The 56,167-nt window shown below is 62.8% G+C and carries 55 protein-coding genes (1 of these 55 cut by a window edge); 18 read left to right on the top strand and 37 right to left on the bottom strand.

The genetic code is table 11. The annotated features are described in order from the left end of the window. On the top strand, positions 1–377 hold the 3' portion of the coding sequence (locus tag ACN9MO_RS00275) for a methyl-accepting chemotaxis protein (RefSeq protein ID WP_113479692.1). 2,023 nt of this gene lie to the left of the window's left edge; only the last 377 of its 2,400 coding nucleotides appear in the window; its start codon lies off the left edge, out of view; its stop codon occupies positions 375–377. Positions 378–451: 74 nt separating this feature from the next. Here the strand turns inward: ACN9MO_RS00275 and ACN9MO_RS00270 are convergent, their stop codons facing one another. After that, positions 452–1,396 (bottom strand): nucleoside hydrolase, encoded by a 945-nt coding sequence (locus ACN9MO_RS00270; protein ID WP_058323646.1) that lies wholly within the window; start codon positions 1,394–1,396, stop codon positions 452–454. 265 nt (positions 1,397–1,661) lie between these two features. Between ACN9MO_RS00270 and ACN9MO_RS00265 the strand changes: the two genes are divergently transcribed. Next, entirely contained in the window at positions 1,662–2,093 is a 432-nt protein-coding gene (locus ACN9MO_RS00265) for an Hsp20 family protein (RefSeq protein ID WP_057248025.1), read from the top strand. A gap of 47 nt (positions 2,094–2,140) precedes the next feature. Beyond that, positions 2,141–2,398 (top strand): DUF1150 family protein, encoded by a 258-nt coding sequence (locus tag ACN9MO_RS00260; RefSeq protein ID WP_057248024.1) that lies wholly within the window; start codon positions 2,141–2,143, stop codon positions 2,396–2,398. Between the two features lie 222 nt (positions 2,399–2,620). Here ACN9MO_RS00260 and trmB read toward each other — a convergent pair whose 3' ends face one another. The 18 genes from trmB to mutS all read right to left on the bottom strand — a co-directional run bounded on the left by trmB (position 2,621) and on the right by mutS (position 24,237). Further along, positions 2,621–3,319, bottom strand: a complete 699-nt coding sequence (trmB, locus tag ACN9MO_RS00255; RefSeq protein WP_113132047.1) for a tRNA (guanosine(46)-N7)-methyltransferase TrmB — start codon at positions 3,317–3,319, stop codon at positions 2,621–2,623. Positions 3,320–3,488: 169 nt separating this feature from the next. Next, positions 3,489–4,757, bottom strand: coding sequence for a methionine adenosyltransferase (metK, locus tag ACN9MO_RS00250; RefSeq protein WP_057248022.1), 1,269 nt, complete (start codon positions 4,755–4,757; stop codon positions 3,489–3,491). Between the two features lie 200 nt (positions 4,758–4,957). Further along, positions 4,958–5,377, bottom strand: coding sequence for a helix-turn-helix domain-containing protein (locus tag ACN9MO_RS00245; RefSeq protein WP_057248021.1), 420 nt, complete (start codon positions 5,375–5,377; stop codon positions 4,958–4,960). Positions 5,378–5,522: 145 nt separating this feature from the next. Next, positions 5,523–7,118 (bottom strand): apolipoprotein N-acyltransferase, encoded by a 1,596-nt coding sequence (lnt, locus tag ACN9MO_RS00240; RefSeq protein WP_113132046.1) that lies wholly within the window; start codon positions 7,116–7,118, stop codon positions 5,523–5,525. Positions 7,119–7,383: 265 nt separating this feature from the next. Then, complete coding sequence (locus tag ACN9MO_RS00235; protein ID WP_113132045.1) at positions 7,384–8,553, bottom strand: hemolysin family protein; 1,170 nt, start codon at positions 8,551–8,553, stop codon at positions 7,384–7,386. Between the two features lie 12 nt (positions 8,554–8,565). After that, positions 8,566–9,072, bottom strand: a complete 507-nt coding sequence (gene ybeY / locus ACN9MO_RS00230; RefSeq protein WP_112994132.1) for an rRNA maturation RNase YbeY — start codon at positions 9,070–9,072, stop codon at positions 8,566–8,568. 18 nt (positions 9,073–9,090) lie between these two features. Continuing rightward, positions 9,091–10,146, bottom strand: a complete 1,056-nt coding sequence (locus ACN9MO_RS00225) for a PhoH family protein (protein ID WP_057248017.1) — start codon at positions 10,144–10,146, stop codon at positions 9,091–9,093. Between the two features lie 27 nt (positions 10,147–10,173). Continuing rightward, complete coding sequence (gene miaB / locus ACN9MO_RS00220) at positions 10,174–11,574, bottom strand: tRNA (N6-isopentenyl adenosine(37)-C2)-methylthiotransferase MiaB (RefSeq protein WP_113132044.1); 1,401 nt, start codon at positions 11,572–11,574, stop codon at positions 10,174–10,176. A 70-nt stretch (positions 11,575–11,644) separates the two neighbouring features. Next, positions 11,645–12,436 (bottom strand): lysophospholipid acyltransferase family protein, encoded by a 792-nt coding sequence (locus tag ACN9MO_RS00215; RefSeq protein WP_113132043.1) that lies wholly within the window; start codon positions 12,434–12,436, stop codon positions 11,645–11,647. A 100-nt stretch (positions 12,437–12,536) separates the two neighbouring features. Then, positions 12,537–13,034, bottom strand: coding sequence for a GNAT family N-acetyltransferase (locus tag ACN9MO_RS00210; RefSeq protein ID WP_058323654.1), 498 nt, complete (start codon positions 13,032–13,034; stop codon positions 12,537–12,539). 6 nt (positions 13,035–13,040) lie between these two features. Continuing rightward, positions 13,041–13,700, bottom strand: a complete 660-nt coding sequence (tsaB, locus tag ACN9MO_RS00205) for a tRNA (adenosine(37)-N6)-threonylcarbamoyltransferase complex dimerization subunit type 1 TsaB (RefSeq protein ID WP_058323655.1) — start codon at positions 13,698–13,700, stop codon at positions 13,041–13,043. A gap of 156 nt (positions 13,701–13,856) precedes the next feature. Then, entirely contained in the window at positions 13,857–14,423 is a 567-nt protein-coding gene (locus ACN9MO_RS00200) for a NifU family protein (RefSeq protein ID WP_057248012.1), read from the bottom strand. 166 nt (positions 14,424–14,589) lie between these two features. Beyond that, positions 14,590–15,081, bottom strand: a complete 492-nt coding sequence (locus ACN9MO_RS00195; protein WP_057248011.1) for a universal stress protein — start codon at positions 15,079–15,081, stop codon at positions 14,590–14,592. Between the two features lie 155 nt (positions 15,082–15,236). Then, positions 15,237–16,301: a tryptophan--tRNA ligase gene (trpS, locus tag ACN9MO_RS00190; protein ID WP_113132042.1), complete on the bottom strand. Its 1,065-nt coding sequence runs from the start codon at positions 16,299–16,301 to the stop codon at positions 15,237–15,239. A gap of 111 nt (positions 16,302–16,412) precedes the next feature. Continuing rightward, on the bottom strand, positions 16,413–16,805 hold the full coding sequence (locus ACN9MO_RS00185) for a VOC family protein (protein WP_113132041.1): 393 nt from the start codon (positions 16,803–16,805) through the stop codon (positions 16,413–16,415). After that, positions 16,805–18,409 carry a murein biosynthesis integral membrane protein MurJ gene (murJ, locus tag ACN9MO_RS00180; RefSeq protein WP_113132040.1) on the bottom strand — a complete coding sequence of 535 codons (1,605 nt, stop codon included), beginning with the start codon at positions 18,407–18,409 and terminating at the stop codon, positions 16,805–16,807. Before murJ ends, ACN9MO_RS00185 begins: the two co-directional genes overlap by 1 nt. After that, entirely contained in the window at positions 18,406–21,249 is a 2,844-nt protein-coding gene (locus tag ACN9MO_RS00175; RefSeq protein ID WP_058329097.1) for a [protein-PII] uridylyltransferase, read from the bottom strand. Before ACN9MO_RS00175 ends, murJ begins: the two co-directional genes overlap by 4 nt. A gap of 234 nt (positions 21,250–21,483) precedes the next feature. Beyond that, entirely contained in the window at positions 21,484–24,237 is a 2,754-nt protein-coding gene (mutS, locus tag ACN9MO_RS00170; protein ID WP_058323659.1) for a DNA mismatch repair protein MutS, read from the bottom strand. Between the two features lie 103 nt (positions 24,238–24,340). On the opposite strand from mutS, the gene ACN9MO_RS00165 reads away from it, so the two are divergent. Then, the gene (locus tag ACN9MO_RS00165) at positions 24,341–26,626 is read left to right on the top strand and encodes an NADP-dependent malic enzyme (protein ID WP_057248005.1); all 2,286 of its coding nucleotides are present in this window, start codon (positions 24,341–24,343) and stop codon (positions 26,624–26,626) included. Between the two features lie 340 nt (positions 26,627–26,966). On the opposite strand, the gene ACN9MO_RS00160 is transcribed toward ACN9MO_RS00165, so the two are convergent. The 5 genes from ACN9MO_RS00160 to ACN9MO_RS00140 form a co-directional block, all read right to left on the bottom strand. Beyond that, entirely contained in the window at positions 26,967–27,857 is an 891-nt protein-coding gene (locus tag ACN9MO_RS00160) for a GNAT family N-acetyltransferase (protein WP_113132039.1), read from the bottom strand. A 120-nt stretch (positions 27,858–27,977) separates the two neighbouring features. After that, positions 27,978–30,254, bottom strand: coding sequence for an ATP-binding protein (locus ACN9MO_RS00155; protein WP_113132038.1), 2,277 nt, complete (start codon positions 30,252–30,254; stop codon positions 27,978–27,980). 55 nt (positions 30,255–30,309) lie between these two features. Continuing rightward, the gene (gene lspA / locus ACN9MO_RS00150; protein WP_093234084.1) at positions 30,310–30,801 is read right to left on the bottom strand and encodes a signal peptidase II; all 492 of its coding nucleotides are present in this window, start codon (positions 30,799–30,801) and stop codon (positions 30,310–30,312) included. Continuing rightward, positions 30,798–31,658 (bottom strand): TrmH family RNA methyltransferase, encoded by an 861-nt coding sequence (locus ACN9MO_RS00145; RefSeq protein WP_057248001.1) that lies wholly within the window; start codon positions 31,656–31,658, stop codon positions 30,798–30,800. Before ACN9MO_RS00145 ends, lspA begins: the two co-directional genes overlap by 4 nt. After that, the gene (locus ACN9MO_RS00140) at positions 31,655–32,809 is read right to left on the bottom strand and encodes a class I SAM-dependent rRNA methyltransferase (protein ID WP_113132037.1); all 1,155 of its coding nucleotides are present in this window, start codon (positions 32,807–32,809) and stop codon (positions 31,655–31,657) included. The genes ACN9MO_RS00145 and ACN9MO_RS00140 overlap by 4 nt, the downstream gene beginning before the upstream one ends. 307 nt (positions 32,810–33,116) lie before the next feature. On the opposite strand from ACN9MO_RS00140, the gene ACN9MO_RS00135 reads away from it, so the two are divergent. Beyond that, the gene (locus ACN9MO_RS00135; RefSeq protein WP_113132036.1) at positions 33,117–33,575 is read left to right on the top strand and encodes an SRPBCC family protein; all 459 of its coding nucleotides are present in this window, start codon (positions 33,117–33,119) and stop codon (positions 33,573–33,575) included. 34 nt (positions 33,576–33,609) lie between these two features. Here ACN9MO_RS00135 and ACN9MO_RS00130 read toward each other — a convergent pair whose 3' ends face one another. From ACN9MO_RS00130 to sppA, 3 genes are all read right to left on the bottom strand, one after another. Next, on the bottom strand, positions 33,610–33,954 hold the full coding sequence (locus ACN9MO_RS00130; RefSeq protein ID WP_058323665.1) for a hypothetical protein: 345 nt from the start codon (positions 33,952–33,954) through the stop codon (positions 33,610–33,612). Between the two features lie 97 nt (positions 33,955–34,051). Continuing rightward, positions 34,052–34,354 (bottom strand): integration host factor subunit beta, encoded by a 303-nt coding sequence (locus ACN9MO_RS00125; protein ID WP_057247998.1) that lies wholly within the window; start codon positions 34,352–34,354, stop codon positions 34,052–34,054. 129 nt (positions 34,355–34,483) lie between these two features. Then, positions 34,484–35,443, bottom strand: a complete 960-nt coding sequence (gene sppA / locus ACN9MO_RS00120) for a signal peptide peptidase SppA (protein WP_058323666.1) — start codon at positions 35,441–35,443, stop codon at positions 34,484–34,486. 263 nt (positions 35,444–35,706) lie between these two features. Between sppA and lptC the strand changes: the two genes are divergently transcribed. The 6 genes from lptC to ptsN all read left to right on the top strand — a co-directional run bounded on the left by lptC (position 35,707) and on the right by ptsN (position 40,899). Next, entirely contained in the window at positions 35,707–36,375 is a 669-nt protein-coding gene (gene lptC / locus ACN9MO_RS00115; protein ID WP_057247996.1) for an LPS export ABC transporter periplasmic protein LptC, read from the top strand. 15 nt (positions 36,376–36,390) lie between these two features. Beyond that, entirely contained in the window at positions 36,391–36,951 is a 561-nt protein-coding gene (locus ACN9MO_RS00110) for an LptA/OstA family protein (RefSeq protein ID WP_057247995.1), read from the top strand. A 12-nt stretch (positions 36,952–36,963) separates the two neighbouring features. Next, the gene (gene lptB, locus ACN9MO_RS00105; RefSeq protein ID WP_057247994.1) at positions 36,964–37,782 is read left to right on the top strand and encodes an LPS export ABC transporter ATP-binding protein; all 819 of its coding nucleotides are present in this window, start codon (positions 36,964–36,966) and stop codon (positions 37,780–37,782) included. A gap of 143 nt (positions 37,783–37,925) precedes the next feature. Beyond that, a complete protein-coding gene (rpoN, locus tag ACN9MO_RS00100; protein ID WP_113132035.1) occupies positions 37,926–39,464 on the top strand; it encodes an RNA polymerase factor sigma-54 in 1,539 nt (512 codons plus the stop codon). A 225-nt stretch (positions 39,465–39,689) separates the two neighbouring features. Further along, complete coding sequence (gene hpf, locus ACN9MO_RS00095) at positions 39,690–40,262, top strand: ribosome hibernation-promoting factor, HPF/YfiA family (protein WP_057247992.1); 573 nt, start codon at positions 39,690–39,692, stop codon at positions 40,260–40,262. Between the two features lie 172 nt (positions 40,263–40,434). Further along, positions 40,435–40,899, top strand: a complete 465-nt coding sequence (gene ptsN, locus ACN9MO_RS00090; RefSeq protein WP_057247991.1) for a PTS IIA-like nitrogen regulatory protein PtsN — start codon at positions 40,435–40,437, stop codon at positions 40,897–40,899. Positions 40,900–40,941: 42 nt separating this feature from the next. Here the strand turns inward: ptsN and ACN9MO_RS00085 are convergent, their stop codons facing one another. Next, complete coding sequence (locus ACN9MO_RS00085) at positions 40,942–41,754, bottom strand: LuxR family transcriptional regulator (protein ID WP_113132034.1); 813 nt, start codon at positions 41,752–41,754, stop codon at positions 40,942–40,944. Positions 41,755–41,905: 151 nt separating this feature from the next. Between ACN9MO_RS00085 and ACN9MO_RS00080 the strand changes: the two genes are divergently transcribed. Together ACN9MO_RS00080 and ACN9MO_RS00075 are read left to right on the top strand one after the other, a co-directional pair. After that, positions 41,906–42,673, top strand: a complete 768-nt coding sequence (locus ACN9MO_RS00080; protein ID WP_065372446.1) for an SDR family NAD(P)-dependent oxidoreductase — start codon at positions 41,906–41,908, stop codon at positions 42,671–42,673. Between the two features lie 11 nt (positions 42,674–42,684). After that, a complete protein-coding gene (locus tag ACN9MO_RS00075) occupies positions 42,685–43,920 on the top strand; it encodes a D-arabinono-1,4-lactone oxidase (RefSeq protein WP_113132033.1) in 1,236 nt (411 codons plus the stop codon). Positions 43,921–43,999: 79 nt separating this feature from the next. On the opposite strand, the gene grpE is transcribed toward ACN9MO_RS00075, so the two are convergent. Then, positions 44,000–44,617, bottom strand: coding sequence for a nucleotide exchange factor GrpE (gene grpE / locus ACN9MO_RS00070; RefSeq protein WP_057247987.1), 618 nt, complete (start codon positions 44,615–44,617; stop codon positions 44,000–44,002). Positions 44,618–44,882: 265 nt separating this feature from the next. After that, positions 44,883–45,962: a heat-inducible transcriptional repressor HrcA gene (gene hrcA, locus ACN9MO_RS00065; protein ID WP_057247986.1), complete on the bottom strand. Its 1,080-nt coding sequence runs from the start codon at positions 45,960–45,962 to the stop codon at positions 44,883–44,885. A 160-nt stretch (positions 45,963–46,122) separates the two neighbouring features. Between hrcA and rph the strand changes: the two genes are divergently transcribed. From rph to hemW, 4 genes are all read left to right on the top strand, one after another. Then, positions 46,123–46,842: a ribonuclease PH gene (gene rph, locus ACN9MO_RS00060; protein ID WP_113132032.1), complete on the top strand. Its 720-nt coding sequence runs from the start codon at positions 46,123–46,125 to the stop codon at positions 46,840–46,842. A gap of 14 nt (positions 46,843–46,856) precedes the next feature. Then, complete coding sequence (locus ACN9MO_RS00055) at positions 46,857–47,276, top strand: VOC family protein (protein WP_113132031.1); 420 nt, start codon at positions 46,857–46,859, stop codon at positions 47,274–47,276. 17 nt (positions 47,277–47,293) lie between these two features. After that, positions 47,294–47,938 (top strand): RdgB/HAM1 family non-canonical purine NTP pyrophosphatase, encoded by a 645-nt coding sequence (gene rdgB, locus ACN9MO_RS00050; RefSeq protein ID WP_057247983.1) that lies wholly within the window; start codon positions 47,294–47,296, stop codon positions 47,936–47,938. An 82-nt stretch (positions 47,939–48,020) separates the two neighbouring features. Further along, a complete protein-coding gene (gene hemW, locus ACN9MO_RS00045) occupies positions 48,021–49,205 on the top strand; it encodes a radical SAM family heme chaperone HemW (RefSeq protein ID WP_113132030.1) in 1,185 nt (394 codons plus the stop codon). Positions 49,206–49,235: 30 nt separating this feature from the next. Here the strand turns inward: hemW and ACN9MO_RS00040 are convergent, their stop codons facing one another. The 6 genes from ACN9MO_RS00040 to ACN9MO_RS00015 all read right to left on the bottom strand — a co-directional run bounded on the left by ACN9MO_RS00040 (position 49,236) and on the right by ACN9MO_RS00015 (position 53,558). After that, entirely contained in the window at positions 49,236–49,850 is a 615-nt protein-coding gene (locus tag ACN9MO_RS00040) for a glutathione S-transferase family protein (protein WP_113132029.1), read from the bottom strand. Positions 49,851–49,963: 113 nt separating this feature from the next. Further along, the gene (locus tag ACN9MO_RS00035; RefSeq protein ID WP_113132028.1) at positions 49,964–50,329 is read right to left on the bottom strand and encodes a DUF1801 domain-containing protein; all 366 of its coding nucleotides are present in this window, start codon (positions 50,327–50,329) and stop codon (positions 49,964–49,966) included. Positions 50,330–50,364: 35 nt separating this feature from the next. After that, positions 50,365–50,778 (bottom strand): DoxX family protein, encoded by a 414-nt coding sequence (locus ACN9MO_RS00030; protein WP_245296245.1) that lies wholly within the window; start codon positions 50,776–50,778, stop codon positions 50,365–50,367. A 79-nt stretch (positions 50,779–50,857) separates the two neighbouring features. Continuing rightward, positions 50,858–52,132, bottom strand: coding sequence for an RNA polymerase sigma factor (locus ACN9MO_RS00025; RefSeq protein ID WP_113132027.1), 1,275 nt, complete (start codon positions 52,130–52,132; stop codon positions 50,858–50,860). Then, positions 52,129–52,503 (bottom strand): YciI family protein, encoded by a 375-nt coding sequence (locus tag ACN9MO_RS00020; protein ID WP_058323676.1) that lies wholly within the window; start codon positions 52,501–52,503, stop codon positions 52,129–52,131. Before ACN9MO_RS00020 ends, ACN9MO_RS00025 begins: the two co-directional genes overlap by 4 nt. A 122-nt stretch (positions 52,504–52,625) precedes the next feature. Next, complete coding sequence (locus tag ACN9MO_RS00015) at positions 52,626–53,558, bottom strand: DMT family transporter (protein WP_058323711.1); 933 nt, start codon at positions 53,556–53,558, stop codon at positions 52,626–52,628. A 161-nt stretch (positions 53,559–53,719) separates the two neighbouring features. On the opposite strand from ACN9MO_RS00015, the gene gcvA reads away from it, so the two are divergent. Then, positions 53,720–54,664: a transcriptional regulator GcvA gene (gcvA, locus tag ACN9MO_RS00010; RefSeq protein ID WP_113132026.1), complete on the top strand. Its 945-nt coding sequence runs from the start codon at positions 53,720–53,722 to the stop codon at positions 54,662–54,664. Between the two features lie 57 nt (positions 54,665–54,721). Here the strand turns inward: gcvA and dnaA are convergent, their stop codons facing one another. After that, complete coding sequence (gene dnaA, locus ACN9MO_RS00005; RefSeq protein WP_057248246.1) at positions 54,722–56,167, bottom strand: chromosomal replication initiator protein DnaA; 1,446 nt, start codon at positions 56,165–56,167, stop codon at positions 54,722–54,724.

Below are 56,167 nucleotides of genomic sequence, written 5' to 3'. Positions count from 1 at the left end.
CCGTCGGCCTCAAGGAGATCAACTCGGCCGTCAACCAGATGGACCAGGTGACCCAGCAGAACGCCGCCATGGTCGAGGAGACGACGGCCGCCGGCATGGCGCTCAACGAAGAGGCCCGCACGCTCAACGCCCTGGTTGCCCGCTTCCGCGTCGCCCAGTCCTCGACGTCGGCCCAGCCTACCTCGTCGGAGATGCTGCGTGGCACCGCCGAACGCATGCGTGCGGCCGAACGCCCGGCACCGGCACCTGCCCGCGAGGCGCGGCCGGCTCCGGCAGCAAGCCCGGCACGAAGCAGCTACTCGGCTTCAACGCAGCGGGTGCTCACCCAGACCTCGGGCGCCAACGCGCTTGCCCAGGACAATTGGGAAGAGTTCTGATCAACAGATCGAGAAAAGAAACGGCGCCTCTCGGGGCGCCGTTTTTGTTTGAAGCATGATGATCGAGCGTAGGCTCAGATGCGCGACAGGCGCTCGGTCAACAGATCGAAAAAGCCCTGGTCGTCGACGAAGCGCATGACCTTGGCATTGTGCGGGCGGCCGGTGACCTGCCACCAGTCGACAACCGTCATGCCCGCCGTCAGCGGCGACTGGGTTTCGATCTCGACGTTGCAATCCCGACCGGTGAAAAGCTCGGGGCGCAGCAGATAGGCGATGACCGTCGGGTCGTGCAGCGGGCCGCCATCGGTGCCGTATTTCTCGATGTCGAAGCGTTCGAAGAATTCGAGCATCTCGGCCATGGCGATCGCAGGGCGGCTGCCGATGTCGCGGATCTTCTGCACCCGCGCCTTGTGGGTGAGCACGCGATGGGTGACGTCGAGCGGCATCATCACGATCGGAATGCCCGAGCGGAAGACGATATCGGCGGCTTCCGGATCGACATAGATGTTGAACTCGGCCGCCGGCGTGATGTTGCCGCCTTCGAAGAAGCCGCCGCCCATCATCACCAGTTCCTTCACCCGCGGCGCAATCTCAGGCGCCTTCTGGAGCGCGAGCGCGATGTTGGTGAGCGGTCCCAGCGTGCAGAGCGTCACCGAGCCCTCTGCCTCGTTGCGCAGTGTTTCGACGATGAAGTCGACCGCGTGCTGCTCCTCGAGTTTCATCCTGGGCTCATCGAGCGTCGGGCCGTCGAGGCCGGTCTTGCCGTGCACGTGCTCGGCGGTGACCAGTGGACGGGCGATCGGCTTGTCGGCGCCGGAAAAAACTCGAACCTTCGGCCGGTCGCAGAGCTCGCAGAGAATGCGCGCATTGCGGGCCGTCAAGGTCAGCGGCACGTTGCCGGCGACCGTGGTGATGCCGAGCAGGTCGATCTCTTCCGGACTGCCGAAAGCGAGCATGATGGCGGCGGCATCGTCCTGCCCGGGATCGGTGTCTATGATTATCTTTCTGGGCGCGGGCACTCTCTCGTCCTCCCTGGATCACGTTTGGTTGGGTCGACCCGACCCAAAGCCAGGCGCGATCGATTTCAATGCACCGGAGCGGATACGGGTAGCGTCGCATGCGCCCTCCTCGCCCCACTCTTGGATTCTGCGAGAGCGGACTATGATTTGCGTGCACGCCCGAGGCAAGCGGCTTGCACTCATTGCGCACAGCTACCATATTGCGGCAAGGATGCTGCTGGGCAGGTCCGAACATCGGTCGCTTGATCTCGCAAGGACTTGAAGAATGAGCCGAATTACGCCCTTTACGAGCCCGCTTCTGCTGGGTTTCGACACAATGGAAAAGACCCTTGAGCGCATCGCCAAGGGCAATGACGGATACCCGCCCTACAACATCGAGCGGATCCGCGGCGATGCCGCCGTTGACGCACCCGAGCGGCTCAGAATCACGCTTGCCGTGGCCGGGTTTTCCGAAGAAGACCTCGAAGTGACCACTGAAGAGAATCAGCTCGTCATCCGTGGCCGCCAGGTCGACAACGGCGATCGCGAGTACCTGCACCGCGGTATCGCTGCGCGCCAGTTTCAACGCACCTTCGTTCTCGCCGATGGCATGAAAGTTCTCGGCGCCGAGCTGCGCAACGGCTTGCTCTCCGTCGACCTCGTCCGTCCCGAACCGGTGCGTATGGTAAAGAAAATTAACATTTCAGTCCCAGAGTAGGATAACCGGCGGGATTTTCCCCTGGCCGGCGACCACGGAGTATCACCATGGGACTGAAAGCTGTCAGCTCGTCACTGTCGAAGAACGACCTCGCACATCTCGGCGAAGGCGAAATCGGCTACATCCGGAAAATGCGTTCGGAAGAAGTCTCGCGCTGCTTCCCGGAAGCACCCGAGATGGGACCGGGCATCGATCTCTGGGCCCTGTTCGGCGCCGACGGCACGCCGATCCTCCTGACCGACAATCGTTCCAGCACCTTCTTCAAGGCCGCCGAGGATGACCTGAAGACGGTCACCCTGCATTGATCAGGCTGCCGTCGCTGACGGTAGATCTATGGGGCTGAATTGAAGCCGCCGCTCTGCATTGAACGACGCAATTCCAGACGGAAAACCGCTTCGCACTTTTCCTGGAATTGACTGTGAAGCGACACAATTCCGGACGGAAAACCGCTTCGCACTTTTCCTGGAATTGATTTTGGAGTGCCGCAATTCCGGGCGGAAAACCGCTTCGCACTTTTCCTGGAATTGCTAGGCTCGGCGGAAAGTGAGATAGGCGGAGCTCCGGCCTTCCCGGTGTGCCTTGGCCTCGTAGCGTGTGCTCGGCCACCCCTCGTACGGCGTCAGCCAGTCGGCTGCCTTCTCCGCCGTCCATTCGAAGGCCGCGTGATCGCGGCAATGCAACAGCGTCCAATTGACATAGGTGTCGATATCCGAGGCGAAGCAGAAAAGCCCGCCCGGCTTCAGCACGCGCGCAAAGCGGTCGAGATTGACCTTGGAGACGAAGCGGCGCTTCCAGTGTTTGCGCTTCGGCCACGGGTCCGGATAGAGCAGGTCGATCTGGTCGACGGAAGCGGCCGGCAGCCAGTCGAGAACCTGGGTGGCGTCGTCGTCATAAAGGCGGATGTTGCTGACACCGCGAGCCTCGATGTGGCCGACGAGCTTGGCCATGGAATTGACGAAGGGTTCGACGCCGATAAAGCCTGTCGAAGGCGTCTCGGCGGCGCGGTGGATCAGATGTTCGCCGCCGCCGAAGCCGATTTCCAGCCGGATGCGATCGACGCCCTGAGGAAACAACGTCTTCAGTTCCGCCGGAGCCGGGCTCGACAGATCGAGCTTCAGCGTCGGCAGCACTGTTTCCAGATGCGCCGCCTGCCGCTCGCGCAACGGCTTGCCCTTGCGGCGGCCGAAAAAGGCCTCGGTTGCTCTGGCACGGCGCGGTTCGGTCATGTCGTTTGTCCCTTGGTCACGCTGATCCCGGATCAAGCCGACCCAAAATCAAAATGAACGAAGCGGGCGCTCCTTGCCGGAGCGCCCGCCCTGAATTTCGCAAGCGCCTGATAGCAGGCCGCTGCGCTATCTTCAATGCGCGGCGTTACACGCCACGCCAATCGCAGGATTACGCGGCTGCCCGGCCGTTGACGGCACCGCTCTGCTCGATCGCAGCCTTCAGCGGCTTCACCAGATCGAGCTTCTCCCAGGAGAAGGAACCGTCGCGGCCAGCCTTGCGGCCGAAGTGGCCGTAGGCAGACGTCTTGGCGTAGATCGGCTTGTTGAGGTCGAGGTGACGGCGAATGCCAGACGGCGACAGGTCCATCGTCTTGCGGATGGCCTGCTCGACCTGGTCTTCCGAGACCTTGCCGGTACCGTGCAGGTCGACATAGATCGACAGCGGCTGGGCAACGCCGATGGCGTAGGAGAGCTGGATCGTGCAACGATCGGCAAGACCGGCGGCTACGACGTTCTTTGCCAGGTAGCGCGCGGCATAGGCAGCCGAACGGTCGACCTTGGTCGTGTCCTTGCCCGAGAAGGCGCCGCCGCCATGGGGCGCAGCACCACCATAGGTGTCGACGATGATCTTGCGGCCGGTGAGGCCGGCGTCGCCGTCCGGGCCACCGATGACGAACTTGCCAGTCGGGTTGATGTACCAGGTGCAATCGTCGGCGATCTTCAGATCATCGAGCGCTTCGCGGATATAGGGCTCGACAACCGAGCGAACCTTGGCCGAATCCCAGGTGTCATCGAGATGCTGCGTCGACAGAACGATCGAGGTGACTTCCGCCGGCTTGCCATCGACGTAGCGCACGGTGACCTGGCTCTTGGCGTCCGGACCGAGCTTGGCGACTTCGCCTTCGCCCTTCTTGCGGGCGGCGGCGAGCAGATTGAGGATGCGGTGCGAGTAGTAGATCGGCGCCGGCATAAGTTCGGCGGTCTCGCGGCAGGCGTAGCCGAACATGATGCCTTGGTCGCCGGCACCCTCTTCGCCCTGCATGTCGGCAGCGCTGTCGACGCCCTGAGCGATGTGGGCGGACTGGAAGTGCAGAAGCACGTCGATCTTGGCCGTCTTCCAGTGGAAGCCGTCCTGCTCATAGCCGATCTCGCGGATCGCCTTGCGGGCGGCGGACTTGAACTTCGAGGGGTTGATGACGTCGTTGCCGTCCTTGTCCTTCTTCAGAAGGCTCGGCGGCAGGCGCACTTCGCCGGCGATGACGACGCGGTTGGTGGTCGCCAGGGTTTCGCAGGCGATGCGAACGCCCCACGGGTCGACACCGGTCTTGGCCGCTTCGCGGTAGACCAGATCCACGATCTCGTCGGAGATACGGTCACACACCTTGTCCGGATGACCTTCGGCTACAGATTCACTCGTGAACAGGTAGTTTGCACGCATGCGGGAAGTCCCCTCAATGAAGAAAAAGCGCTGGCATGGTGTTAGTGGTTTTGCGCCCGAAAAACAAGCGCACAACGACATAAATATATCTTTATATCACCATCAGGGCCAATCACTTTGGCGCGCCCGGAGAAAAGCGCGCATGAAAAAAGCGGCACAAAGGCCGCTTTGTTTTCAAGTCCCGACGGGGAACGTTGGAACTATTCGCTTTCTGCTTCCGCAGCGAGAGCCTTGACCAGATCGACAAGCCGGCGGCGAACCTTCGGATCGGTGATCTTGACGAAAGCGCGGTTGAGTTGCAGCCCCTCGGAGGACGACAGGAAATCGACAACGTAGTTGGAACTGGACGCTTCTGCCATGCCGGGCTGACCGGTACCGCTATCACCCGGGGCATCTTCGAAGAAGAAGGAAACCGGAACATTCAGGATGCCCGAAATGTTCTGCAACCGGCTCGCGCCGACGCGATTCGTGCCCTTCTCATACTTCTGGATCTGCTGAAAAGTGATCCCCAGACTTTCGCCGAGCTTCTCCTGGCTCATGCCAAGCATCGTGCGGCGAAGACGAATCCGACTACCGACATGAATGTCGATCGGGTTCGGCTTCTTTTTGTTTTCGATCATATCTGCGTTCCCAAACACGCTGTTTCGTTTGATCCACCGCCCGGCATGAAGCACCGCTCACCGAGGCGACCGCCACGGTGATACGACAAAGCCGCCACAACAAGGACGATGGTGCGGACCACTATGCAATTTTAGGGGTTTTAGGTCAATTCTTCCTAATATTAAAACCAACACGCGAAAACACTGCAACCAGAAGGAGCAAGAGTGCACTCAGCCAGAAGATTCGGCTTCGCATAGCGTCGTCCAAAGGCGTAGGCATCTTTCCCGGCAGAAGTGTGTCGACCACTCCCCTATAATTGTAAGACAATCCTACCATTAAAACCCCACGTGCATCAACAATTGCTGATATACCGCTGTTGGCTGCGCGGATCAGGGGGGTTCCGGTCTCGATGGCGCGCAGTTGTGCCTGATGGAAATGCTGGCGCGGACCGGGCGTGTCGCCGAACCAGGCATCATTGGTGATGTTGAGAAGCGCATCCGTTCCGCGCGCGGCCCCGTCGATCTCGTCGGGGAAGATCGCCTCGTAGCAGACCAGCGGATAGAACTTCCTGCCGCCGGGCAAGGTCAGCAGCGAGCGGCTCTTTGCCGCCGAAAAGCCGCCCGGCATGGAGGCGGCGATGGAACTCAAGCCCCAGGACGACAGCACCTCCTCGAACGGCAGATACTCGCCAAACGGGACGAGATGCACCTTGTCGGCGGCACCAATGATCTGGCCGCGGCCATCGATGACATAGATCGAGTTGTAGTAGCGCGGCGGCAGGCCGGCGCCCGCGTCCTCGGCGCGCACGGCACCGGCGATGAGGATCTGATCGTCGTCGAGTACCTCGGCGATGCGCGCCAGGGCGTCGGGATTGTCGGTGAGGATGAAGGGGATCGACGTCTCGGGCCAGACGACGATGTCCGGGCGTTTGCCGCCGTTTTCGGGCGCGGTAGCAGTGAGCGAAAGATGTTCCTCGAAGACCGCCGCACGCTCGCGGTCGTCGAGCTTTTTCGCCTGATCGATCACCGGCTGGACGAGACGGACCGTCAGCGGCGGCTCGGCCGCAGGGGGGGCTGGCTGTGCCAGGCGATAGAAGCCGAAGCCGACGTGCGCCGTGAGGAGGACGAGTGCGGCCGCGAGACCAATCCGACTTCCCCTGCCGGTGGCAATGAGTGCGGGTGCCGCGAAGACGAAGACCGCCAGCACGTTGATGGTCGCAAGATTGACGACGCTTGCAGACTGCATCATCAGCGGCATCGGCATCGCCGCATAGCCGATGGCATTCCAGGGAAATCCGCTGAAGAGGAAGCTGCGCAGCCATTCGCAAAGGCCAAAGGCCAGAGCAAGCGCCGCGATCCGCCCGACACCATCGGACCAGAACAGGCGCGCGATCAGCGTCGCGAGCGCATAAAAGAGCGCCAGGAAGGCCGGGAGACCGACCACAGCGAGCGGCAACGCCCAGGCGAAGTCGTCGGCCTCCACCAGGAGCGCGTTGCCGAGCCACCAGAGACCGCCGAGGAAGTAGCCGAAGCCGAACCACCAGCCGATCGCCGCCGCCGGCCAGAGCCGCCTGACGATGCCGCCATCCGGATTTCCGGTCGCGCCGTCGAGCAGCCAGACGAGGATCGGGAAAGCGACGAAAGCAAAGGCGAAGATGCCGAAGGGCGGTTGCGCCAGAACCGCGAGAAGCCCCGCAAGGAACGCGAGCAATGCCCTCGGGAAACCGGAGAGAAGCATCACCCTGCCAGCCAGTCTTACCATGCAGCCTCCAGTCGATCCCGGCCGCTAGCCGCGGCGCCGGAGCGAAACAACAACCGAATCAATCGGCGCCAGTGTTCCAAAAAACCGGCTGCTTGTCCCCTTCAGGGGCGGATTTGGATATGGAAGGCATGTGCTCCGGCTTGGGTCGAGCCGCCGGTCCTTGAGAACCGCGTTCAAGCCGGGAGACGTCAAGTGGATGGGTGAGAGGCATCTGCCCCGCGCACCCTGCCCCGCGCACATGGAAACGTGCGCGGGAGCCGAACGATTATTGCTCGTCGGCCGCTGCTTCGGAAGATGCTGCACCGTTGGCACGATTGACCATAACCGTCTCCGGAACGGTTTCACCCTCCGGCCGCAACGGGCGACGGCGAGCCGGCGGACGCTTGCGCATGATGCGAACGCGTTTCACACGACGCGGGTCGGCGTCGAGGATCTGGAACTCGAAGCCCGGAATGGCCTGAACGACCTCGCCGCGCACCGGAATGCGGCCAAGCGAGGCGAAGATCAGGCCGCCGAGCGTGTCGACGTCTTCGAGTTGCTCACGCACGTCAAAATCGGGGCCGATCGCCGCGGCGATCTCTTCCAGCTCGACGCGAGCGTCGGCGAGGAAAACATCGTCCGAGGTACGGGCGAACATCACTTCGTCATCGTCGTGCTCGTCCTCGATATCGCCAACGACCATCTCGACGATGTCTTCGAGCGAAACGAGACCGTCGGTGCCGCCGTATTCGTCGATGACGAGCGCCATCTGGATACGGGCGGCCTGCATGCGCTGCATCAGGTCCGAGGCCAGCATCGAAGGCGGCACGAACAGGAGCTGGCGGACGATGCCCGCCTCTTCCAGCGACTTGCCGAGATCGACGCGGGAGAGGTCGAAGCTCGCCTTCGGCGATCGGGGCGTCTTCTCGGTCTTTTCGCCCGTGACCGTCACGGCAGTCGGCGCCTTGCCGTTGCGGCGCCGGTTGCGGGCCTGCTTGGTGACATAGGAAAGCAGGTCGCGAATATGCACCATGCCGCGGGGATCATCGAGCCCTTCGTTATAGACCGGCATGCGCGAGCGGCCGGACTCCTCGAAGATCACCATCAGCTCGCCGATGGTGATGCTCTGGTCGACTGCTTCGATGTCGGCACGCGGGACCATGACGTCCTCGACCCTGATCTCGCGGAAACGCAGGATGTTGTTGAGCATCGCCCGTTCGCCGGGCGAGAAAGCCGTGTTGCTGTCGGCATCGGTCTGAAGCGCGTCGGCAAGATCCTCGCGCAGGCTCGATGGACTTGCGCCGCGCAACAGGCGCGCGGCCCGGCTCCAGAAGGTAGAAGTGGATTTCGTGCCCTCGTGTCGAGTGGCGGTGCTACTACTGCCCGCCTCCGCCTCTCCGGAGGCTTCTGCCTCCTCGGTCGCCAGCGCGACGGGCTGTGTTTTGTAATCGCTCATCGGTCCAAACTGTTAATCCGGGGTACGATCCCCGTAGGGGTCAGATAAGCCAAGACGCGCCAAAATGCGAGTCTCCAGGCTTTCCATTCTTTCGGCTTCGTCATCTTGCATATGATCATAACCGAAAAGATGCAGGAATCCATGCACGAGAAGATGCGTCAGATGCGCATCGAAGGATTTCTCGAGTTCCACGGCTTCGCGCTCGAGCGTCTCGCGGGCGACGATGATGTCGCCCAGCATCGGTCCCGGCATCGCGCCCGGCTTCACCGGGAAAGCGGGGAAGGACAGCACATTGGTCGGCTTGTCCTGGTTGCGCCATTCGGCGTTGATCGCTCGCATGGAAGCGTCGTCGGTGAAGACGAGGGAAAGTTCCGGCGGCATCTTCGGCAACGGCTGCTTCTCTTCGGCCGCGAGATAGGCTGCAGCCGCTTCGAGCACGGGCGATGAGAAGGCAAGCAAGGCCTCTTCCTCGGGCCAATTGCCTTCTTCCACGCTGATCTGGATGTCCAATGCCGTCATGATCGCAACGACCGCCGATCAGCGGTCGCTCTGCTCGCTTTCGTCGTGAACGGCCGTGTGGGACTCGTAAGCCCTGACGATACGCGCCACCATCGGATGACGGACGACGTCGACGTCCTTGAAGCGCACCACCGAAACACCCTCGACGCCCCTCAGGATCTGCAGGGCCTCGACCAGGCCGGACTTGACGCCGCGCGGCAGGTCGACCTGGCTCGGATCGCCGGTGACGATCATGCGGCCGTTTTCGCCGAGACGGGTCAGGAACATCTTCATCTGCATCGATGTCGTGTTCTGCGCCTCGTCGAGGATGACGGCGGCATTGGCGAGGGTACGGCCGCGCATGAAGGCGAGCGGCGCGATTTCGATGACGCCGGCGGTAATCGCCCGTTCGACCTTGTCACCCGGCATCATGTCATAGAGCGCGTCGTAGAGGGGCCGGAGATAGGGGTCGACCTTCTCCTTCATGTCGCCGGGCAGGAAGCCCAGGCGCTCGCCTGCCTCGACGGCAGGACGCGAAAGCACGATACGGTCGACGGCGCCGCGCTCCAGCAGCTGTGCTGCATGGGCAACCGCGAGATAGGTCTTGCCGGTACCAGCCGGACCGACACCGAAGACGAGCTCGGAACGCTCGAGCGCGCGGATATAGGCATCCTGCGTCGGCGTGCGGGCGACGATCGTCTTCTTGCGCGTCGAAATCTGCGCCATCGTCAATTTGGCTTTTTTCTCCATGGTCGGTAATTGTAGCTGATCGTCGGCAGCGACCGCCATCCGGATCGCGCCTTCCACATCCGACGTATCGATCGATCCGCCGCTCTGCAACCGTCCATAGAGAAAATCGAGAGCGCGCCGCGCCTGATTGGTGGCGACGACATCACCTGAGATCGCAACGGAATTACCGCGCGGGTGCGCTTCGATCCGGAGCCGCTCTTCGAGGAGCTTCAGATTCTGGTCGAACTGCCCGAAGAGTTCGCTGGCGAACCGGTTGTTCTCGAACGTGAGCACGAAGTGATTGGCGTCTGTCGCAGTTGTTTTCGACTGGCGCGATGATGAAGAGATCAGTTCGTGTCCGTTCAAGCGGTTCAGGCTCCTTGTGTTCGGTCCTTACCCGATCATCTCCGCAAACAGGCTGTTCGGCCCGGCCTTGATGATTCGCACCTTGATAATGTCACCGATTTGCGATGCTTTTGCATCAACATTCACGGGCTGCAGCCAAGGGGAACGCCCGACGAGCTGGCCCGGCATGCGTCCTGCCTTCTCCAAAAGCAGGTCGATTTCGCGGCCGACGCAGGATTCGGCGAAGGCGCGCTGCTGCGAAAACAGCAAAGCCTGCAATTTTTCCAAGCGCTTGGCCTTTACGTCCTCGGGAACCTGGTCGCCGAGCTCGGCGCCGGGCGTGCCGGGGCGTGTCGAATATTTGAATGAAAATGCCTGTGCATAACCCACGGCCTCGACCAGGCGCATGGTGTCTTCGAAGTCCTCGTCGGTCTCGCCCGGGAAGCCGACGATGAAATCGCCCGACAGTGCGAGGTCCGGCTGGACCGCGCGGATACGCTCGATCAGCGCCAGATATTCGGCCGCGGTGTGCCTCCGGTTCATCGCCTTCAGGATGCGGTCGGAGCCGGACTGCACGGGGAGGTGCAGGTAAGGCATCAGCTTGCCCATCGAGCGATGCGCTTCGATCAGGCTGTCGTCCATGTCGCGCGGGTGGCTCGTCGTGTAGCGGAGCCGCGCAAGCCCCTCGATCTCGCCGAGACGCGTGAGCAGGTCGCCAAGCCCCCATTCGCGGCCATCGGGTCCGACGCCATGCCAGGCGTTGACGTTCTGGCCGAGCAGGGTGATTTCACGGACGCCGCCATCGACCAGCTTTTCCGCTTCAAAGACGATCTGCGCAACCGGGCGGGAAACTTCCGAGCCGCGCGTATAGGGCACGACACAGAAGGTGCAGAACTTGTCGCAACCCTCCTGCACCGTCAGGAAGGCGGTGACGCCGCGGGCGCGGGTCTTCGCCCTGTCGGGCGCCGGCAGGTGTTCGAACTTGTCCTCGACGGCATAGTCCGTCTGGACGACGCGCTCGCCGCTGCGGGCACGTTTCAGTGCTTCCGGCAGGCGGTGATAGGTCGTCGGGCCGATCACCAGATCGACCGCCGGCGCGCGCCTGAGGATCTCGTCGCCTTCGGCCTGTGCGACGCAGCCGGCAACGCCGATCACCATCTCGCGGCCTTCCTTGGCCTTCGCCTTCTTCAGGTCACGCAGGCGGCCAAGCTCCGAATAGACCTTCTCCGCCGCCTTCTCGCGAATGTGACAGGTGTTGAGGAGCACGAAGTCGGCATCCTCCAGCACGTCCGTCGAGACATAGCCGTCGCGCGACAAGGCATCCGACATGCGGTCGGAATCATAGACGTTCATCTGGCAGCCATAGGTCTTGACAAAGACCTTGCGGGCCGGCGCGCGCTCGTCGCCCGTTACGGGCGTTGTCGACAGAAGGGCTGTATCCTGGGTCATGGCGGCTTACTTAGTGCAAAGCGGCCCGAAGTTGAAGTATTTTCGGCACGGCTGCCTTTGCCGGCAGGCGTCAGGTCCGTCCGCGCAACCGGTCCGACAGCATGCTACGGATGCGCTGTTCGACTTTGCGGCTCACTTCCTTGCGATTGGTGTGCCGATCGTAGTCGATGGCTTCACCGAAATCGACGTCAACCTCGATCGCCCCTTCGCGCAGGATGCCGAGCAGATGCGGCACCAGTTCGGTGTCGCCCGGCCATGCGGCAATCGGCCGATTGAAGCGACCCATCGGCATGCCGTGGATGCCCGTATAGGAGATGGCGACCGGCTGGACATGCACGAGCCCGGTCGGCGAATGCGGCACGGCGGAAGCAGCAGCGCCGAAGAGCGAGGTCTTGATCTCCAACAGGCGGTTGCCATCCGAGGTCGTTCCCTCCGGAAAGAGCACGACGATTTCGCCCGACGCCATGCGCTGACCGATTTCGCTCACCTGCTTGCCGGTCGAGCGCTTCTGCTCGCGCTCGACGAAGATCGACGCCTGCAATCGTGCGAGGTGGCCGAAGACCGGCCAGCTTTTCACTTCGGACTTTGCGACGAAGACGACGTCGGTGACCGAGGACAGTACCAGAATGTCCTTCCAGGAGGCGTGATTGGCGCAGATGAGCAGCGGCCGCCGCCGCTCGACCTCGCCGTGAACCCGCACCTTAATGCCGAGAAGGTAGCAGGCGAGCCGATGCCAGTATCGCGGCAGCCGGCGACGAAGGCTCAGGTTGAGCCAGAGGCAGACGATCTGGATCGGCATCAGAACAAGCGAAACCAGCGCCAGAAGCGCTGCGAAGATCGCAATCCGTAGCCAATTGATCATCCGGAAAGAGTTCCCGCGCGCATCCTTGAAAAGTTAGAGCGGGATGCGGGCGGAAAACCGCATACACTTTTCCTCATCCCACGCTAATCCGCGCTTGGGACTAGCGAAGATCAAGCCGCATGACAAGCGCGGCAGTCCGCTGGCCGGCCTTGTCCTGGTAATAGGCGCGGCGTTCGCCGACCTTGTTGAAGCCGAGCTTACGGTAAAGCCCGATCGCCGCTTGATTGGTCTCGTCCACTTCGAGGAACAGCGCTTCGGAACCCTTGACCAGGGCCTCGCGCATCGCCGCCTGCATCAGCCGCCAACCGAGACCGGAGCGCGCATAACGCGGCTCGACGCCGATCGTCAGGATTTCGGCCTCGCCGGCGACGGCGCGCGACAGGACGAAACCGCCAAAGGCCGGACGGAACGAGCCGTTCGTCTGGCGGGCGACAAAACCGAATACAGTGTCCTGCACCAGCAGCGCGTGAATTTCGCCGTCGGTCCAGGGGCTTGCAAAACGCTGGCGGTGCAGCGCTGCCGCCGCGAGAAGGTCGGCTTCCTCCAGCGGAAAAATGTCGAACTCGGTACGGCGGGTGAAGTAATCGGTGAAGCTCATCTCGGTCTACGCTCGGGCAATCGCGAAGCCCGCCTGCGGCTTGGCGTCGGGGCCTCGGAGATATAGCGGTCGCGGCTTGGCCGAGGCTGGATCAGCAGCGGCGCCGAGCGCGGCGACAAAGGCAACATCGATGAGTTCGGAGGGTTTGGCAGGGGCATTCGGGGCAACGAGAGCCGCGCCGGAGCCGCCGATGACGCCATCAAAGCCGGAGAAGCGTTCGCGCGCCACCTCGACAGAGAGCGCTTCGGGCTCACTTATGGCATCACCGGTCGCGCCGAAAGCCTGGACATAGACTTCGTCCCGCTTGGCATCGATGGCCACGAGGATGTCCCTGCCGGGCGCTGCAGCACGTATGCCTTCAGCCAGGACCGCGAGCGTCGAGACGCCGACCGCAGACTTGCCGAGCGCCAGCGCCAGGCCACGAGCGGCCGCCACTCCGACACGAATGCCGGTGAACGAGCCCGGACCGACGGTGACCGCGATGCGGTCGATATCGGCAAGCGATCGGCCAGCCGCGGCCAGCGCCTCGTCAACGAATTCCATCAGCCGCTCGGCATGACCTTTGCCGAGATCGGCGCCCGAGCGCCCGAGCACAACAGCCGCTTCGCCGTCGTAGACGGCAACGGAGCAGCCGGAGCCGGACGTGTCGATCGCAAGTACAATCATTTCAACGCTGGATCTTTCAGACGCCACAAGCCGCAAGGCCGACCAGGCTTTGCGGCAAAATCGATACTACTCGGTCAGGTCAGGATGCGGGCGGAAAACCGCGCACATTTTTCTTCATCCCGCCCTGGTTCGCGAGACGCCGGACGGCGTCCGGTGTCAGACGGCCTCGACGGCTTGCACCTCGGGAACGAAATGGCGCAGCAGGTTCTGCACGCCATGCTTCAGCGTCGCGGTGGACGACGGGCAACCAGAGCAGGCACCCTTCATGTTGAGGAAAACGGTGCCGTCCTTGAAGCCTCGGAAGGTGATGTCGCCACCGTCCTGCGCAACGGCCGGGCGCACGCGGGTTTCCAGAAGCTCCTTGATCGTGGCAACGATCGTCTCGTCACCTTCGTCGAAGAACTCGTCTTCCTGATCCGACTGCTCGGCGCGGCCGCTGCCAGCCATGATCGCCTGGCCCGACATGAAATGCTCCATGATCGAACCGAGGATCGCCGGCTTGAGGTGCTGCCACTCCTGGCTTTCCTTGCTGACGGTGATGAAATCGTAGCCGAAATAGACACCGGTGACGCCCGGGATCGAAAACAGCCGTGCCGCCAGCGGCGAGCCGGCGCGGGCTTCTTCCTCGTCGCGGAATTCGGCGGTGCCGTTTTCCATAACAACCTTGCCCGGCAAAAACTTCAGCGTTGCCGGGTTCGGCGTGGCTTCGGTCTGAATGAACATGTCTGTCTCCGTTTCGCCGGGAGCGACAGTCGCCCAGCTCTTTAGAATTATTCAAAAGAATATAGGGGCATGGCCCTCTGGTCGCAAGAGTACATAAAGCGGGATGAGGAAAAGTGTGAGCGGTTTTCCGTCCGCATCCCGCTTGGTCCATGAAAAGCGACGCCGGTCAGCTGAGCGCGTCGATCTCCTCGTCCGTCAGGGCATCGGGGATAACCGTGACGGGGATCGGGAAGGCGGCAGCCTTGCCGGCGATCGACGACACCAGGGGGCCTGGGCCCTCTTTTGCCGATCCGGCGGCGAGCACCAGAATGGCGATGTCGCGGTCCTCCTCGATCGCCGCATGGATCTGCTCCGTGGCAGTTCCCTCGCGGATGACGATCTCGGGTTCGATACCGATCCGTTCGCGGACCGACTGGGCCACCTTCGCGAGCGTCGCTTCGGCTTCCTCGCGCGCTTCCGCACGCATGATTTCCTCGACCCCCAGCCATTGCTGGAAGTCGCCATCGGCGATCACATAGAGCAGGACGAGACCGCCATTGGAGTTCTTGGCGCGCATGCCCGCATAGTGCACGGCGCGCCCGCATTCCGGGGTATCGTCTATCACCGCCATGAATTTGCGGCGGTGACCTTCAAGTCGAGAGAGTCGGGTCGAGACCATAGGGTGAACAATACATCCCGGGTTGGCCGCCGCAAGGTCTGATTTTCGCGTTTCGGAGCGGGACACGGAAAAGTGCCCGTAGCCTTCCGCTCTTGGTCCGCTCCGACTCCTGAACCGAAGTGAATCCGGGTCCCCGAGGACCCGGATTCAGTCAACTACTGCAGAAAACCGATGATCTCGCGCACTTCGCTCATCGTCTTTTCCGCCCGCGCCCGCGCCCGCTCGCCGCCATCGCGGAGAATGGCGTCAATGTGAGCGTTGTCGCCCATCAGGCGGCGCATTTCGGCGGTGATCGGCGACAGGACCTCGACCGCGAGGTCGACCAGAGCCGGCTTGAAGACCGAGAACTGCTGCCCGCCAAACTCGGCGAGCACCTGCTCCTTGGTCTTGTCCGACAGCGCCGCATAGATGCCGACGAGGTTTTCCGCTTCCGGACGACCCTTGAGCCCTTCGACCTCGCTTGGTAGCGCATCCGGATCGGTCTTGGCCTTGCGGATCTTCTTCGAGATCGTCTCGGCGTCGTCCATCAGGTTGACGCGCGAAAGGTCGGACGGGTCGGATTTCGACATCTTCTTCGTGCCATCACGCAGCGACATGACGCGCGGCGTCGCGCCACCGATCAGCGGCTCGACCGGCGGGAAATAGGCGTGGATCGGCTCTTCGCCGACAACCATATCGACACCGTAGCCGGCGCTGCGGATATGCTCCATGAAGTCGATATTGAACTTCTGGGCAATGTCGCGCGTCAGCTCCAGGTGCTGCTTCTGGTCGTCACCGACGGGAACGTGGGTGGCGCGATAGACGAGGATGTCGGCCGCCATCAGGCTCGGATAGGCGAGCAGACCGAGCGAGGCGTTCTCGCGGTCCTTGCCGGCCTTGTCCTTGAACTGCGTCATGCGGCTCATCCAGCCGATGCGGGCGACGCAATTGAAGATCCAGGCGAGTTCGGCATGCTGCGGCACGGCCGACTGATTGAAGACGATATGTTTCTTCGGATCGATGCCCGAAGCGATGAAGGCGGCGGCGATCGAGCGGATCTGCCCCTTCAGGTCCTCGTGCACGAGCTGAGCCGTGATCGAGTGCAGGTCGACGACGCAGTAGATGCAGTCGTTGTTTTCCTGCAGCGCCACGAACTTGCGGATCGCACCGAGATAATTGCCGAGATGGAGATTGCCCGTCGGCTGTACGCCGGAGAATACGAGCGGCTTGAATTCGTTCATGTCGTCCTCAATAGGCTGGTGGAGGGCCCCAGGGCTTTGTCGCCCATGTAGCTAACGGCATGGCTTATGCACGGGTGGCGGTAGGCAATCAAGAGGTCGCCGCAGCCTCGTCTATTCCGCCGGTTGCAGCAGATCCCAATGGTTGCCGAACGGATCGCTGAAGACCGCCACCGTGCCATAGGGCTCGTGGCGCGGCGCTTCCAGAAAGGCGACGCCTTCGGCCAGCATCGCCGCATGGTCGCGAGCGAAATCGTCGGTAAAGAGGAAGAAGCCGACGCGGCCGCCGGTCTGGTTGCCGATTGCCGCCTCCTGCCGTTCGCCGTCGGCCTTGGCAAGCAGCAGCGAAGTCTCGACCGCGCCCCTGGGACGGACGACGACCCAGCGCTTGCTGTCGTCGAGCCTCGTGTCTTCCACGAGGTCGAAGCCGAGCTTGCCGCAATAGAAGGCGATGCCGGCATCGTAGTCCGGCACGACCAGGGCAATGCGTGCGATCGTCTGGCGCATCAGTCGCTCGCCTCCGGTGCTGCAGCGGGTTCTGCCGGTCCTTTGGCCTTGCGCTTGATGCTGCGGCGGATCATGCCGAGGCTGGCGCCGCCGAGACCGAAGGCGAGCGCGAAGTAGATCACCATCGCCACCGAGACCAGACCGAGCAGGGTTACTGCCCGCGTCACGAGCGGCGCGGCGGAAGAGAGCTCGAAGGCGAACCAGTCGATCGCGAAATACAGCGCCGCGGCCATACCGGCCGCCGCGATGGCGAGGCGCGGAATGCGGGTCAGCAACGGGATGTCCCTGCCCCAATGGCCGCGCCAGACAAGTGTTGCGAAAAGCAGGACAGCGTTGACCCAGCCGGCAACGATCTCGGCCGTGGCGATGCCGCTTGCGCCGAGCCGCGGAAACAGAGTGAGCGCCAGCGAGACGTTCACAACGACGGAGATGGCAGCGAAGATCATCGGCGTGCGCGTATCCTCGCGCGCGAAGAAACCGGGAATGAAGGCCTTGATCAAGACGAAAGCCGGCAGGCCGAGACCGTAAATCGCCAGGATGTGACCGACGATGACGGTCGATTCCGGCGAGAACTTGCCGCGCTCGAAGAGCAGCCGAACGATCGGCTCGGACATGACCAGAAGTGCTGCTGCCGCCGGCAGCGTCAGGAACAGCGTGAACTCGACCGAGCGGTTCTGCAGGTTCGACGCTTCGTTGACATTGCCGGAACGCAGCGCCCGGGCAAGTTCCGGCAGGAGCACGGTTGCCACCGCGATGCCGACGACGCCGAGCGGAAGCTGGTAGATGCGGTCCGCATAGACCAGCGACGAGACCGCGCCTTCGCTCGCCGAAGCGATATTGGTATTGATCAGGAGGTTGATCTGGGTGATGCCGCCGGTGATTGCCGCCGGCAGGGCGAGCACCAGCAGGCGCCTGACGCTGGCCGTCATCTTCGGCCGGCGGAGGCCGATCTTGATACCGGCGTCGCGCACGGCGATCCAGACGATCGCAAGCTGCACCAGACCGGCCGCCATGACCCCCCAGGACAGCGCATAGCCGACGGCCACGGGATCTTGGCCCTCATACCAGGCGTAGGCCAGCACCCCGATCAGGATGACATTGAGGAACACCGGCGCAATCGCTGCCGCAAAGAAGCGATGCAGCGAGTTCAGCATGCCGCCCATCATCGCCGCCAGCGACATGCAGGCGAGATAGGGGAACATGATGCCTGCAAACACGATGGTGTTGCCGAGCTTTTCCGGATCGTCGGCAAAACCGGGGGCGATCAGGTTGCTGACGATGAAGGGCATCGTCAGTTCCATCGCGATCGTCAGGAACAGAAGCACGGTGAAGAGGACGCCGAAGACTTCCTCGGAAAAGCGCCGCGCGCCCTCCATGCCGTTCGCCTCGATCTCCTTGGCAAAGAGCGGCACGAAAGCGGAGTTGAAGGCCCCTTCGGCAAACAGCCGGCGGAAGGTGTTCGGCAAGCGGAAGGCCGTGTTGAAGGCATCGGCGACCGGGCCGGTGCCGAGGGCAGCGGCCATGAAGGTTTCGCGGATAAAGCCGAACAGGCGGCTTCCAAGCGTCGCGCCGCCGACGGTTGCAAATTTCTTGACCAGACTCATGTTTCGGCTTTTGTCGTTCTTTGAGCGGAGGAGACACCCGGTGGCGGCGCGATGATGCCGGAGGGCATGCGGTCGCGGGCTTCGTCACCCTCTCCGGCCATGACGGCCTTGAGGCGGGCGGCAATGTTCATCTGACGGTTCTCGCTCGTCACCTTCTGACCGACGAGGTCGGTGACGTAAAAGGTGTCGATCACCTTCTCACCGAAGGTGGTGATGTGCGCCGAGGCGATATCGAGCGAGAGATCGGAAAGCACCGCAGTGATCTCGGACAAGAGGCCGGGACGGTCGAGGCCCTCGACCTCGATCACCGTAAACTTGTTCGACAATGTGTTGCTGATCGTCACCTCGGGCGTCACGGTAAACGCCTTGGTGCGTTTTTTCACCTTCGTCCTGCTGGCAATCACTTCCGGCAGGCGTTTGCGGCCGGCAAGCACGTCCTCGATCAGCTTGCCGATGCTGCCCGCTCGCCGCATCTCGTCGCCGTCGACGGCGAACTCACGGTTCACCAGGATCGTATCCAGCGCCCGGCCGTCCGAGGTCGTGAAGATCTGGGCATCGACGATGTTGGCGCCGGCGGCAGCGCAGGCGCCGGCGATCACGGTCAGGAGACGCGGATGGTCGGGCGAGAGCACGGTGATTTCGGTGATCGCATGGAACTGGTGGGTGCGCACCATCGTCGCCAGCGCCTTGTCGGCGGCGTCCGCTTCACGGATGAAGCGTGCATGGCGCACCTGATCTTCGAGCGCCACCGTCAGCAGATAGGGCTGATAATGCAGGCGCACATAATCGTCGCGTTCCTTCTCCGTCCAGTCCGTCAACGCCTCGCCAAGCATGATCGCGGCATGCGCGGCGCGCTCCTTGCGCGACAGTTCCGAGAAGCCGCCCGACAGCAACAGTTCGGTCTCGTAATAGAGCGTGCGCAACAGCTGCCCCTTCCAGCCGTTCCAGACGCCGGGACCGACGGCGCGGATATCGCAGACCGTCAGGACCAGCAGCATCTTCAGCCGGTCGAGCGACTGCACCCGCTCGGCGAAGTCGACGATCGTCTTGCGGTCGTTGAGGTCGCGCGTCTGGGCGACCATCGACATCAACAGATGCTCCTCGATCAGCCAGGCCACGAGTTCGGTCTGCTTTGGCGACAGCCCGAAACGCGGGCAGAGCTTGCGCGCCACCTTTGCGCCGGCGGTCGAGTGATTCTCGGGCCTGCCCTTGGCGATGTCGTGCAGCAGCACGGCGACGTAGAGCGCCTCGCGCTCCTCGATCCCCGGCATCAGCTTGGCGACCAGCGGATGCGCCTCCTCCTCGATGCCGCCTTCGATGCGCGAGAGCACGTCGACGGTGCGCAGCAGGTGCTCGTCGACCGTATAGTGATGATACATGTTGAACTGCATCATCGAGACGATCTTGCCGAAATCCGGAATGAAGCGGCCGAGCACGCCCGCTTCGTTCATGCGCCTGAGGATCAGTTCCGGCTTGCGGCGCGAAGTGAGGATCGACAGGAAGAGGCGGTTCGCCTCCTCGTTTTCCCGAAGGGCCGGCTTGATCAAACTCAGCGACCGCGTCACCTGGCGCAGGGCCGCCGGATGGAACTCGAGGCCGTTGATGTCGGCGATGTGGAAGAAGCGCAGCAGGTTGACCGGATCGCGCTTGAAGACGTCAGGGCTTGCGAGTGCAATGCGACCGCCGTCGTCGACGAAATCCAGCGTGCCGGCGATCTTGCGGCTACGATGGGTGAAGCGGCCGATGATGCCGGAGATGCCGGGGGCATCCTTGGCCTGCTGGTCTTCGAGTGCGGCGCAGAAGATGCGGGTCAGGTCGCCGACGTCCTTCGCCACCAGGAAGAAGTGCTTCATGAAGCGCTCGACGGCGGAAAGGCCCGGATGGTCGTGGTAGCCCAGCGCTTCGGCGATCTCCCGTTGGATGTCGAAGGAGAGCCGCTCTTCCGCCTTGCCGGTGAGGAAGTGCATGTGGCAGCGCACAGCCCAGAGGAAATCCTCGGCCTTCTGGAAAAGCTGGTACTCCTGCCGCGACAATACCCCGACCTTCACGAGGTCGGCGGTGTCCTTGAGGCGGTAGAAATATTTGGCGATCCAGAACAGCGTGTGCAGGTCGCGAAGACCGCCCTTGCCTTCCTTGACGTTCGGCTCGACGAGATAGCGCGTATCACCCGCCTTACGGTGGCGCTCGTCACGCTCGGCAAGCTTGGCGGCGATGAAATCCGGGCCTGTGTTGCGCACGATTTCATGATCGAAGCGCGTTTCGAGCTCGGCGCTCAGCGTCTCGGAGCCGCAGATGTAACGCGTCTCGAGAATGGCCGTGCGAATGGTCATGTCGGCGCGCGACAGGCGGATGCATTCGTCAATGGTGCGGGTGGCGTGGCCGACCTTGAAGCCCAGATCCCAGAGGATATAGAGCATGAACTCGATCGCCGGTTCCGCCCACACGGCCTTCTTGACCGGCAGCAGGAACAGAAGGTCGATGTCCGAGCCCGGCGCCAGCGTGCCGCGGCCATAACCGCCGACCGCAGCCACCGCGATGCGCGAGGCCGGCGGCGCATTGGCAGCGTCGAAGATCTCGTTCAGCACGAAATCATGCAGTACGGTGATCAGCTGATCCTGCAGCCAGGAAATGCGCTCGGCGCACAGAATGCCGGCTCCGTCGGCATAAAACAGTTCGCGCGCCTTGGCCCGGCCGGCGACGTTTGCCTGCTTGAAGGCGGCCAGCAGCGCCTGGCGCATCGGCTCGCGCTGCTCGGCATGGGCCGAGGCGATGAAGTCGCATTTTGCCCGGAGCGCTGCGACATCGAGGATTTCGGGAAAGAAAGTTTCGTGTCTGCCCATGTAGTGCCGAGGGGCGTCCTGTCCGACTGGTTGCGTGGTCGCTCGCGATCGAGCGCTCCTGCATGATCCTTACGACCGAGGCCGAACAAAGACCACACAGCATTTCAATCGCCGCGCCGGCAAAGGCGCGCGGCGCTGTATAGCCTTTTTACCGACAGCTGCACAGGAAAAAGGCGCGGGCCGCTTTAGCCAGCGGTTGGCGGGATGCGGTCGGAAAACCGCACACACTTTTCCTCATCCCGCCTTGGCGGCGCTCAGTTCCTTCTTCAGCGCATAGAGGGCGTCGAGCGCCTCACGCGGCGTCATGTCGTCGGGGTTCAGCGTCTTCAACGCCTCTTCGACCTTGGACGGACCTGCGGCCTTCACCTCTTCGCGGCGGATCGCCACCTGGAACAACGGCAGATCATCGATCAACTGGCTGGCCGGGTTCTTGCGGTCGGCATCCTCGAGCTTGGCAAGCACATCCTTGGCACGCGCCACCACCGAGGCCGGCAGGCCGGCAAGGCGAGCGACCTGGATGCCGTAGGACCGGTCGGCGGCACCAGGCCCCACCTCATGCAGGAAGATCACGTCGCCGTGCCATTCCTTGACGCGCATGGTCGCGTTCGACAGGCGACCGAGCTTTTCCGAAAGCACCGTCAGCTCATGAAAGTGGGTGGCAAAGAGGCCGCGGCAGCGATTGGCCTCATGCAGATGCTCGACCGCCGCCCAGGCGATCGACAGGCCGTCGAATGTGGCGGTGCCACGACCGATCTCGTCGAGGATCACCAGCGAGCGGTCGGTCGCCTGGTTGAGGATCGCCGCCGTCTCGACCATCTCCACCATGAAGGTCGAGCGGCCGCGCGCCAGATCGTCGGAGGCGCCGACACGGGAGAAGAGCCGGTCGACGATGCCGATATGGGCGCTTGCGGCGGGAACGAAAGTCCCCATCTGCGCCATGATCGCGATCAGCGCATTCTGGCGCAGGAAGGTCGACTTACCGCCCATGTTGGGACCGGTGAGCAGCCAGATCGCGCCGCCCTCCTCGCCCTCGGGCGGCGAGAGATCGCAGCCATTGGCGACGAAGGCATTGCTTGCCTGGCGCTTCAGCGCCTGCTCGACCACCGGATGGCGGCCGCCGTCGATGGCGAACATGCGCGAGCGGTCAACAGTGGGGCGGGCATAGGCCTGCTCCTCGGCGAGCACGGCGAGGCCGACCGATACATCGACGGTCGCAAGCGCCAATGCCGCCGCCTTGAGGGTCTCCGCAGCCGCAACGACCTCGGCCGTCATGGCGTCAAAGGCTTCGATCTCGATCGACAGCGCCCGGTCGGCGGCGTTGGCGATCTTGCTTTCGAGTTCGGCCAGCTCCGTCGTGGTGAAGCGCATGGCATTGGCCATGGTCTGGCGATGGATGAAACGGGCGCGGCCGGCATCCGTATCGGTCATCGAGCCGGCATTGCCGGCCGTCACCTCGATGAAATAGCCAAGCACGTTGTTGTGCTTGATCTTCAGCGATTTGATGCCGGTCTCTTCGGAATATTGCAGCTGCAACCCGGCGATCACCCGGCGCGACTGGTCGCGTAGCGCCCGGACTTCGTCGAGCTCGGCATTGGCGCCTTCACATACGAAACCGCCGTCACGCTTCAGCAGCGGCAATTCCTCGCCAAGGGTGGCATCGAGCAGGCCGAGCAGACCGGCGGGCAGTGCGTCGATCGCGGCGCGTGCTTCCTTCAGCTCATCCGATAGCGTGCCGGCCGCCATCCGGCGCGATATCGACGCGGACGCATGCAAGCCGGCCTGGATGGCGCCGAGATCACGGGGGCCGCCGCGGCCGAGCGCCAGCCGCGACAGGGCCCGTGGCATATCCGGCGCACGGCGCAGCGCGTCGCGCAGGTCGCCTGCGAAGGAAGGCTGATCCGCAAGGATCTCGATCGAGTCGAGGCGCTGGTTGATACGGTCCGGATCGGTCAGCGGCGACATCAGCCGCTCGGCGAGAAGCCGGGCGCCGCCGCTCGTCACCGTGCGGTCGAGCGCCTTCAGCAGCGTGCCCTCGCGCGCGCCGGAGAGTGTCTTGACCAGTTCAAGGTTGGCGCGGGTCGCCGGATCGATGAACAGCGTCGAGGCGGCACTTTCGCGCTCGGGGGTGCCGAGCGCCGGACGTTCGGCAAGCTGGGTCTTCTCGACATAGGAGATCGCAGCCGAAGCGGCGGCCAATTCGGCGCGCGAGAATGTGCCGAAGCCGTCGAGCGTCTTGACGCCGAAATAGCGGCTAATGCGGCCCTCGGCCGTCGCGCTGTCGAACAGCACCGCCGGCTGCGGCACGGCCACGCGGCCGAGCACGTCGAAGACGGGCCTCAATTCCGGATCGTGAAACACCGTATCGGCAAGGATCAGTTCGCGCGGCTCGATGCGCAGGATATCGGCGAGCAGCCGGCTTTCGGCGGTCTCGGCCAGCCGGAAGATGCCGGTGGAGATATCGATCCAGGCAAGCGCGTAAGCGGGTTCGGACCCGCTCTTGATGCGCGCCAGCGCCATCAGGTAGTTGGTCTCCGACGGCGACAGCAGCTTCTCTTCGGTGATCGTGCCCGGTGTCACCAGGCGCACGACGTCGCGGCGCACCACCGACTTGCCGCCGCGCTTCTTGGCCTCCGCCGGGTCTTCGACCTGCTCGCAGACGGCGACGCGGAAGCCGAGGCCGATCAGCTTCTGCAGATAATCGTCGGCGGCATGCACCGGTACGCCGCACATCGGGATTTCCTGTCCCATGTGCTGGCCGCGCTTCGTCAGCGTGATGCCGAGCGCGCGCGACGCTTCGACCGCGTCCTGGAAGAACAGCTCGTAGAAGTCGCCCATGCGGTAGAACAGCAGCGAATCCGGGTTGTTCGCCTTGATCTCGATGAACTGTTCCATCATCGGCGTGGCCGTGGAACGGCTTTCCTCGCTCGCCAGTTCGGCTGCGGACAACACCTCCCCGGCGCGGTTCGATTGGTCTGTCACGAAATTCATGATTGTTCCGAAAAAAGAGATGGCACACTATCCCCAAGCAATTGTAGACGACAACCATAAAGAGGCGCGCCGCAAGGCTCGCCCACAGGAGGATAGAGGAAACATGCCGGCCACCGACAAGACCGATCGCACAATGACGAGCGTCACCGCGCAAGAAGCGCTCGATTTTCACTCGCAGGGTCGTCCCGGAAAGCTGGAGATTTCCCCCACCAAGGCCATGGCGACCCAGCGCGACCTGTCGCTTGCCTATTCGCCGGGTGTCGCGGTGCCGGTGAAGGCGATCGCCGAGGACCCCAGCACCGCCTATGACTACACGACGCGCGGCAACATGGTCGCCGTCATCTCGAACGGCACCGCCATCCTCGGCCTCGGCAACCTCGGGGCGCTTGCCTCCAAGCCGGTCATGGAAGGCAAGGCGGTGCTGTTCAAGCGCTTCGCCGACGTCGATTCCATCGACCTCGAAGTCGATACCGAGAACGTCGACGAGTTCATCAACTGCGTGCGCTTCCTGGGGCCGTCCTTCGGTGGCATCAACCTCGAAGACATCAAGGCCCCGGACTGTTTCATCATCGAGCAGAAGCTGCGCGAGGTCATGGACATCCCGGTGTTCCACGACGACCAGCACGGCACCGCGATCATTGCCGCTGCCGGCCTGATCAATGCGCTGGCTTTGACCGGCCGCGACTTCAAGACGACGAAGCTCGTCTGCAACGGCGCGGGTGCTGCTGCCATCGCCTGCATCGAGCTCATCAAGTCGATGGGCTTCAATTCGGAAAACATCATCCTTTGCGACACCAAGGGCGTGATCTTCGAGGGTCGCACCGAAGGCATGAACCAGTGGAAGTCGGCGCACGCGGTCAAGACCGACCGCCGCACCCTCGCAGAAGCGCTCGAGGGCGCAGACGTGGTCTTCGGCCTTTCGGCCAAGGGTGCGCTTTCGGAAGACATGGTCCGCTCGATGGCACCGCGGCCGATCATCTTCGCCATGGCCAACCCGGATCCGGAAATCACGCCGGAGGAAGTCGCCCGCATCCGTGACGACGCGATCGTCGCGACCGGCCGTTCGGACTATCCGAACCAGGTCAACAACGTGCTTGGTTTCCCCTATATCTTCCGCGGCGCGCTCGACGTGCGCGCCTCGACGATCAACGACGCGATGAAGATCGCGGCGGCTGAAGCGCTGGCAAGCCTTGCCAAGGAAGATGTGCCTGATGATGTTGCGGCCGCCTACCAGGGCAACCGTCCACGCTTCGGCGCGCAATACATCATCCCGGTCCCCTTCGATCCGCGGCTGATCTCGTCGATCCCGATGGCGGTCGCCAAGGCTGCGATGGAAAGCGGCGTCGCGCAGAAGCCGATCACCGATCTCGAAGCCTATGGCCGTCAGCTTTCCGCCCGCCGCGACCCGATCGCCTCGACGCTGCAGCGTATCTACGAACGCGTCCGGCGCCAGCCGAAGCGCATTGTCTTTGCCGAAGGCGAAGAGGTGCAGGTCATGCGCTCGGCGATCGCCTATGCCAACCAGCAGCTCGGCACCGCCATCCTGCTCGGCCGCGAGGAGCGCATGCGCGAGACGGCGGAGCGCGAGGGCATCGACCTAGACCGCCCCGGCATCCAGATCGTCAATGCACGCCTTTCCAAGCGCGTCGGCGCCTATACGGACTATCTCTATGCCCGCCTGCAGCGGAAGGGCTTCCTCTTCCGCGACGCCCAGCGCCTGATCAACAACGACCGCAACCACTTCGCCGCCTGCATGGTGGCACTCGGTGACGCCGACGGGATGGTGACGGGCCTCACCCGCAACTATTCGACCGCCCTCGAGGACGTGCGCCGCTGCATCGATCCGAAGCCGGGCCATCGCGTCATCGGCGTCTCGATCGCGCTCTGCCGCGGCCGCACCGTGCTCGTCGCCGACACGGCAGTGCACGACATGCCCTCTTCGGAGGAGCTTGCCGATATCGCCGAGGAGGCAGCCGGCCTCGCCAAACGGCTCGGTTACGTGCCGCGCGTGGCGATGCTCGCCTATTCCACCTTCGGCCACCCCTCGGGCGAACGCTCCGAGCGGGTGCGCGAGGCGGTCAACATCCTCGACAAGCGCCGCGTCGACTTCGAATATGACGGGGAAATGGCGGCGGACGTGGCGCTCAACGCCCGCGTCATGGAGCAATATCCGTTCTGCCGCCTCTCCGGCACCGCCAACGTGCTCGTCATGCCGGCGTTCCACTCGGCGTCGATCTCGACCAAGATGCTGCAGGAACTCGGCGGCTCGACGGTGATTGGTCCCCTGCTCGTCGGCTTCGACAAGTCGATCCAGATCGTCTCGATGTCGGCCAAGGATTCCGACATCGTCAACATGGCGGCGATTGCCGCCTACAACGCCGGCATGTGACACCGACGGATGTACTATTTTGGCGCAGGCCTGGCACTCAAAGTCGCCAGGTCTGCCGAAATAGTAACAAATCGCTACAAGTTATAAAAAGAAGAGCCCGCATCCCCTGGAGAGAAGAAGCGAGCTCATAATCAGGCAACCGAACTACGTTTCAGGTAATGAAAGACGGAGGATTTGGGATTTCATGCCGGCCAACCTCCGGAAATGATCGGCCATTCCTCCGTTATTTTCTCTATTCTCTCGTGATGAAATTAGAGAATAACTTGACAATACAAGTCTCTCTTTCAGTCTCGAAAGTCAAACTCGTCATTAAGACTTGGTTAATCCAGTCGCGCGCCCGTCAGGAGACGGAGGTCGCGAACCGCCCTGCGTCTGCGCCGTAATAATTGAGATAACGGCCGGAGATATTGCTGATCGGCAGCACGATCAAAACATCCGTCGTGCGGAATGCATGATCGACCACCGCGCCGTCGCCGACCATTGCGCCCAGACGCATATAGCCCTTGATCAGCGGCGGCAGGGCGCCGAGCGCCTTTTTCGCATTGATCGCCTCGGCCGGCATCAAATCCATGGTCCGATGCAGTTCCGGACGTGCGCTCACGGCCCATTCGTCACGGGCGCGGATGTTGTGATGCAGGAAGGAAAGCGCCAGCGCATGCTCGGCCGGCACCACGCCGGGGAACGAACCGCAGCCGAACATGGCGTCCATGCCGTATTTGAGGGCGTAGGCCCAGTTTCCCTGCCAAAGCAGTTCCACCGTCCGCTTGGTACGGTAGTCCGGCAACACGCAGGAACGGCCAAGCTCCATGAAGCGCTTGGTCGGATGGCGAGCGAGAAGCTGGTCGATGGCAAATTCGGAAGCCGAATAGAAACCGCCCGAGCGCTCGGCCACGTCCTGGCGGAGCAAGCGATAGGTGCCGACGATCTGATCCTCGGCATCGCCCTCGATCGAGGTATCGAGAACCAGAAGGTGATCGCAGATCGCGTCCCAGCTGTCGATGTCGCGCTTGCGGCGGTCGGCTTCGGCGCCAACCTGCGCATTCATCTCCTCGACGAAAACCTTGTAGCGTACGGCCTGGGCGGCATCGATCTCCGATGCCGTCCGTGCCAGGCGCGTCTCGAGATTGGCGATCCTGCCAAGAACGTCAGTCGTCGGGGCGGCAGCCTTCTTGCCGATGCAAGCCTGAGAAGTGTCAACCACGTTCGCTGAATCCAGTAGCTCGATGGTCATCCGCGTCATCCCGAATCAATTCTATCTGCCGGGCTTAGACCACGTTTCTGCAACAACATAGTGACATGAAAGCGGCATACAACCCCCACGCCCCGATGGTTACCGTTACCACTGCCGAAGTTACCGTTTGCGCAGCAGGCGGGCGATCTCCGATGTCAGCAGCTGCGGATCGGCGGGCTTCGACAACACGGCGTCGGCGCCGGCGCCCATCAGCCTTTCGCGCATGTCGGCACGAACATCCGACGTCAGGACGATGACGGGCAGCCGGGGCGCGGATCGCGCAGTCTCATCGGCGCGCAGGTGCTGCAGCAGCGAAAGGCCGTCGCCACCCGGCATGTTGAGATCGGTCACCAGCAACTCCGGAAGCGAGCGCTGGCCGGGCGCATGCAGGGCCTCAGCAACGGCGCCGAAGTCGCTGACAAGGCGGACCGAATACCCCGAACGCTGAAGCACGGTGCGAACGATCAGCGCATTGACCGGATCGTCTTCGGCGAGCAGGATCCCGTTCGCCCTGTTGTAAACAGGCGTGGTCGCAGGCTCCTCTCGCAGAACGGGCCGGTTGTCGTTGATCGCGTCGCGTTTCTCGATACCCTTCAGGCGACCGAGCAGCACCTCGACCAGGGACTTTTCGCGCAGCGGCCGGATCAGCCATGCCTCGTAGCCGTCCATCTGGTTGACGGGGTGGCTGTTGCGCTCCTCCGGATTGATCAGATAGGTGCGCCGCACCTCCAGCCGTGCAACGGACGGCTGCAGGGAAAGAAGCTGCTTGTATTGCTGGGCATGGCGGTGGTCGACGATCACGTCCGTCAGCGGCGCGCCGCCGGCGAGCACGTCCGCAAGGACATGCTGGGCCGCGGCAAGCGTGGTGGCACGATGGCACCGCCCGCCGAGTGTCGCGATCGTCGCGGCGAGCGCCGCCGAGGCCGGACCATCGGGCGCCATCACCAGGACATGCGAGCCCGCAAGGCACGACCGGCGCTCCGGTGCGACCGCCTCGATCTCGGCAAATGGCAGACGAATTTCGAAACGGCTGCCGCGTCCCGGCGCGCTTGCGGCCGTAAGGCTGCCACCGCAGGCCTGCATGATCCTGCGGGAGATGGCGAGGCCAAGGCCGGTGCCCTTCGCCCGCTGTTCGTCGTTTCCGGCCTGCTCGAACTCCTCGAAAATGCGCTTCAGGTCGTCAGCCGACATGCCCGGACCGGTGTCGTCGATCCGGATCCGCACGCATTCGTCGACCGTATCGGCGCCGACAAAGACGCCGCCGACCTCGGTGAACTTCACCGCATTGCCGATCACGTTGAAGAGCACCTGGCGCAGGCGCGCCGCATCGAAGGCCATCTCAGCGGGCACATCGACGGCGACCGTGGCACCGATCTCGATGCCTTTCTCATGCGCCCGGTTGGAGAGCATTTCCACCACGCTCTCGATGACGCCACGCGGATCCTGTCGGGTCGGGCGAAACTGGAAGCGACCGGCCGACAGCGACGAGAAATCGATCAGGTCCTCGACGAGCTGGACCAGCGCATGGCCGGACTGCTGCATGCCGGCGAGGTAGTTCTTCTGCTCGCTCGACAGCCGGGTCTGGCCGAGCAGGTGGCTCACGCCGAGGATGCCGGAAAGCGGCGTACGGATCTCATGGCTGACTGTGGCGAGAAGCCTCGACTTCGCCTTGCTCGCCTCCTCTGCCCGCCGGCGCGCCGCTTCGCGCTCACGCGCTGCCGCGGCCTCCTCGGTGACGTCGCGCGCGATGCTGTGGCGCATGAGCCTGCCACTTGCCGGATCGCGGGCGATCACGTCGTGCCAGTCGTAAAGGCGCACGCCGTCCGATGCCGCAATCCGGACCAGATAGTGATTGGGCGCAGCCTTCGGCTCGAAGCTCAGGCCAAGCGCCGCGCAATCGAGGCCGTGGACATCGGAGTGGCCGCAGACCTGATGGAAGACCGCGTTGGCATGAACGATCTTTCCGTCCATGCCGCGCATGATCGCGAGGTCACCCAGCGCATCGTGAATGGTCGAGAGCAATGCCGACGTCTCGGAGCGATGCCAATCGCGATCCCGGTCCGCTTCGTCGCCTGCGTGCCTGCCATCGAACGACCGTATGGCTTCGACGACGAGCAGGAACACGCCGACAGAGCCTGCCGCCGCTATCGCTGCGGAAAACAGGTAAAAGCCGGCACTCATGCCGATGACGAGAATGAGACCGGAGGCGACAAGGCCGAGCAATGCCAGCGACGCCTGATTGAGCGCATGGCGCTTGCCCTTGACGGGTGCTTCCTGCCCGTGGGCCGGAGGCGATGCCTCGACAGGGAGCGGAGCCACCGGCGGCGCGTCACCCGTCCGGCTTCCTGTCCGGAAGCCGGATTCGATCCGCTCCAGCAATCGTGACGGTTCGCTCATGCAATCCGGCTAACACGACAAGCGTTCCGAATGGCTTCAATGCACCGGTAAAATCTTAACGATCGGCCTTTTTCGCGTGCAGCAGTTCGTCAAGGATGATGGCTCCGGCGCCGATGGTGATGAAGGTATCGGCCAGATTGAAGACGGCGAAGGACCATGTTTCCGTATAGAAAAGGATGTAGTCGATCACGTAGCCGAAGATCAGCCGGTCGACGAGGTTGCCGAGTGCGCCGGCGATGATCAGCGCGTAGCCGAAATGCGCAAAGAACCGGTCCTTCGGCGTGCGCTTCCAGAGCCAGAGCACGAAAGCGACGACGGCAAGCCGCATGCCGACGATGAACCAGCCTTCCATGCCCGACAGCATCGAGAAGGCGACGCCATAGTTGTAGGTACGGTAAAGCGCCAGCATCGGCACGACGTGGACCGCCTGATTGAAGGGCAGGTAGATCTCGACCAGATACTTGATCAGCTGATCGGCGATGAGCGCGAGAAGGATGAAGACCGCGATCGGGAGCGGCCGCGAAAACAGAACCTGCTTCTCGCTCATGCGCGGGCGTCCAGCGTCAGCAGATGACGGCGCGCCTCGAACAGCATGATGCCGGTAGCGATCGCAAGGTTGAGTGAATCGGCGCGTCCGGCCTGCGGGATGCGTGCGAGCGCACCTGCCTCACGGGCAAGCTCCTCCGGCAGACCCGCCTGTTCGTTGCCCATCAGGATCACCACGGGCTTCGACTTGTAATCGATGGTGCGGTAATCGACGGCGCCGGCGAGATGGGTGGCAACCACCTTCACGCCGGCGGATTTCTGCCAGCGGATGAAGTCGTCCACGCTGGCGCGTGCCACCGGCATCGCGAAGACCGAGCCCATGGTGGCGCGCACGGTTTCAAGCGAAAACGGGTCGGTGGTCTCGCCGACGAGAATGATGCCGGAGGCACCGGCGGCATCGGCCGTGCGGATGATCGTGCCGAGGTTGCCGGGATCGCGCACCCGGTCCAGCGCCACATAGGTTTCTCCCAGTTGCGGCTTCAGATCCTTTAGCGCCTGGTAGCGCTGCTCGAAGATACCGACGACCATCTGAGGATTGTCGCGCCGGGTGATCGTCGTCAGCACCTTCTCGCTGACCTCGAGCACCAGACCACCCTTGGCGAAGGTCTTCGCCGCCACCTGCTCCACATGCGGCTTGCCCTTGGCCGCCTTGGCATAGATCAGCGTCTTGATCTTCCAGCCGAGATCGAGCGCGTCGATCACCAGCTTCAGGCCTTCGGCCATGAAGGACCGCGTCTCGTCGCGATGCTTCTTCTGTGCCAGCGCACGGATATCCTTGATGATCGGGTTGGTGAGGCTCGTGACCTCCTTTACCTGACCCACACGACCGGCGCCGTGTTCGCTTCTGTCGTTCGTCATTGCGGTACCCAGCGGCTGAAGAGTGAGGTCGAAAGCGCCCTGCCCGGCTCGCGTCCGTCAAGCCCGCCCTCGCGGATGATGAGCTCGCCCGATTCCACCCGGCCGCCGCGGCCGCGCATCGTCTCGCGCATCAGTTCATGGATCGAATAGAAGCTCGCCCGGATCGAATAGGCGGTCAGCACCAGGCCGCGCGCCTCCGGCGAGAGGATCTCGCGGCAGATGTCGAGCATCGCCGCCAAGTGATCAAAGAGCTGCCAGACCTCGCCATTCGGACCACGGCCGAACTTCGGTGGGTCGGTCAGGATGATGTCATAGCGGCTGCCGCGGCGCTCTTCGCGCTGGATGAACTTCATTGCGTCGTCGCAGATCCAGCGGATCGGCAGCTTGTCGGCCCGCGCCAGCTGCTGGTTCTCGCGTGCCCAGCCGATCGCCTTCTTCGAAGCGTCGACATGGGTGACCTCGGCGCCGGCCCTGGCGGCGATCAGCGAGGCGACCCCGGTATAGCCGAAGAGGTTCAGAACCTTGAGCGGCCGCCCTGCAGCTTCCACCTGGTCCTTGACCCAGCTCCAGTGCGCGAGTTGTTCGGGGAAGACGCCGACATGGCGGAAAGAGGTGAAGCGGCCGTGGAAATCGGTTCCGAGAAGCTGCATCGGCCAGGTTTCGCCGAGTACGGCGCCCGGAAAGCGCCAGCGGCCCATGCCGTCCTCGTCGGTGTCGCCGGTGAAAATCGCGTCGGCTTTTTCCCAGACGCCGTCCGGCAGGTTGCGCGGCCAGAGCGCCTGCGCCTCGGGACGCACGATGCGATAGGGACCGTATTGTTCGAGCTTCTCGCCGGCGCCGCTGTCGATCAGATGGTAGCCGGAAGCGCCCACGGTCTCAAGAATGAGCGGCACGCGCTCGGCCGGCTTTTCGCCGGTTCGCCGGGCAATCGCCCGTACAGGTGTTTCCTGCACGGGTGCCTGCTTGGCGGGCCTGTCGCGTGTCTCCGCGGCTTGCGCTGCCACCGGGCGCGCCGGCCGTTCCTTGAAGCCGCCGCCCTTCGGCGGTGCCGGACGCTTCTGATCGTGGCGACCGCCGCCACGCGCCTCGGCGCCGCGGCCTTTGGCCGTCGTCACAGAGGCATTCTTCGACCGCCGGTCCTTTTCCTTCACGCTGAGATCCCTGGGCTTGCTAGTGCATGTGCCGCCTGCCCTTCGCAGTATCGAGCGCGAGCCGGCGGACGCCATGAGGTTTGTCGCCGCAGCCTTCAACTGCGGCATCTATTGAAGCTGCAAATAGCATCGCTGATGCACTTGGCAAAGTCGTTTCCGTTTTGCGAAGATCAGCGCGGGAGAACCCGCGGCAAATTTCCTTGGGTCGGAACCGGCTTGGGGACAATATTCTGCAGCAGGCCTACTGTGTTACAGCGATCTTTGCGCGTCGATGCCGATGCGCGGCGTTCCAATGGGAGGAAAGCGCATGGACATGACCGGCGAAGAGCGAATTTCGGCTGGGCGCGACGCGGTGTGGCGCGGCCTCAACGATCCGGAAATCCTCAAACGGTGCATCCCCGGCTGTCAGTCGCTGGAGATGACGTCGCCGACCGAGCTTGCAGCGGTTGTGAAGATCAAGATCGGCCCGGTCTCTGCCTCCTTCACCGGCAACGTCATGCTCTCCAATCTCAATCCACCAGAGGGCTACACGATCTCGGGCGAAGGAAAGGGCGGGATCGCCGGCTTTGCCAAGGGGGGCGCCGACGTCACCTTGACGGAGGATGGCACAGACACGGTGCTGCGTTACGACGTCAAGGCAGAGATCGGCGGCAAGCTCGCCCAACTCGGCTCGCGCCTCATCGATTCGACCGCAAAGAAGCTGGCCCAGCAGTTCTTCACCGACTTCGGCGCCGCCGTCAGCGGTACCGCGGAAGCGGCGAGCTGAACGGCTCGCCACTCCGCAGCGTCAAGTCAAGCGTTCAGTTCTGAGGGGCAGCCAACGTCGCCTGAGTGGCGAGCTTTTCTGCCTGGCTGCGATGCTTCTCGGCTTCGCGATGCCACTTCACCGCTTCGTTCGCCTCGGTGCGTGCACGGCGACGGTACTTGCCCTGGCTGAACCAGGTCGCTGCCGCGCCGAGGATCATGCCGACGATGACGGCAAGGAACAGGAAGACGAAGAAGGGCGCGCTGACCGAAAGCACGCTGTCTTCCGGACGGAAAGGGTTCAGTGCCAGCGTCACGCTCTGGCGATTGGCGACGCTGAGAACGATCAGGATCACGCCAACCGGAATGAGAACAACGATATTGATCAGTTTCTTGAACATTCAAGCGCTCCAGCTTGCGAGCGGCCGCGTGGTTTCCGTTGGCCACGCGGGACGACGGGCGTCCATTGCGCCAGGCCGCTGAGACCGAGAAAGACGATCAGTCTTCGTCGTCACCATTCATGCCGGGATTAAGGCGCTCGCGCAATTCCTTGCCGGTTTTGAAGAACGGCACCCACTTTTCCTCGACGAAGACGGAATCGCCGGTGCGCGGGTTGCGCCCGGAACGCGACGGCCGGTTCTTGACGGAGAAGGCACCGAAGCCGCGCAGTTCGACCCGGTTGCCTGACGCGAGCGCGTCCGTGATCTCATCGAGAACCGCATTGACGATGTTTTCGACATCGCGGTGATAGAGATGCGGATTGCGAGCTGCAACAATCTGCACCAGTTCTGACTTGATCACTGTCGCCCCCTCAAATTCTTGTTTGTTTTGCTTTTTCGGTCTGCATTGTGATTGCTGCAAGAATATCGACGACGCTTGCAAAAACGCCGCCAACCCCTCACGGCTCAGGCTGGGTATATGTCGCCTTCCTCATTGGCCATCAACCTGCCAAACCGAAACAAGACCGTCAAGAAACAACTTGTCGCCCGCAATTTTTTCGAAGCCGCTCATTGCCGGAAAAGCGTCATATCCCAACATCTTGATCCAGTTGCCGACCAGCGCGCCGAGGCCAAAAGGCAGGGTCTTGCGCGGTGCTTCCCAATCGACGATCGGCAGGTCCTTCGATACCTTTTTCTCCGTGAGGAAGGCGCGAATTTCGTCCTCGCCGCCAAGCGTGTCGACGAGCTTGGCTTTCAGCGCCTGACGGCCGGTGAAAATGCGGCCGTCAGCGAGCAACAGAGCCTCGGGGCGTTGAAGCTTGCGGCGCTCGGCAACCAGATCGACAAACCAGGCATAGCTGTCATCGATCATCGCCTGGATCATCGCCTTCGCCTCTTCGCTTGCCGGATGGAAGGGCGACGGTTCTGCCTTCAGCGGTCGCGACTTGATCGATTCCAGCGAGACGCCGATCTTGTCCATCAGGTCCTTGATCTGCGGATACTGGAAGATGACGCCGATGGAGCCGGTGATCGAGCTTTCGCCCGCGACGATCGTGTCGCCTGCGAGCGCAATCATGTAACCCGCCGAAGCGGCGAGCGTGCGCACATCGGAGACAACGGGCTTCTTGGCGGCAACCTTGCGGATCGCCTTGTAGATCACTTCGCCGCCATAGGTGGTGCCGCCCGGGGACGAAATGGTGACGACCAGTGCTTTGACGCTGTCGTTGTCGGCGATCTTCTGGAGGCGATCGAGAAGCTCCCGGTCGTCCTGGATCAGACCACTAATGGTGACGCGAGCCACGTGCTGACGAGTGCGGCCGACATCGTCCGCAGCGCCCGACCAGACAAAGATCGCGAGCGCTGCCACAAGAAGCAGCCCCGCCACCACAAAGCGCCAGAAACTGAGTTTCCGGCGCAGGCTGCGACGATCGGCGATGGCGAGTTCGTCCATGTGGGTTTCTCCCGAATTGTTGGCGCAGCTTCTGTCAGTTTCCGCGGGAACGTGCTATCTGCGCGCGCAGAGGCATATTCCATAAACGCGCTTGGCCACGGTTGAAAGCCGCGGCTGGCGTTTTCGTGCTTCACCCGAGTTTTTTTGCAGCGCCATTGTGCAGCAGCAAAAAATATCCATATTTGCGACGACTTACACCATTGTATGTATATGACCCTTTGATGGGTTCAGCGATAAAAGCAGTAGAACCGACAGGCCCTTTCATGTTGAACCACGCGCCAGCCCCGGGCATTTTTGCCGATACGGGTGAGAGCTCCGCCGACGCCTATGCGCTCGCCGCGAGACACTCCGTGCGCGTCCGCCGGCTGAAAGTCATCCTGCCCGTGGTCGCCGGTGTCATCGCGGTGATCTTTGCCGCCGTTTCCTTCGTCCGGGCCTTCATGCCCGTCGATCTGCAACTCGAAACGGCGACGATCGAGGACGGCAAGATCGTGATGCAGAATCCGGCCATCTCCGGCCGCAACAAGCAGGGCATCAGCTATTCGATGAAGGCCCAGCGGGCGCTCCAGGACATCGCCAATCCTGACATCATCACGCTGCAGACGATCCATGCGGAAATGCCTATGAAGGATTCGATGGTCGCGACGGTGGACGCCACCAACGGCATCTACGACCGCGGCGCCAATACGCTCGATATGAACGCCCCGTTCACCATTTCCGTCAATAATGGCATCAACGCCGACTTCCAGTCGGCCTATCTGGACATCAATGCCGGCGAGATGGAAACGAAACAGCCCGTTGCGATCAGCATGAAGGGCGGTTCGATCATTGCGCAGACGCTGCGAATGACGGATAAGGGACGTATTGTAATATTTGAGGGCATGGTGAGGGTGAACGTCGAGCCCACCGCCATCCGCAAGAACGCGAAATAGGACCCGGTGCACTCCATGTCGGTCACAACCGCCTCTTTTTTCAAGATTTCCGCCAGCCTGGCGATTGCCGGCGTCGGCGCTTTGATCATTGCCTCCGGCGCTTCGGCGCAGGCCACATCCAGCAAGATGAAGGGCCTTGAACTCTCCAACGACAAGCCGATCCAGATCGAGAGCGACAAGCTCGAAATCAAGGATCCGGAGAGCAAGGCGATCTTCACCGGCAACGTCAAGGTCGTGCAGGGCACGACGACGCTGCAGGCCGGCAACATGGTGGTGTACTACAAGTCCGGCGGCGGCTCGGTTTCGAGCGGCGACGCCGACATCGACCGCATCGAGGTCAGCCAGAAGGTTTTCCTGAGCTCGGGCACGCAGCAGGCAACGGCAGACACCGGTTCCTTCGACATGACGAAACAGGTCTTCGTGCTGAAGGGCGAAAAGGTGGTATTGTCGGAAGGCAAAAACGTCTTCGTCGGCTGCCAGCTCAACGTCCAAATGGAAACCGGGGAGGCTCAGCTCGAAGCCTGCGGCGGCCGCGTGCAGATCCAGCTCGACCCGAAGTCCCGCAAGCAGAACTGACGTAGATCGCTCGTGCACTTTCCCTTCCTTCACAAGCGCAAACGGGTCCGCAAGCCGTCGGCGACAGCTGCGGTCGTTTCCGGACATGCGGTCGACAAGGCGCGTTACGACGGCACGCTGATCGCGCGCGGCCTGACGAAGGCCTATCGCGAGCGCCGGGTCGTCAACGGCGTTTCACTGGTGGTGCGGCGCGGCGAAGCCGTGGGCCTCCTCGGACCGAACGGCGCCGGCAAGACCACCTGCTTCTATATGATCACCGGCCTCGTACCGGTCGACGAAGGCTCGATCGAGATCAATGGCAACGACGTCACGACCATGCCGATGTACCGGCGTGCCCGTCTTGGCGTCGGTTACCTGCCGCAGGAAGCATCGATCTTTCGCGGGCTGACGGTCGAGGAAAACATCCGCGCCGTGCTCGAGGTCCATGACAAGAACCTGGAGCGGCGCGAGAGCAAGCTCAACGACCTGCTCGGCGAGTTCAACATCACGCACCTGCGCAAGTCCCCCGCGATTGCGCTTTCGGGCGGCGAGCGGCGGCGTCTCGAAATCGCCCGTGCGCTTGCGACCGATCCGACCTTCATGTTGCTCGACGAGCCCTTTGCCGGCGTCGATCCGATCTCGGTCGCCGATATCCAGGCGCTTGTCCGTCACCTGACCTCGCGCGGCATCGGCGTGCTGATCACCGACCACAACGTCCGCGAGACGCTCGGCCTCATCGACCGCGCCTATATTATCCATGCCGGCGAAGTGCTGACTCATGGTCGCGCCAACGATATCGTCACCAATCCTGACGTGCGCCGGCTCTATCTCGGTGACAATTTCAGCCTTTGAGACTGCTTCGCGGGCGATTCCGCCCGCGACCACGCTTGACCAAACCTTCTCGATAAGCAATTTTTGGGCCAATTGATAAGGGCCACCCCGGCGACCGGAGAAACACCGCGGCCCAGGAGATTTCTCGGGAGTTTCGCGTCAGCATGGCACTGTCCGCCAGCCTTCATCTGCGCCAGTCCCAGTCCCTGGTGATGACGCCACAGCTGATGCAGTCAATCCAGCTGCTGCAGATGACGCATCTCGAACTCAATCAGTTCATCGCCCAGGAAGTCGAAAAGAACCCGCTGCTCGAATTTCAGGCGAATGACGATCTGCCAGGCACGCTGGAGCGCGGCGAGAGCACGGCCGGCGACGAGCCTGCCGGCGACGACTTCGGCGCGCAGGCCGATCTCTACGACAGCGCGACATCGCCGACCAGCGAGCGGCTTGGCGAGCAACTGGACGCCGACTTCGCCAATGTCTTTCAGGACGACACGACACCGCAGCGCGCCGATGCCCCGGAACTGCTCGGCCAGTGGAAATCGATGCCCGGTGGCAGTGAAGGCGAAGACTATGACCTCGACGACTTCGTTGCCGGCCGCAAGAGCCTGCGCGAGACGCTCTCGGAGCAATTGCCATTTGCACTGCCAACCCCTTCGGATCGGCTGATCGCGCAGCACCTTATCGATCAGCTCGACGACGCCGGCTATCTCCAGGCGGACCTAGCCGAAGTCGCCGAACGGCTGGGCGCCGCGCATACGGATGTCGTGCGGGTATTGCTGACGCTGCAGCAGTTCGATCCGCCCGGTGTCTTCGCGCGTTCGCTTGGCGAATGTCTTGCGATTCAGTTGCGCGCCCGCGACCGCCTCGATCCGGCGATGGAGGCACTGCTCGCCAATCTCGAACTGCTGGCGCGGCGCGATTTCGCGACGCTCAAGAAGATCTGCGGCGTCGACGAAGAGGACCTGATCGACATGCTGGCGGAAATCCGCAAGCTCGATCCGAAGCCCGGGACCAGCTTCGAGACCAGCGTCAGCGAGGCGATCGTGCCCGACATCGTCGTGCGCGCCGCGCCCGACGGCTCATGGATGATCGAACTCAATCCGGACGCCCTGCCGCGCGTGCTGGTCAATCAGGACTATTTCGCCAAGGTCTCGCGCGGGACGCAGAAGAACAGCGCCGACCAAGCCTTCCTCAACGAATGCCTGCAGAATGCCAACTGGCTGACACGCAGCCTCGACCAGCGCGCCCGAACGATCATGAAGGTTGCCACGGAGATCGTTCGCCAGCAGGACGCCTTCCTCGCCAACGGCATCGGTCACCTGCGGCCGCTGAACCTCAAGACCGTCGCTGACGCGATCAAGATGCATGAATCGACCGTCAGCCGCGTCACCTCGAACAAATACATGCTGACGCCGCGCGGGCTGTTCGAACTCAAATATTTCTTCACCGTCTCGATCGGCTCGGCCGAGGGCGGCGACAGCCATTCGGCGGAAGCCGTGCGTCACCGGATCCGCACGATGATTCAGGAGGAAAGCGCCGAAGCGGTGCTTTCCGACGACGATATCGTCGATGTCCTCAAGAAGGCTGGTATCGACCTTGCCCGTCGCACTGTCGCCAAATATCGCGAAGCGATGAGCATCCCCTCCTCCGTACAGCGGCGACGGGAAAAGCGGGCGCTGGCCAAAGCCGCCGGTTTCTGAGCACCGGAAGTTAAGCCGCATTAACTTTTTTGCGACCTTCGATTGACTCTCTCCGACACAGGCGATATGAGCCCGCCGCAATTGCCGGGGACAAGCTCGCCCCGGAAGCGGACCGGTACGACCGGTAGCTGCGACAGAGGCGCGCCCGCAAGCCTGAAAGGCTTGGATGACGGGACCGCTTGGAATAGACTGGCTGCGCAAATCACGAACGAGAGAGGAAACTCCATGAGTGTGCGTGTATCCGGTAAACAGATGGAAATCGGCGATTCGTTTCGAGCTCGCATCGGCGAGCAGATCGAGCAGGCCGTTACCAAATATTTCGACGGAGGATATTCAAGCCAGGTCACTGTGGAAAAATCCGGGCCGCGCTTCAGCGCCGACTGCAAGCTTCATCTCGATACGGGCGTGGTTATGCAGGCGAACGGTCAGGCGAACGACCCACAGGCTGCGTTTGACGCGGCGTCGGATCGCATCGAAAAGCGTCTGCGCCGCTACAAGCGGAAGCTGAAGGATCACCATAACGGCAACGGTACGAATGCTGCCGAAGTGGCTTACACAGTGATGGATTCGGTGCCGTTCGAGGACGATGAGGTCCCCGAGGATTATGCACCGACGATCGTCGCCGAAAGCACGAAACAATTGAGGACGATGTCTGTCGCCAGCGCCGTGATGGCACTCGACATGACCGATGAACCCGTCCTGATGTTCCGTAGCCCCGGCAAGGACGATCTGAATATCGTCTACAGACGCAACGATGGAAATATTGGCTGGATTGACGCTGCCAATATCAAAGCATGAGCGGATAGGGGAGTGCCGGCACGCCGGCACTCCCCGCGCCCAGAATCAGCGGGCAGGCCGGAAAATGTGACTTTTCTGTGCATGGAACCCGCCATGACAAAGATGGTTAGAGCCATTGCGACGCATTTATGATGATGTTGTCCGGCTCTAACCGGCGAACGAGGACAAAAGAATGGCATTGGCAGGTCTACTGCATCAAAATGCGATCATCCCGGCCATGAGGGCCAACTCGAAAAAGCAGCTCCTCCAGGAATTGGCGGCAAAAGCATCAAAGATCACCGGGCTTCCCGAGCGTGAAATCTTCGACGTGATCCTGCAGCGGGAGCGTCTTGGCTCCACCGGTGTCGGCAATGGCATCGCCATCCCGCACGGCAAGCTCAACAATCTTCCCTCGATCATCGGCATCTTCGCGCGACTGGAAACATCTGTCGATTTCGAAGCGCTCGACGACCAGCCGGTCGACCTCGTCTTCCTGCTGCTCGCCCCGGAAGGTGCCGGCGCCGATCACCTCAAGGCCCTGTCGCGCATTGCCCGCGTCCTGCGTGATCAGGACATGGTCGCCAAGATCCGCTCGAGCGATTCCGCCAGCGCGATCTACACGCTGCTCGACGACGACGCGACCTCGCACGCCGCCTGAAAATAGCAACGGCGCGCGTCCGCCGGACGCGCAGTGCCTGCGTCAGTAAAGCTGACGACCGTTCAAATGATCTATGAAAATCCGGAACAAAGCGCCCTGGCTCGAAATGCCGAGCCGGCGATAGATGTTCTTGCGATGGATCCGGACCGTTCCCTCGGCAATGTTCATCACCTTGCCGATCGAAAGGTTGCTGTGTCCCCGAAGGATCAGCCGCACGATGTTGCGCTGCTGCTTCGTCAGCCGGTCTGAACAAAGGCTGTCGAACGCCACCTCCATTACATTGTCGCCCTCTTCGGAGGGCGGCGGCGAAAAGCTCCGGCCCTGCTGGCGCCAGTTCGAGCGGACCGCCTCGCGCACGATCGGCTCATAGACGCGCAGTCGCTCGAGTTCGGCCTCGCTGAAAGGCTGGCCGCCGCGGCCGCGCATGAGCGAGTAGGTCGCCTGCAGCCCACCGTCGAGCGGAATGACGAAGCCGACCTCCTCCACCAGTACACCCGATTCCATCGACACGCAGGGATGAACCTCGGCGGACGACGAGAAGTCGGACTGGAAGAATCGGTCCGGCGCGAGTTCTCGCATGCGCCAGAGGCCGGCCGGCTGGCCGGCAGAGCAGGCGACGTAGAAGGGATCGAGCAGATAGGCGCCGCCGAGATAGGCGGAAAGCGCGCTCGCCGATACCTTTGCCGTGTAGCCGTCATGCAGCACGATCGGCCTGGCATCGTACGGATAGGCAAAGGCGACGGAGAGGTCGAAACTGGTGACCGACCGCAGCATCCGGTCGAGCGCCTGGCCGAAATCCTGCGTGCCGATCAGACCGATCATCGCCGAAATATCAGCGGACTCCCTTGCCAGCATTCCGGTTTCATCCCCCCGCTCCTCGTATCCCCCATGGGATATCGACAGCCCCTGCTTCGTCAACAATAATTCCCCCCGGGAGAGCAACAGGTCGTCGCGAAACGGGTCGCCCTTGGCGAACACTGCGGCGAACGCCGATGAGGAGGGCGCAATGGCAGGCAGGCTTTCAGGCAAGGTGGCGCTGATCAGCGGTGGCGCGGGAGGCTGCGGCCTGGCGGCGTCGGAGCTTTTCGCGCGCGAAGGCGCCAAGGTCGGTATCGTCGACCTGCCGCGCAGCAAGGGCGAAGAGGTCGCGGCATCGATCCGCGCCAATGGCGGCGAGGCGATTTTTGCCCCTGCCGACGTCTCGGTATCCGCAGAGGTGACATCCGCGGTCAAGGCGGTGGAGGCGGCGTTCGGCGCCATCACGGTGCTCTTCAACCACGCCGGCATTCTTGCCGTCGGCCCCTTTCTTGAGGTCGAGGAAGACGAATGGGACCGGCTGATGGCAGTCAACGTGCGCAGCATGTTTCTGATGACCAAGGCGGTTCTGCCCGGCATGCTTTCCGCCGGCGGCGGCAGCATCGTCTGCACCTCGTCGATCTCGGCCGTGGCGGCAACGCCGATGGAGGTACTCTACGACACGACCAAGGGCGCCTGCCACATGTTCGCCCGCGCCATCGCCGTCGAGTTCCGCGACCGCGGCATCCGCTGCAACGCCGTCTGCCCCGGCTTCATCGCCACCGATCATGGCAAGCGCGAGCTCGTCGGCCTCAGTAAATACGGGGTCGACGTTTCGGAGGCGGCCATCGCCGCGCAGCAGGGCCGCATGTGCGACCCGAAAGAGGTGGCGAACGCGGCGCTGTTTCTTTCGAGCGACGAAGCGAGCTTCATCAACGGCACGCATCTGTTCGTCGACAATTGCTTCACTGCGGTTTGAGGGAGGGGAAAATGCTTCAGGCAGGTGGCCACTGGCGCAACTGGGTCGGAAACCAATCATGCATCGTGCGTCATCGCGGCGCGCCGGAGAGCGAGGCAGCCCTTGCCGAAATGGTGCGCGAGGCGACGTCGCAAGGGCTGAACGTGCGCTGCGCCGGCTCCGGCCATTCTTTCACGCCGGTGGCGCTGACCAGCGGGCTGCAGTTGACGCTCTCCAGCATGCAGGGCGTCGTCGGCATCGACTACGCGCGCAAGCGCGTCGCGGTGAAGGCGGGCACCACCATCAATCAGCTCGGCAAGGTGCTGAAATCCAACGGCCTGTCGCTGATCAATCAGGGCGACATCGACAGTCAGGCGCTGGCCGGCGCGCTGACGACCGGGACGCACGGGACCGGCGCCAAGCTCGGCAACATGGCCTCGCAGATCGTCGGCATGCGCCTGGTGCAGCCGGATGGCAGCATTCTCGTTGTCGACGAGACGACACCGGATCTGCTCGAGGCGGCGCGGGTATCGGTCGGCATGCTTGGTGTGATCTCGGAGATCACGCTGCAGGCGATGGACAGCTACAATCTGCATGAAAGGCTCTGGCGCTGCACCTTCGACGAAATGATCGAACAGCACGACGAACTGGCCGCCAAACACCGCCACTTCGGATTTTTCTGGTGCCCAGTGCCCGAGAGCCGGCATTGCTATTGCCTGCCGGACACCGCATCGGTCTCGACCACAGACAGCACCTCCGACGTCTGCGAAATGAAGGTGATCGACATCACCGAGGAAGCACCGACGGAGCGCCGCTTCGAGAAGATCGCATACTCCTCCGAGATCTATCCGATCGAATACGTGCCGAATTTCCACGAACTCGAATATGCGGTGCCCGTCGCCCACGGCAAGGATGCGGTGAAGGCGGTGCGCAAGCTGATGCTGGAAAAGCACCCGACCTGCATCTATCCGATCGAGTACCGTTTCACCGCCGGAGACACCGGCTGGATCAGCCCCTTCTTCGAGCAGGACTCGATCACGCTCTCTGTCTCGGGCGAGCCGGGAACCGATTATTGGGACTACCTGAGGGATGTCGATACGATCCTGCGGCAGTACGGCTCACGGCCGCATTGGGGCAAGCTGCATTTCCTCGGCGCCGAGGATGTGACGGCGCTCTATCCCCGTGCAGGCGATTTCCGGGCGCTGAGGGCCAAGGTCGATCCGGAGGGCCGCTTCCTCAACGATCACCTGCACCAGCTTTTCGGATAGCGTTTGCGGCTGACGCCGCTCAAAACAAAAACGCCGCGCGAACTTCGCGCGGCGTTTCTTTAAACTCTGATCAGTTGGATCAGGCAGTCGGTGCGTCACCGTTTTCGCCGGCCACGACCTTCGGTCCGCCCTTGGAGACGCCGACCATGGCCGGACGCAGAACACGGTCACCGATCACGTAGCCGGCTTGAACGACCTGCAACACCGTGTTGTTCGGCACGTCCGCATTGGGAATCTCGAACATTGCCTGATGGAAGTTCGGGTCGAACTTCTGGCCTTCCGGCTCAAGCTTCTTGACGCCGTGGCGCTCAAGCGCTGAAAGCATCGAGCGCTCGGTCATTTCCACGCCCTCGATCAGGGCGGTGAGGCCAGCCTCGCCTGCTTCCCTGGCCTCTGCCGGAATGGCATCGAGGGCGCGGCGCAGGTTATCCGAAACGGCGAGCATGTCGCGGGCGAAGCCGGCGACGGAATAGGACTTCGCATCCTTCACGTCGCGTTCGGTGCGGCGGCGCAGGTTGTCCATCTCGGCGGCAAGTCGAAGGTACTTGTCACGCAGCTCGGCGCTCTCCGCCCTGGCGAGCTCCAACGGATCGGGCTCGGCAACCGGCGCAGCTTCAGCGGCGTCGGCCGCATCGGGCGCGGCATCGAATACCTCGTCGGTGGCCTCGGGTCCGTGCTTGTTCGTATCGTCGGTCATGACGTTCTCCGCAGTGTCGTCTCTATCGTCCTTCGCATTTCCACGCCGCAAGCGCGAGCCTGCGTGTCAGCAAAAATGCCCTGTGACTGGATTTGAAGCCGATATCGAGGTTTGGGGCCGAAAAATCAAGGGTTCAATCGCGCTCCTACAGCGCCGCGCGACTGATCAGACGCGCAAAGGTTGCTGTAACACTTTGATTTGCTGCATGTCTTTGTCCTTGATCGAGGTCGATTTAAGGAGACATGCAGCGACTAAAAGCCCGCCTTTAGCGGGAAAGCCTCGACATCAGCTGCGCGGTATAATCGACCATCGGCACGATGCGGGAGTAGTTGAGCCGCGTCGGCCCGATGACGCCGACCGCGCCGACGATGCGATCCTCGCCATCGCGATAGGGCGCGACGATCAGCGAGGAGCCGGAGAGCGAGAAGAGCTTGTTTTCCGAGCCGATGAAGATCCGGACGCCCGGACCGCTCTCGGCAAGATCGAGCAGCTCGATCAGGCTGTCCTTCTTTTCGAGGTCGTCGAAGAGCATGCGCAGCCGATCGATATCTTCGGCCCCCTCCAGCCCTTCGAGCAGATTGGCCCGCCCGCGCACGATCAACCGCGCCGGCTTCTCGTCGCCTTCATTGCCCGACCAGATGGCGAGACCGCGCTCGACGAGGTCTTGCGACAGCGCGTCGAGTTCGCCGCGCACCGTCTGCTTCACCGTTTCAAGCTGGGTGCGCACCTCGCCGATCGTCTGGCCGGCAAGATGGGCGTTAAGGAAATTCGCGGCTTCAGTGAGCTGCGAGCTGGTAACCCCGGCGGGTAGTTCGATGATGCGGTTTTCCACCTGGTCGTGCTCGCCGACGAGAACGGCCAGCGCCTTGGTCGGCGCCAGGCGAATGAACTCGACATGCTTCAGTACGGGATCGGCCTTGGCGGTGATGACGAGGCCGGCCCCGCGTGACATGCCTGACAGCATCTGGCTGGCTTCGGTCAGCAGCGCATCGACCGGCTGCATATGATCATCGCGCCGAACCTGACGGTCGATCGACGCCCGGTCCTCGACCGAGAGATTGCCGACCTGCATGAAGGCATCGACGAAGAAGCGCAGCCCCGTCTGGGTGGGCAGACGGCCAGCGCTGACATGCGGCGAGTAGATGAGACCGAGATCTTCGAGATCGCTCATCACATTGCGAACGGAAGCGGGAGAGAGCGACATCGGCAGGAGCCGTGACAGATTGCGCGAGCCGAGCGGCTCGCCGCTCGTCAGATAGGTTTCCACGATGCGACGGAAAATTTCGCCCGAGCGCTCATCCAGCGCGGCTGCGATTTCCTTTGCTCCGGGATTGCGCAGTACCATGTCACTCCACACTCGCAGGCACATCCTGCCGTGCCCGGAATATAATGATCCTGCCGCCCGATGGCAAAAGGGAAAAATCGACTGGTCCCCCGGCTATCCACCGGTTCCCTTTGCCTGCGCCATGCTCTAGAAGGCTCACCAGATACGATAGGAGTTGACGATGCGGCCATCCGGCAGAAAAACCGACCAAATGCGCAAGGTTTCCTTCGAGCGCAATTTTTCCAAGCATGCGGAAGGCTCCTGTCTGGTGCGGTTCGGCGACACGCACGTGCTGTGCACCGCCAGCCTTGAGGAAAAGGTTCCGGCCTGGTTGCGCAACGGCGGCAAAGGTTGGGTGACGGCGGAATACGGCATGCTGCCGCGCGCCACCGGCGAGCGCATGAAGCGCGAGGCGGCCAATGGCAAGCAGAGCGGTCGCACCCAGGAAATCCAGCGGCTGATCGGCCGGTCGCTGCGCGCCGTCGTCGACCTTCCGGCGCTCGGCGAGCGCCAGATCTCGATCGACTGCGATGTCATCCAGGCCGATGGCGGCACGCGCACGGCCTCGATCACCGGCGCCTGGGTCGCGCTCTACGACTGCCTGAAGTGGATGGAAGCGCGCAACATGGTCAAGGTCGAGAAGGTCCTGAAGGATCACGTGGCGGCGATCTCCTGCGGCATCTTCGCCAACCAGTCCGTGATCGACCTCGATTACCTCGAAGATTCCGCGGCCGAGACCGATGCCAACTTCGTCATGACCGGCTCGGGCGGCATCGTTGAGATCCAGGGCACGGCCGAGGGCAAGCCGTTCTCGGAAGAGGAATTCGCAAGCCTGATGGGCCTTGCCAAATCGGGCATTGCCGAACTGGTCGCGCTGCAGAAGCAGGCGATCGCCGGCTGACGAGAGAAACGACGATGGCCCCGGCACTGGAAGGCATACTCGAGACTGCGCTCTACGCGACCGATCTCGATGCCGCCGAGGCCTTCTACGGCGGCGTTCTCGGCCTTGAGAAGATCACCCGCGCTGGAAACCGGCACGTGTTCTTCCGCTGCGGCCAAGGCGTGCTTTTGATCTTCAATCCGGCCGAGACGGTGAAACCGCCAGCGCCGGACGCCACCCTGCCGGTGCCACCGCATGGCACGACCGGCCGGGGACACATGTGCTTTCGCGTGCGCGCCGAGGGGCTCGACGCCTGGAAAGCGAAACTGGTAGCGGCCGGTATCAAGATCGAAAGCGATCTTCGCTGGCCGAACGGGGCGCGATCCTTCTACTTCCGCGATCCGGCCGGCAACAGCCTTGAATGTGCGGAGCCGGGCCTCTGGTCCATCGAATGAATATGAAACGAGATACCATGCGCAAACTCGACAACAAGACGCTGATCGTCGCCAGCCACAATGCCGGCAAGATCCGCGAAATCCGCGATCTCATCGGCCCGCTCGGCTTCGAGGCGAAGTCGGCGGCGGACCTCAATTTCATCGAGCCCGACGAAACCGGCACCACCTTCGAGGAGAACGCCACCATCAAGGCGCTCGCCTCCGCCAAGGCCTCGGGTCTGCCGGCGCTTTCGGACGATTCCGGTCTTTCAATCGACGCACTCGACGGCGCGCCCGGCGTCTATACCGCCAACTGGGCCGAGCGCGAGGACGGCAGCCGTGATTTCGCCATGGCGATGGAGAAGGTCGAAAACGCACTGCAGGAAAAGGGCGCAACGACGCCCTCCGAGCGCGCCGCCCGCTTCGTCTCGGTGCTCTGCCTTGCCTGGCCGGACGGCCATGTCGAGCTCTTCCGTGGCGAGGTCGAAGGCTTCGTGGTCTGGCCGCCGCGCGGCAGCCAGGGTTTTGGCTACGATCCGGTCTTCCAGCCGAAGGGCTACGAGACCACCTTCGGCGAAATGAGCGCCGACGAGAAACACGGCTGGAAGCCGGGCGATGCGCAGGCCCTGTCGCACCGCGCCCGCGCCTTCAAGATTTTTGCCGAGACCTGCCTCGGAGCCTGATCTGAGCGGGATGAGGAAAAGTGCGTGCGGTTTTCCGCCCGCATCCCGATCCCTACTGAAAGTGACCATGAGAGACGCAACGATGCAGACGGCCACGCTATCGGCGATTGGTGACGGCATAGACCCCGGTTTCGGGGTCTATGTACACTGGCCGTTCTGCGCGGCCAAATGCCCCTATTGCGACTTCAACAGCCATGTGCGCCACCAGCCGGTGGACCAGCCGCGTTTCGTTGCCGCCTTCCTGAAGGAGATGGAAGAAGTCCGCGAGCTCTCAGGTCCGCGCACCGTCACCAGCATCTTCATGGGCGGCGGCACGCCGTCGCTGATGGAGCCTTCGACGGTGGACGCGATCCTCCAGGGTATCGCTCGCCATTGGCACGTGCCCGACGGCATCGAGATCACCATGGAAGCCAACCCTTCGAGTGTCGAGGCGACGCGCTTCCACGGTTATCGTGCTGCTGGCGTCAACCGCGTCTCGCTCGGCGTCCAGGCGTTGAACGACCGCGACCTCAAATTTCTGGGGCGGCTGCACAATGTCGAGGACGCGCTGAAGGCGATCCGGCTGGCGCGCGAGATCTTCCCGCGCATGTCCTTCGACCTGATCTACGCCCGCCCGAACCAGACGGTCGAGGAGTGGGAGCGCGAGCTAAAGGAAGCAGTCTCCTATGCGGTCGACCACCTATCGCTCTACCAGTTGACGATCGAAGAGGGCACGCCCTTCTACGGCCTGCACAAGGCCGGAAAGCTCATCGTTCCGGACGGCGAACAATCGGCCGTGCTCTACGAGGCAACGCAGGAGATCACGGCATCGATCGGCATGCCGGCCTACGAGGTCTCCAACCACGCCCGTCCGGGTGCTGAAAGCCGGCACAACCTGACCTACTGGCGCTATGGCGACTATGCGGGTATTGGCCCCGGCGCCCACGGCCGCCTCGGCATCGGCAGCGGCAAGATCGCCACGGCCACCGAACGCAAGCCCGAGGAATGGCTGCGCCTCGTCGAGACCTACGGCCACGGCATGGTCGAGCGCGAGGCGCTCGACCTCGAAGCGCAGTCGGATGAACTGCTGCTGATGGGCCTGCGCCTCAAGGAAGGCGTCGATCTTGCCCGCTGGCAGACCCTTTCCGGCCGCGATCCGGACCCGGAGCGCGAACAGTTCCTGATCGACAACGGCTTCATCGAGCGGCTCGGCAATTCGCGCCTGCGCTGCACGCCGGCCGGCATGTTGATCCTCGACGCCGTGGTGGCCGACCTCGCTTGCCCCTGAGGCAGCGGGCGGTCTTCGCCGGCTACAGACTCAATCGAACGTTTCACCGGAGAGCGGCGTCGCCCGCATCGAGGCGCGCTCCTCGAACACGTCAAACCAGCGTGTCAGCGTCGGGCGGTTACGGAACGATGGCAGGTTGCGAAATGCCATCCAGGAGAGCGCCGTCGCCAGCGCGATCTGGCCGATATCAACGGCCGCCTCGGGCTCCAGCGTGCGCTCCAGCCAATCGTAGGTCTCCTCGATCTTCTCTTCATACCCCTTGGCGAGTTCCGGATAACGCAGGTGTTCCGGGCGCCTCTCCCATTCCCAGCGCAAACCGATCCCGGTCTGAGCGAGGACCTGCGCCACCGACTGCATGCGCAGCGCCCGCCAGCGCGGTTCGCCGCTTTCCGGGATCAGCTTGCGTCCGCCATGCAGCGTGTCGAGATAGGCGCAGATGACGTCGCTGTCGAAGATCGGCTCCTGCCCCTCGCGCAACAGCACCGGAACCTTGCCGAGCGGATTTTCGGCATAGACTTCGTCGTTGCGCCGCGTCGGGCTGGTCTCGTGGTGGATGACCCTGAGCCGTTCGGCGAGACCGGCCTCGTGGGCGAAGACGAGCGCCTTGCGGGCGAAAGGGGAGTGGGTCTGATAGTAGAGGATCATGTTTGCCTCGCGGGATCTGGCGTGAATGCCTGTTCCCGTGAAGAGATATTGCATCGCAGCCGATAAAGGCGCTCTGTTTTACCGGCCGCGCTGCAAGTTTGTTTCGCGAACCGCTACTTCATCGGATCGCCTTTCAGCCGGTTGAGTTCAATGCCCTTTGCGACCAAGCGGGCCACATGGGCGTCGTCGACGTCGTACGTGGCGCGCAGGCGGATATAGGCCATGTCACCCTTGCCGCCGCCCTTTTCCAGGCGCGGATCGAGATCGAGCATCTCCGCCCCACGCCAGAAGCCGAAGGTCACGTGATCCTTTGCTCCCTTCAGGAGGCAGACTGCGCCGCCGGCCTCGTAGATGGGGTGGCCCCACTTCACGATATCGGTGAGCCCGCCTGCGGCAATGAGCGCTGCGTGCAGACGTTTTGCCACCTCGGCCGGCGTACCAGAGAGGCCGGCAATGTAATTTTCGACAGTCTTGGTCATGGTCGACTTTCATCCGTTCGATTGGAAGGCAGTTGTCAGTTCTTGAACGGGATCAGGCTGCGCAGCCGCGAGTCCCTGAGCCACAGGCCGCCCCAGGCGATGACGCCGAGATAGAAGCCAAAGAGCAAGTGGGAAAAGAGTGGGCTGCCGGCCCGAAGATGCGTCGCCATCGCGCCGCCGAGATAACCGGTCAGCAGAATGGCGCCGAGGATCGAGGTCCGCGGGATCACGTAAAGCACGGTGCAGAGCAGTGTGAGCACCCCGAGCAGCCGCGCCAGGTTCTGATCTGCGGAGTAACCAAGCGCCACCATGGTTTCGGTAACGACCTGAAGCGGCACGAGCTTGATGACGGCATCGAAGACCAGGAAGGCGACGAGCACACCACTGAGGACGCGGCCGAGGATGACGGACTTGGCAGTCGGGGCGGAAATAGCAAGGCTGGTATTCACTGGGATTTCTCCTTGGATCTCGTTTTCAGTCCAAGGACGAAGCAAGGCGGCCCGCCCCGACAGCCGCCTCGTGGCTTTTTCATCTTTTTTTGACGACGGCGTCTTCGACGCCCGGCTCCTCGTCGAGCTTGTCGAGTTGCATGCGGATATAGGCGCATTCGGCGGCGTTGGTCGCAAGCGCGATGGCATGATCAAAAGCGACGCGTGCCTCGCGGACCTTGCCGAGCTGCTTCAGGAGGTGGCCGCTGAGGCCGTGGAAATAGAAGTAGCCAGACAGTTTGCCGGCCAGCGGCTCGATCATGGCGAGTGCCGCCTCCGGACCGTCACGCTTCGAGACGGCAACGGCCCGGTTGAGGGTAATCACCGGCGAGGGCTGCAGCCGTTCCAGCGCTTGGTACAGCAGATCGATCTGCGCCCAGTCGGTGTCTTCAGGGCGTTCCGCCCGCGCATGCAGGGCAGCGATCGCGGCCTGGATCTGATAGGCGCCGGGCTGGCGATGGCGCATCGCCCTGTCGATCAGCGCCAGCGCCTCGTTGATCAGCGGCCGGTTCCACAATCCGCGATCCTGGTCTTCGAGCAGGATGACGGCGCCATCGGCATCGAAACGGGCGCGCGCGCGGGAATGCTGTATCATCATCAGCGCCGTCAGCCCCATGATCTCCGGTTCCGCGGGAAAAAGCTCCAGCAGCAGACGCCCGAGCCGGATCGCCTCCTCGCAGAGATCGGCCGAGACGCTTTCCGGGCCGTTCATCGCCGAATAGCCTTCGTTGAAGACGAGATAGATCATCGTTGCGACGGCGGCGAGCCGGTCGGCACGATCGGCAACATCGGGCGTTTCGAAAGCAAGGCCGGCCGCCGCGACGCGGGACTTGGCGCGGGTGATGCGCTGTTCCATCGCCGCTTCGCTGACGAGAAAGGCGCGGGCAATCTGCTTGACCGAAAGGCCCGAGACGATGCGCAAAGCCAGGGCGATCTGTTGGGTTGCCGGCAAAGCCGGATTGCTGCAGACGAACAGCAGCCGAAGAATGTCGTCGCGATATTGCGAGCCATCCAGCCGGTCGGCGAGATTGCTCTCCTGATCCTCGAGATCGGAGAGCATTTCCTCCGGTGGCAGCGCCGTTTCGCGGGACTGACGGCGAACCTTGTCGATGCCGCTGTTGCGCCCGACGAAGATCAGCCACGCCGCAGGATCGCGCGGCGGGCCGCTTTTCGGCCAGGTCTTCAAAGCCCGGATGCAGGCCTCCTGAAACGCTTCCTCGGCCGTATCGAGATTGCGGAAATAGCGCAGCAATGCGCCCACTGCCTGCGGCCGGGCTGAAACGAGTGCGAGGTCTATCCAGGCTGTGTCTGTCATGAAGCAAGCTCACTGGGTTTGTAGATGGCAAGGGGTCGGATTTCGTAAGAGCCGGCCGCCGGGTTGGCAGAACTCAGATCACGAGCAAATTCGAGTGCTTCGTCCATAGACGCGCAGTCGACGACATAGAAGCCGAGCAACTGCTCCTTGGTTTCGGCGAAAGGACCATCGATGACAATCGTCTCGCTGTGAGTATGCCGAAGCGTCGTCGCCGTTGTCGTTGGCATCAGGCGCGCCACCGGCCCAAGTTTTCCGGCTTCAGCATATTTGCTCTGTACGGCCGCCAAGTCGCGCATGACCTTTTCATCCTGCTCCTTGCTCCACTCACTGGTGACATTTTCGTTGTTGTAGCAAAACACGGCGTAAAGCATCGGAACTCCTGCTCCTGAAACAAAGACGGTGGCGGCAAGGAATAGCCGACAACCCAGCTGAAAAAAACAGAGCCGGTGGTGCTTTCGCCCACCGGCCCGCAATGCGTGTAAGAAGGGAACGCTCAGACGTTCTCGCGGCACTCTAACTTGGGGTCGGCGGCCGGCCGAGAAAAGAGGCGAAGAAGTCGCCCGTCGATTGCTGCCAGACCGGCTGCGATCAAGGTCATGCCGAGGAAATGCTTGGGTTCCAGCGTTTCGCCCAGGAACATCGCGCCAAGCAGGATGGCGCTGACCGGGATCAGGAAGGTGACGAGCATCAGGTTGGTGACTCCAGCCGTTTCCAGGATGCGGAAGAACAGGACATAAGCGAGCGCCGTGGAGACCAGAGCAATGCCGACGATCGCGGCCCAGACGTCGAGGCCGGGCATCGTAAGCGTCCAGGGATGATCGACGAGCAGCGACAGCGGCACCAGCATGATGCTGGCAGCAGAGACCTGGCCGGTGGCCGTCACGATCGGTGCCACGCCCATGCGCTTGAAGCGGCGGGCAAAGACACCGGCGAGCGAATAGGAGAGCGCCGCACCGAGAACGGCAAGCTGGGCAACAAGGTTTGAGCCGAGCCCGCCGAGTGCCGCCGGACCGATCATCATGGCAACGCCCAGGAAACCGACGACCACGCCGGCGAAGCGGTTGACGGTCAGCTTCTCGTCATCGGTCAGCAAATGCGCGACGATCACGCCGAAAAGCGGCGTGGTGGCATTGAGGATCGAGGCGAGGCCGCTGGCGATATGCGTCTGCCCCCAGACGATGAGCGAAAAGGGGATGAGATTGTTGAGCAGCCCCATGCCGAAGAACGCCAGCCACACACGCGGGTCCCGCGGCATCGACAGTCCCGCAAGGCGCAGGAAAACGAGCAGTGCCACCGCCGCGAGGCTGACCCTCAGCGCCACGATCGTAAACGGCGGCAGCGCCTTGACGGCGATACCGATGAAGAAGAAGGAGCCGCCCCAGAGGAGAGAGAGCATGATCAACATGCCCCATTCCCGCGCTCCCATGACCTTGGCCTGAACCGGTTGCACCATCGCGAAAACCCTCATTTGTTTATCTGACTAAATCGAAACGGTGTTGACCGTTGTGAATTTATGCCATTATTCTCAGCATATTACCCATCGGACAAACGATCATTTCTCGCCACATGATTGAATTTGGCTAAACCATGACCACATCCCTTCCCTCCCTTGCATCGCTTCGCGCCTTCGAGGCGACGGCGCGTCATTCAAGCGTCACCAAGGCCGCGCACGAACTCAACGTCACGCCGGGCGCCGTCAGCCTGCAGGTAAGGGAGCTGGAGCAGACGCTGGGTGTGACGCTCTTCGAACGACGGCCCAGGCAACTGGTTCTGACGGAAGACGGCAGCCTCTATTTCGCAACGCTCCGACGCGCCTTCCGCATGATGCGGGAGGCGACCGAGGAGCTGACGGCGCGCAAACGTGCGCCGGTGCTGACGGTGAGCTGCACGCCGACCTTCGCCGCGCAATGGCTGGTGCCGCGCATCGGCGCTTTCGAGCAGCAGGTGCCTGGCATAGACGTCCGCATCAGCACCACGAACCGGCTGACGGATTTTAATAGTGACGGCGTCGACGTCGCCATCCGGCATGGGCTCGGCCGGTATGACGGCCTGGTCAGCGAACGGCTGATCGACGACGACCCGGTTCCGGTCATCCATCCGGCGCTTCGGGCCAAATTGCCGCTCGACACGCCTAGCGACCTCGCCCGCCATGCGCTGTTGCACGACGTGCACCGCCAGGACTGGCGGCTGTGGCTGGATGCGGCAGGGGCCGAAGGGGTGGATCCCGGGCGCGGGCCGGTCTTCGTCAACAGCAACGGCGCCATCGAGGCGGCCAAGGCCGGCGACGGGGTCGCTCTGGTGCGCCTGTCGCTCGTGGCGCGGGAGCTTGCGGAAGGCCTGCTGGTTGCCCCCTTCCCGGAGGGAGTGATGACCGGCCTTGCCTATCACCTCGTTTATCCGCCGGCCGCTCTCGACCGACCGCCAGTCGTCGCCTTTCGCAGCTGGATCATCGCGGAGGCCCGCGCATCGCAGGTCGCCGAGGACCAGCCAATCAGGCCGCCTCAGCGACCGACGTTGAAGGCGGTGCGTTAGTCCAAAACGAAAAAGGCCCGGAAAACCGGGCCTTTTCTTTGAAACAGTCAGCCGCGACTATTCGTTGATCAGACGCTTCAGAAGCTCGATCTCGTGGCTGAGCTTGGTATCGCCCGAAATCAGCTCTTCGATCTTGCGCACGGCATGCAGCACCGTCGTGTGGTCACGTCCGCCGAAGCGACGGCCGATCTCCGGGAAGGAGCGCGGCGTCAGCGTCTTCGACAGATACATGGCGATCTGGCGCGGCTTGACGATGACGCGGGTGCGACGGTTGGAGACGAGCTCCTGGCGCGAGACGTTATAATGCTTGGCGACGACGCGCTGGATGTCCTCGATCCGCACGCGGCGCGGTTCGCCGGCATTGACGAGGTGCCCGAGCAGTTCATCGACACGCTCGATCGAAAGCTGCGGTTCGAAGGAACGACGGAACAGGAGCTGGTTGAACGCACCTTCCAGCTCGCGACCGCTCGCCGTCACATTGCGGGCGACATGGCTCAGGATATCGCCGGGAATGTCGAGCGATCCATCGTCCTGGCGGGCGACATCCAGCCGACGCTTCAGCATTTCGAGGCGCATGTCGTAGTCAGGGCCGTCCATTTCGATGGCGACACCGCCCTGGAGACGCGAGCGAACGCGGCTGTCGAGCGATTCCAGTTCCCACGGAGCGCGGTCGGCGGCGACGACGACCTGCTTGGCGGAGTCGAGCAGCATGTTCAAGAGATGGCAGAACTCGTGCTGGATCGACTTACCCTGCAGGAACTGCATGTCGTCGATGATCAGCAGATCGATGTTGCGCAGCGACTCCTTGAGCGACAGCGCATCGTTGTCGCGAATGGCGGTGGCGAAACGCCACATGAAATATTCGGCCGTCAGATAAACGACACGCGGTGCACGCGCGCTCTGCAGCGCCTGGATGGCGATGGCCTGCAGCAGGTGCGTCTTGCCGAGACCGACGCTCGAATGGATGAAAAGCGGGTTGAACCGCACGGCACCGGCGCCGGCTTCCGCGATCGTCCGGGCAGCGGCAAGCGCCACGCGGTTCGAGGAACCCTCGACGAAGCTTTCGAAATTATAGCGCTGGTCGAGCGGCGAGCCGAAAAGCGGCGCCTGGACAGGCCTCTGTACGCTCGCAATCGCCGCTGCGGCAACGGTTGCGACCGGCTGGGCTGCTGCCGGACGGCGCGCCGGTGCGGTTGGAGCCGCTTCGGTCGCCTGCGGCAACACGTCTTCCTGTGTCGTCGGCCGGGCGCCACGGGTCGCGGTGCGCACCAGGATTTCGACCTTCAGAATCTCGCCGTCTTCCTGCTGGAAGAGCGACGTGATGAGATCGAGATAACGATTGTTGATCCAGGACTTCAGGAACGTGGTCGGCACCGAGAGGCGCACGACGCTCTTGGATACGGAATGGAGCTTCAGACGCCCAAACCAGCTCGCAAAGACATCCGGACCGACCTGAGCCTTGAGACGCGCACTTACTCGCTCGAACAGTGCGTCGTGCCTCAT

Origin of the sequence: Ensifer sp. R-19 (assembly GCF_049905105.1) — a bacterium.
Lineage (GTDB): Bacteria > Pseudomonadota > Alphaproteobacteria > Rhizobiales > Rhizobiaceae > Ensifer.
Note: the sequence above shows the minus strand (reverse complement) of the source record. Positions and strands in the feature narration are given on the sequence as shown.

What these genes read in the sequence shown, in the direction of transcription:
- ACN9MO_RS00265 (WP_057248025.1), top strand. Translation starts at nt 1,662, where the DNA reads ATGAGCCGAATTACGCCCTTTACGAGCCCGCTTCTGCTGGGTTTCGAC.
- ACN9MO_RS00260 (WP_057248024.1), top strand. Translation starts at nt 2,141, where the DNA reads ATGGGACTGAAAGCTGTCAGCTCGTCACTGTCGAAGAACGACCTCGCA.
- trmB (WP_113132047.1), bottom strand. Translation starts at nt 3,319, where the DNA reads ATGACCGAACCGCGCCGTGCCAGAGCAACCGAGGCCTTTTTCGGCCGC.
- metK (WP_057248022.1), bottom strand. Translation starts at nt 4,757, where the DNA reads ATGCGTGCAAACTACCTGTTCACGAGTGAATCTGTAGCCGAAGGTCAT.
- ACN9MO_RS00245 (WP_057248021.1), bottom strand. Translation starts at nt 5,377, where the DNA reads ATGATCGAAAACAAAAAGAAGCCGAACCCGATCGACATTCATGTCGGT.
- lnt (WP_113132046.1), bottom strand. Translation starts at nt 7,118, where the DNA reads ATGGTAAGACTGGCTGGCAGGGTGATGCTTCTCTCCGGTTTCCCGAGG.
- ACN9MO_RS00235 (WP_113132045.1), bottom strand. Translation starts at nt 8,553, where the DNA reads ATGAGCGATTACAAAACACAGCCCGTCGCGCTGGCGACCGAGGAGGCA.
- ybeY (WP_112994132.1), bottom strand. Translation starts at nt 9,072, where the DNA reads ATGACGGCATTGGACATCCAGATCAGCGTGGAAGAAGGCAATTGGCCC.
- miaB (WP_113132044.1), bottom strand. Translation starts at nt 11,574, where the DNA reads ATGACCCAGGATACAGCCCTTCTGTCGACAACGCCCGTAACGGGCGAC.
- ACN9MO_RS00215 (WP_113132043.1), bottom strand. Translation starts at nt 12,436, where the DNA reads ATGATCAATTGGCTACGGATTGCGATCTTCGCAGCGCTTCTGGCGCTG.
- ACN9MO_RS00210 (WP_058323654.1), bottom strand. Translation starts at nt 13,034, where the DNA reads ATGAGCTTCACCGATTACTTCACCCGCCGTACCGAGTTCGACATTTTT.
- tsaB (WP_058323655.1), bottom strand. Translation starts at nt 13,700, where the DNA reads ATGATTGTACTTGCGATCGACACGTCCGGCTCCGGCTGCTCCGTTGCC.
- ACN9MO_RS00200 (WP_057248012.1), bottom strand. Translation starts at nt 14,423, where the DNA reads ATGTTCATTCAGACCGAAGCCACGCCGAACCCGGCAACGCTGAAGTTT.
- ACN9MO_RS00195 (WP_057248011.1), bottom strand. Translation starts at nt 15,081, where the DNA reads ATGGTCTCGACCCGACTCTCTCGACTTGAAGGTCACCGCCGCAAATTC.
- trpS (WP_113132042.1), bottom strand. Translation starts at nt 16,301, where the DNA reads ATGAACGAATTCAAGCCGCTCGTATTCTCCGGCGTACAGCCGACGGGC.
- ACN9MO_RS00185 (WP_113132041.1), bottom strand. Translation starts at nt 16,805, where the DNA reads ATGCGCCAGACGATCGCACGCATTGCCCTGGTCGTGCCGGACTACGAT.
- murJ (WP_113132040.1), bottom strand. Translation starts at nt 18,409, where the DNA reads ATGAGTCTGGTCAAGAAATTTGCAACCGTCGGCGGCGCGACGCTTGGA.
- ACN9MO_RS00175 (WP_058329097.1), bottom strand. Translation starts at nt 21,249, where the DNA reads ATGGGCAGACACGAAACTTTCTTTCCCGAAATCCTCGATGTCGCAGCG.
- mutS (WP_058323659.1), bottom strand. Translation starts at nt 24,237, where the DNA reads ATGAATTTCGTGACAGACCAATCGAACCGCGCCGGGGAGGTGTTGTCC.
- ACN9MO_RS00165 (WP_057248005.1), top strand. Translation starts at nt 24,341, where the DNA reads ATGCCGGCCACCGACAAGACCGATCGCACAATGACGAGCGTCACCGCG.
- ACN9MO_RS00160 (WP_113132039.1), bottom strand. Translation starts at nt 27,857, where the DNA reads ATGACCATCGAGCTACTGGATTCAGCGAACGTGGTTGACACTTCTCAG.
- ACN9MO_RS00155 (WP_113132038.1), bottom strand. Translation starts at nt 30,254, where the DNA reads ATGAGCGAACCGTCACGATTGCTGGAGCGGATCGAATCCGGCTTCCGG.
- lspA (WP_093234084.1), bottom strand. Translation starts at nt 30,801, where the DNA reads ATGAGCGAGAAGCAGGTTCTGTTTTCGCGGCCGCTCCCGATCGCGGTC.
- ACN9MO_RS00145 (WP_057248001.1), bottom strand. Translation starts at nt 31,658, where the DNA reads ATGACGAACGACAGAAGCGAACACGGCGCCGGTCGTGTGGGTCAGGTA.
- ACN9MO_RS00135 (WP_113132036.1), top strand. Translation starts at nt 33,117, where the DNA reads ATGGACATGACCGGCGAAGAGCGAATTTCGGCTGGGCGCGACGCGGTG.
- ACN9MO_RS00130 (WP_058323665.1), bottom strand. Translation starts at nt 33,954, where the DNA reads ATGTTCAAGAAACTGATCAATATCGTTGTTCTCATTCCGGTTGGCGTG.
- sppA (WP_058323666.1), bottom strand. Translation starts at nt 35,443, where the DNA reads ATGGACGAACTCGCCATCGCCGATCGTCGCAGCCTGCGCCGGAAACTC.
- lptC (WP_057247996.1), top strand. Translation starts at nt 35,707, where the DNA reads ATGTTGAACCACGCGCCAGCCCCGGGCATTTTTGCCGATACGGGTGAG.
- ACN9MO_RS00110 (WP_057247995.1), top strand. Translation starts at nt 36,391, where the DNA reads ATGTCGGTCACAACCGCCTCTTTTTTCAAGATTTCCGCCAGCCTGGCG.
- rpoN (WP_113132035.1), top strand. Translation starts at nt 37,926, where the DNA reads ATGGCACTGTCCGCCAGCCTTCATCTGCGCCAGTCCCAGTCCCTGGTG.
- hpf (WP_057247992.1), top strand. Translation starts at nt 39,690, where the DNA reads ATGAGTGTGCGTGTATCCGGTAAACAGATGGAAATCGGCGATTCGTTT.
- ptsN (WP_057247991.1), top strand. Translation starts at nt 40,435, where the DNA reads ATGGCATTGGCAGGTCTACTGCATCAAAATGCGATCATCCCGGCCATG.
- ACN9MO_RS00085 (WP_113132034.1), bottom strand. Translation starts at nt 41,754, where the DNA reads ATGCTGGCAAGGGAGTCCGCTGATATTTCGGCGATGATCGGTCTGATC.
- ACN9MO_RS00080 (WP_065372446.1), top strand. Translation starts at nt 41,906, where the DNA reads ATGGCAGGCAGGCTTTCAGGCAAGGTGGCGCTGATCAGCGGTGGCGCG.
- ACN9MO_RS00075 (WP_113132033.1), top strand. Translation starts at nt 42,685, where the DNA reads ATGCTTCAGGCAGGTGGCCACTGGCGCAACTGGGTCGGAAACCAATCA.
- grpE (WP_057247987.1), bottom strand. Translation starts at nt 44,617, where the DNA reads ATGACCGACGATACGAACAAGCACGGACCCGAGGCCACCGACGAGGTA.
- hrcA (WP_057247986.1), bottom strand. Translation starts at nt 45,962, where the DNA reads ATGGTACTGCGCAATCCCGGAGCAAAGGAAATCGCAGCCGCGCTGGAT.
- rph (WP_113132032.1), top strand. Translation starts at nt 46,123, where the DNA reads ATGCGGCCATCCGGCAGAAAAACCGACCAAATGCGCAAGGTTTCCTTC.
- ACN9MO_RS00055 (WP_113132031.1), top strand. Translation starts at nt 46,857, where the DNA reads ATGGCCCCGGCACTGGAAGGCATACTCGAGACTGCGCTCTACGCGACC.
- rdgB (WP_057247983.1), top strand. Translation starts at nt 47,294, where the DNA reads ATGCGCAAACTCGACAACAAGACGCTGATCGTCGCCAGCCACAATGCC.
- hemW (WP_113132030.1), top strand. Translation starts at nt 48,021, where the DNA reads ATGCAGACGGCCACGCTATCGGCGATTGGTGACGGCATAGACCCCGGT.
- ACN9MO_RS00040 (WP_113132029.1), bottom strand. Translation starts at nt 49,850, where the DNA reads ATGATCCTCTACTATCAGACCCACTCCCCTTTCGCCCGCAAGGCGCTC.
- ACN9MO_RS00035 (WP_113132028.1), bottom strand. Translation starts at nt 50,329, where the DNA reads ATGACCAAGACTGTCGAAAATTACATTGCCGGCCTCTCTGGTACGCCG.
- ACN9MO_RS00025 (WP_113132027.1), bottom strand. Translation starts at nt 52,132, where the DNA reads ATGACAGACACAGCCTGGATAGACCTCGCACTCGTTTCAGCCCGGCCG.
- ACN9MO_RS00020 (WP_058323676.1), bottom strand. Translation starts at nt 52,503, where the DNA reads ATGCTTTACGCCGTGTTTTGCTACAACAACGAAAATGTCACCAGTGAG.
- ACN9MO_RS00015 (WP_058323711.1), bottom strand. Translation starts at nt 53,558, where the DNA reads ATGGGAGCGCGGGAATGGGGCATGTTGATCATGCTCTCTCTCCTCTGG.
- gcvA (WP_113132026.1), top strand. Translation starts at nt 53,720, where the DNA reads ATGACCACATCCCTTCCCTCCCTTGCATCGCTTCGCGCCTTCGAGGCG.
- dnaA (WP_057248246.1), bottom strand. Translation starts at nt 56,167, where the DNA reads ATGAGGCACGACGCACTGTTCGAGCGAGTAAGTGCGCGTCTCAAGGCT.